This is a genomic window from Vibrio sp. Vb1166 (assembly GCF_033338695.1).
GTDB classification, from domain to species: domain Bacteria; phylum Pseudomonadota; class Gammaproteobacteria; order Enterobacterales; family Vibrionaceae; genus Vibrio; species Vibrio alginolyticus.
On record NZ_JAWOTE010000005.1, the window covers coordinates 113,077 to 170,747 of the forward strand.

A 57,671-nucleotide genomic window follows, 5' to 3' on the forward strand; every position below is an offset into this window, starting at 1 on the left:
AAATCTATCACGTTCTAAAATCCCTTGCGTCGACACATCAAAATATCCAAGCTCATCGTCTTGATGTATATCGACACCAGCATCGTAGATAACCAAATCAGGGCGATGAAGATTAAGTGCCATATCGACCACTTCTTTAAACGCCATTAAAAAATCCTCATCACCTGTTCCTCGCGCCATAGGCACATCGAGGTCAGACTGAGGCTTCCTCGCTGGGAAGTTTTTATCACAGTGGAAAGAAAGCGTGATGATATCTGGCTCATCGTCACATAAAGTTGCTGTTCCATCCCCATGGTGAACATCACTATCAATGATCAATACTTTATCGACATGCTCGACTTCGAGCGCTTGCCTGGCCGCGATCACTAAGTCATTAAATAAACAAAAACCACTGCCAAACTCTTTGTGTGCGTGGTGATACCCACCACTCAAATGAATGGCCACACCGTACTCAAGTGCCTTTTTTGCGGTCAGAGCCGTGCCCGCTGCTGAAGTTAGCGTTCTGGTAATGAGAGACTCACTCCAAGGAAAACCTATTCGGCGCATCTTCGCAGCTGGCATGTTTCCACTAACAAGTAACTCGACGTATTCCTCGTCATGAACACGTTTTACTTCCCCAACAGTTAATGCTTCGGGCTGGAAAAACTGCGTGTGCTCTTTCCAGTTATCTTTCTCCATATGCACCAATACCGATTCATAGAGGTACTGGTATTTCATAATTGGGTAACGATGCCCCTCTGGCAACTCAAGTTGAGAATAAATCGGGTGGTAGATAAATGGCAGCATGAGAAATTCTTAATAACAATGGTAACGAAATAGTATCAACTTAAAGGGTTGAATAAAACGCAATTTAATTGATAATGATTTTCAATATCAATTAAATTTAATATACATATGAATTCTACTTTCTTTGCTATTCTCGGCGCACTGTTTGGCTCTCTTTGTGCTCTGTCCCTATTTTCATCTCTCGTTGTTGGTGCGTGGTGGTTGGTTGATTTTATTGTGCTTAGCTAACACAATGACTTTCAACTGAAATCAAAAAAACATAGGTGTTTGTATGAGTCAAACCGTCTTTATTACCGGAGCAAATCGCGGCATTGGCCTTAGCTTAACTGAGCTGTACCTGAAGCAAGGCCACCAAGTACATGCTACTAGCCGCTCCTTAGAGAACAGTTCAGAACTACAAACTCTAGCCTCACAATTCAGCAATCTAGTTTTGCACGAACTGGATGTCACGCACTACGAACAAGTCGCTAAGCTTGCCGATAAACTCCCTGCCATCGACTTACTCATCAATAATGCAGGATATTACGGCCCCAAGGGATATGGCTTTGGAAATACTGACGTAGAAGCATGGCGTAAAGTCTTCGAAGTAAACACCATTGCTCCGTTAAAACTGGTTGAGTACTGTTACCCTCGCTTACAACAAGGCAAGATGAAAAAGATTGCTTGTATCTCATCAAAAGTCGGCAGTATGACCGAAAATACGTCCGGTGGCGGTTATATTTATCGCTCATCGAAAGCGGCGCTTAACTCGGTTGTGAAAAGCTTAAGTAATGATTTAACACCTGAAGGATTTACCGTTTTAGCGCTTCACCCTGGTTGGGTAAAAACGGCGATGGGCGGGCCAAATGCTTTGATAGATACGCAAACCTCCGCGCAAGGCCTAGCGAACGTGATAGAGCTGAGCACACCGCAGCTTTCAGGTCGATTTATTAACTACGATGGTACTGAGTTACCTTGGTAGCAGCATTAAGACACAACCATCACTAAACCAAATACCATCAAAGCCAGGCTTCATAATCGTGACTTGGTTGGCAAACATAATGTTCATCAGTGATCCACCAGCATAATTCACGCAATCTAACTTGAATTTATCTACATCCAATCCAGACTTAGGAAAAAGTAGAACAAATAAGGAGAAAGCACGATGGCAGCAGATAGGGATTTGGTTAATTTTAGCGAAGAGCACGAACTAAATTACTGCTTGAGAAGTGCTGGTAAACGCCAAACTCAAGCGAATCGAGATACATTAGTTGACTTGGGCAACCAGGTGAAAGAGGTACTGGACAAACGCGTGTTAACTCAAGGTGAAGTAAGAGGCGCGATCCAAAACCACGGTGACCTGTTCGAGTAATCTATTTTCAAGCATGCGCGGTGTTTAATTACACCGCGCTTGTCCTATGCCTGCTTACCTTTGGTTGCACGAGATTTAGTCGCGCCACCATTCTTTGAATAACTGCGCTTTTTACGTTTAAACGCAGGACGTTCCACCTTGGGTAGATGACGTAATGAATCAGGGATAGGGCCTGCTTTTACTTGTGCCATCAAGCTATCAATGCGTTGTTCCAGTGCTTGCATGAACGGCTGATATGCTTGATTTCTCTCTGCCATACCTTGTAACTGGTGCTCCCAATGAGCCGTCATATCAGGGTATGTTGAATCTTCTGGCAAGGCATGAATGAGACCTCTTCCCGCAGGAGAACTGAGAATTGACTTACCTTGACGCGTAAGCAGTTGGCGTTTGAACAGCGTGTCCAAAATACCAGCGCGAGTCGCTTCCGTGCCTAGCCCATCAGTGTCACGAAGGATTTTTTTCAGTTCTTTATCCGCAACATAACGGGCGATCCCGGTCATCGCTTGCAACAGCGATGCCTCGGTAAAATGCTTTGGTGGCTCGGTTTTTCGGTCTTTTATTTCCCCTTCACGACAAGTTAACACGGTGCCTTCGGGTAGCGGTGGCACGGCATCAATACCTTCATCTTCCTTGTCAGTTTTGCCCATTAGCGCTTTCCAACCCGGCGAAACTAACTGACGACCTTTCGCGACAAACGTACCACCAGCGATATCGAAAACCAATTTCGCTTCTGCGTAAACCGCCGCCGGATAGAACTGCATGAGGTACTGACGAGCAATCAATTGATACACTTTCATCTCATTGCCGGAAAGCGCATTCACATTAGCTTGCTTCGGTGTAGGGATAATCGCATGGTGCGCATCCACTTTTTTATCGTTCCAGGCTTTGGACTTTAATGTTAAGTCTGCTCCCTGAACGGCAACTTGCAACTCTTTTGCGTTATTCGCAATAGCAGTTGTCACCGTCCCTGCTTGTGAGTAGTGTTCCATCGGCAAATAGCGACAATCTGAACGCGGGTAAGTGATCAGCTTGTGCTTTTCATACAATGCCTGACAAGTATCTAGTACTTGTTGCGCACTCATACCATAGCGCTTCGCGGCATCGATCTGTAAAGCAGATAACGAATAAGGTAATGGTGCTGATTGCTTGGTTTGCTTTTGTTCCGACTCTGTCACTTTTGCGGGTTGATTTGCAATACGGTTTGCAACATTTTCTACCAACTTACGGTTTAATACTCGACCTTCTTCGTCCTGCCAAGGCTTGCATGCCTCACTTGGCTTCCAACGAGCACGAATATCAAAAGTACCATTGGCATCTTGATATGGGATCAGAGCATGTAGGGTAAAATAGTCCTTCGGGACAAAGTTTTCGATTTCTTCATCACGACGCACCACTAAGCCAAGAACTGGCGTTTGCACTCGCCCTACCGAGAGAACACCTTGATACCCTGCTTTTTGACCAAGCAAGGTATAAGCACGAGACATGTTCATACCATACAGCCAATCAGCCCGAGAGCGGGCCAATGCTGAAACTGAAAGTGGGATAAACTCGCGATTACTGCGCATAGAACTGAGAGCACGTTTAACCGCAGGTAAGTTCAAGTCGGAAATCAACAAACGCTGTGTAGATTCCTTCTTGGTTTTAGATAACTTGCAATAGTCCAGAACTTCATCAACTAACAGCTGACCCTCTCGATCTGGGTCTCCTGCATGAATGACTTCGTTAGCTTCTTTGAGCAATTTACGAATCACTGTTAATTGCTTACTTGCACTTTTCCTCGGTCTGAGCTGCCATTGCTGCGGAACAATTGGTAAATCTGCCATATTCCACTTTTTGTAACGCTCATCGTAAGCGTCGGGTTCGACTTGTTCGAGCAAGTGGCCGATACACCAAGTAACGATATCCCCGTTCCCACAGCGGATGAATCCTTGATCTTTCTTTTGAGGGTTTGGCAGTGCAGCGGCAATCGCACGGCCTAAACTTGGTTTTTCAGCAATAAACAGACGAGACATAACGTTTTGGAAATAAATATAATTAGGGCCACATTATCGAATGTAGCCCTAATAAATCAAGAAAAACTGTATAAATAAACAGTCAGTTTATTTAAGTTTTCAGTTATAGAAATTCAACAAACTGAGAAAGGTCACGCTCAGGAACTTTCATCGGTGTACAACCAGGCGTGCCTAAGTACAAGAAACCAACAATCTCATCGTCACCTTCTAAACCAAATGCTTGATGAACTTCTGGATGGAACATCCACTTACCTGAGCGCCAAAACCCTTGAAAGCCTTGCGCTACGGCTGACATTTGCATCGCTTGTACAGCGCATCCCGCAGATAAGTGTTGCTCTAGTGCTGGTACTTTCTCATGTTCTGTTACTTTAGCAATAACAGTGATCACCATTGGTGCGCGAAATGGGGCATTCTTTACCTTTTCGACCACCGCTTCATCACTATTTTCAGCTTCTGCCGCTTTTACCAATATATCTGACAGTTTTTTCAAACCATCGCCCTGTGCGATAACGAAACGCCAAGGGGTTAATCCCGCATGGTCAGGCGCACGAAGGCCAGCACGAATGATGTTCTCAAGTGCTTTACCTTCTGGAGCAGGCGCGGATAACTTCGCGATAGATCGGCGATTGAGCAAAAGATCGAGAGCGTCCATGAAAGAATCCTTATTGAATATCGTTGTTATTTTGTTTACGCCACTTTAGCACAATCTGCTCCTGCGAATAACAACCGGTTTTCTGTGGGCTTGATAACGTGCTTCACTTAACATCAATCTGGGTTTAATGTTAATTTATTCGCGAAATGAATAAGTTGAACATAGGCAGGTTGATGAACAAGGACAAACAAAACAGCATTTACGAAAAGATCGTTAATGACGAAGATGCCCGTGCCTGTAAGGCGATTCCTGAATCAGCTTGTCATCAAGTTCCCGGCAACTTTCTTAAAATCATTCTCGCTCAGTTTTTAACGAAAGTCGGCGATGCGTTAATCAATCCTAAAGTCACGTTGCCGTGGATACTACAAAGTCTCGGGGCTCCGGTTTACTTAATTGGTTGGCTGGTTCCTATTCGTGAGTCAGGATCCCTTATCCCACAACTTAGCATCGCGCACTACATCCGACGCATTCCAGTAAGAAAATGGGTCTGGGTAATTGGCAGTATCTTGCAGGCTCTTTCCATATTTGCAATCGGATTGGTCGCATTAACTCTAACAGGAGCAGCTGCGGGTTATGGTGTGATTGCATGTCTTGTGATCTTCAGCCTCTCACGCGGTTTAAATTCCGTCGCATCAAAAGATGTATTGGGCAAAACCATCCCTAAAAACCAACGAGGTCAAGTCAACGGCTGGTCTTCAAGCGCTGCTGGCCTGGTTACGCTGCTTTTCGCTAGCCTTCTGGCACTAGCCTGGTTATGGGACGTAGAGCCGACAGAGCGCTTTTACGGTCTGAGTTTAGGCTTAGCGGGCGTCATATGGCTCATCGCGGCATTAGTCTATGCGCGAATTAATGAGTATGCCGGTGAGGTAGACGGTGGTCGAAATGGCGTCCTCGAAGCGTTTAAACAACTCGCGTTACTTAAGACAGACGTGACCTTTCGTCGATTCGTTATCACGCGGACACTATTTTTATGTTCTGCGCTGAGTGCACCGTACTACGTTGTGCTGGCACAGCAATCTCTGGGTGGACAGCTCTGGGTGCTAGCTCTCTTTATGTTTGCGAGTGGCTTAGCCTCCTTTGTGTCAGGTCCTTTCTGGGGAAGAATGTCCGATCGCTCTAGCCGCAGTGTGATGGTCATAGGCGCAATGATGAGCGCGCTACTTGGTGTTGTGTTATTTGTTTACGATACATGGGTCACCGCTAGCCAAAGCTTCCTATTCGTGATTCCTCTGCTTTACTTTTGTGTTTGTATTGCCCACGACGGAATACGAGTCGGACGAAAAACCTATTTAGTTGATATCGCAGAAGGTGACAAACGGACGAGCTATGTAGCCGTGAGTAACACAGTGGTTGGGATAATGCTGCTTCTAATGAGCTCTCTTGGTGTTATGTCGAACTTCTTGAGCCTTTCAGCTGTGGTGTTAGTGTTCTCTTTTATTACTTTTGCTGGCGTGGTAATGGCCAAACAACTGCCAGATATCAGTGACTAGTTCTATACAAAAAAGCTGCGCTCAAAGCGCAGCTTTTATGGTAAACACACATTAAAAGGCTAGAGTTTTACCGCCAATTTAACACCTTGACGAATCGCACGCACAGCATCAAGTTCACCCGCATGGTCAGCTCCGCCAATGATATGAATCTTATCTCCAAGTTCAGACCATTTATCTTCAAACGGACGTACAGACTCTTGCCCAGCACAAATGATAACTTTGTCTGCATTAAGTACCTGCGCGCTTCCGTCTACATGAATGTGCAAACCTTGATCATCAATTTTATCGTAAGACACACCACCGACTAAATGTACGCCCCGTTTTTCAAGGGTACGTTTATGGATCCAACCTGTCGTTTTACCCGGACCTTTACCTACACGACCTTTACGACGCTGAAGTACCCAGACTTCTTTATCGCTAACCGCATCAGGGTAAGGGTATAAACCACCCGGCTGAGACATCTCCTTGTCGATTCCCCATTCATGCAACCAGTCATCCAACGTTTGTCCAACTGGCTCTGTGAGCATGGTCGCGACATCTACGCCAATGCCACCAGCACCAACGATAGCCACTTTCTCACCGACTGGCGTTTTGTCTCGAATGAGAGTTTGATAGTCGACGACTTTCTCTGGGTTATCAATTCCATCAATATTGACTTTACGTGGCTCAACACCCGATGCCATCACTATCTCATCGTATTCTGTGAGTAAGTCATAGTTCGCTTCCGTCGATAAGTGCAGATTCACGCCTGTTTCATCAATACGGTTAGCGAAATATCGTATCGTCTCTCGAAACTCTTCCTTACCAGGGATCTGCATCGCAAGACGGAACTGACCACCGATGCGGTCGTTCTTTTCGAACAGATCAACCTTATGGCCACGTTCAGCCAGTGTGGTCGCACAAGCCAAGCCCGCAGGTCCAGCACCAACAACTGCAATGTTTTTCTTTTTAAAGGCTGGTTCAACAACAATTTCGGTTTCATAGCACGCTAGAGGGTTCACTAAGCAACTGGCGCGCTTACCTTTAAACACGTTATCTAGACACGCCTGATTACAACCAATACACGTATTAATAAGCTGCGCTTTTTCCTGTTCGGCTTTAGCAACAAAGTAAGGATCGGCCAAGAATGGGCGCGCCATCGAAACCATGTCGGCATGACCGGAAGATAAAATGCGTTCTGCTTCATCTGGCGTATTTATACGGTTGCAAGTGATAATAGGAACCGAAACGTGAGGTTTAACTTTTTCCGTAACCCATGTAAACGCACCGCGTGGTACTTGAGTCGCAATTGTCGGAATTCGAGCCTCATGCCAACCGATACCCGTATTAATAATCGTGACGCCAGCCTCTTCAAGTGCTTTCGCCAATTCGATAACGTCTTCAAAAGTGCTGCCCTGCTCGACAAGATCCAGCATAGAAAGACGGAAGATGATGATGAACTTGTCACCCACCGCCTTGCGTACCGCTTTAACAATTTCTAGCGGAAAACGCATACGTTTTTTATAGCTGCCACCCCATTCGTCGTAACGCATATTAGTACGTTTACATAAGAATTGGTTTATCAAGTAACCTTCCGAGCCCATTAACTCGACGCCATCATAACCAGCAAGCTGTGCTAACTCCGCACTATTAGCAAACGCGTCGATGGTTTTCTTTATCTGGCGGTCGCTCATTTCACTCGGAGCAAACTTTGCAATCGGCGCTTTAATGCCAGATGCACTTTGCGAGAATGGATGCATTGCATAACGCCCAGCATGGAGAATTTGCAACGCAATTTTACCACCGTGCTTGTGCACCGCTTCTGTCACAACTTTATGGGCTTTAGCATGTTTTGGCTTGCTGAATTCAGCACTCAACGGGTGTAAACGACCGCGTAAGTTAGGAGAAAAACCTCCGGTTACAATCAGTCCGACACCGCCTTTCGCGCGTTCTTCATAAAAAGCAGCGAGCTTCTGTAATCCTTCTTTGTGCTCTTCTAAGCCCGTGTGCATTGATCCCATCAGAACTCGGTTTCGTAATTGTGTGAAACCGAGATCCAGTGGCTTTAATAGGTTTGGGTACATGGCAGACATCACTTAACATCCATTGTTATTATCATGGTCTGACCAGATTAAGCCTGCTCAACCAAAAAATCAAACAAGCGTTTACATTTTTGTAACACCGATCAATCTCGTGTGAAAATATGCCAATTGTTGAGTGGTCGTGATAAGCTAAAAAAATGTTATCTTTTGAGATCTTAGAGATAAGAACCCATACTTTGTTAGACTCGGCGTAACTATCTCGTTATGGAGACAAGATGAAAAAACTCTTCAAATTTATTGGTTTGATATTTAAAGGGATATGGAAAAGTATCACTTTCATCAGACTCGCACTGGCAAACCTAATTTTCTTGCTGATGATTGCCGTTTTCTACTTTGCCTTTACTTATACCGGAGACGGTCAACCTGTCGTCGAAAAAGAATCGGCATTGGTGATGAACCTTTCAGGCCCAATTGTCGAACAAAGACGTTATGTAAACCCAATGGACTCTTTTGCTGGTTCCCTTTTGGGTAATGAGCTACCGAAAGAAAACGTCCTTTTCGATATCGTTGATACTATTCGCTACGCGAAAGACGATCCTAAAGTGTCTGGATTAGTGCTAGCACTGCGAGACATGCCAGAAACAAATCTCACGAAACTACGTTACATCGCGAAAGCGTTGAACGAATTTAAAGCATCAGGCAAACCCGTTTACGCCGTAGGTGATTTCTACAACCAAAGCCAATATTACTTGGCAAGTTACGCTGATAAAGTTTATCTGGCACCTGATGGTGGTGTATTGATTAAAGGTTACAGCGCTTACTCAATGTACTACAAAACGTTACTTGAAAAGCTTGACGTTTCTACTCATGTTTTTCGCGTAGGTACTTATAAATCCGCTATCGAACCGTTTATTCGTGATGACATGTCCGATGCGGCGAAAGAGTCAGCAACACGTTGGGTTACTCAATTATGGAGTGCTTTTGTTGATGACGTAACAACAAACCGAAACATTGATGCGAAAGTGCTTAATCCAACCATGGATGAGCTGATTAACGAGATGAAGTCTGTAAATGGCGATATTGCTCAGCTCGCAGTCAAATTGGGGCTAGTGGATGAACTTGCGACACGCCAAGACATTCGCACTCTATTCGCAAAACAGTTTGGTAGCGACGGCAAAGACAGCTACAACGCGATTGGTTACTACGACTACCTTGCAACGATTCGTCCCGATTACACACTACCTCAGCACGACATCGCCGTTGTTCTAGCCAGTGGCGCGATTATGGACGGTCAACAACCTCGCGGAACTGTTGGTGGTGACACAGTCGCAAGCTTGCTGCGTCAAGCACGCAATGATGAAAAAGTGAAAGCGGTCGTATTACGAGTAGATAGTCCAGGAGGCAGTGCCTTTGCTTCTGAAGTGATTCGTAACGAAGTAGAAGCTCTGAAGCAAGCAGGTAAGCCGGTTGTTGTATCCATGTCGAGTTTGGCTGCTTCTGGTGGTTATTGGATTTCAATGAGCGCAGACAAAATCGTTGCTCAGCCAACAACCCTGACGGGCTCCATTGGTATATTTAGTGTCATCACCACGTTTGAAAAAGGCTTTAGCAAGTTAGGTATTAACACTGATGGCGTTGGCACATCGCCGTTCTCAGGTGACGGTATTACCACTGGCCTTTCTGAGGGCGCGTCTCAAGTGTTCCAATTAGGTATCGAACACGGTTACAAGCGCTTTATTTCTCTAGTTGGCGAGAATCGCGATATGTCTCTAGAGGAAGTTGACAAAGTTGCTCAAGGTCGAGTTTGGACTGGCCAAGATGCACTATCCTTTGGTCTTGTCGATCAAATGGGTGACTTTGATGATGCTGTAGAGCTAGCAGCGAAACTAGCGAACGTAACCGATTACGGCATTTACTGGGTAGAAGAGCCTCTTTCACCTACTGAACTATTTCTACAAGAGTTTATGAAACAGGTGAAAGTCTCTCTAGGTATTGATGCAACAAGCTTGCTACCAAAAAGTCTTCAACCCGTAGCTCAACAATTCGAACAAGACGCAAGCTTGCTCCAAAGCTTCAACGATCCTAAAGGTCAATACGCATTTTGTTTGAACTGCCAAGTGCAGTAGTTTTTCCATCAATATTACAAAGGGCACTTCTACTTGAAGTGCCCTTTTTATTAGGCTTTGCATCTCCTCAGATGACTTTCTGATGCTGTGCGTATAGCCTCGCATCTCAAGGTTATTTAGGTATATAATCCCCGCCTCTGTTCCCCTACACGAAAGAAAAAACGATGACTAGAAAACACATCTACATCGCTTACACCGGTGGTACCATCGGAATGCAAAAATCCGACCACGGCTATGTGCCTGTTGCTGGCTTTATGGAAAAGCAATTAGCAAGCATGCCCGAATTCCATCGTCCTGAAATGCCGGATTACACCATCCACGAATACGACCCTCTGATTGACTCATCAGATATGACACCTGCTGACTGGCAGCAGATTGCGAATGATATTCGTGACAACTATGACAAATACGATGGTTTCGTTATCCTACATGGTACTGACACCATGGCGTACACAGCGTCCGCATTGTCTTTCATGCTTGAAAACCTTGGTAAGCCAGTGATTGTAACGGGTTCACAAATCCCTCTCGCAGAGCTGCGTTCTGACGGCCAAGCAAACCTATTAAACGCGCTACATATTGCGGCAAACTACCCGATCAACGAAGTAACTTTGTTCTTCAATAATCAATTGATGCGTGGTAACCGCAGCACAAAATCTCATGCTGACGGTTTTAATGCCTTTACTTCACCAAACCTTCCTCCACTATTGGAAGCTGGGATCAATATTCAAGTTAGCAACAGCGTAACCGTTGGTGCACAACCAGAAGGTGAGTTTAAGGTTCACAACATCACGCCACAACCAATCGGTGTGATCACCATGTACCCTGGTATTTCACACGAAGTTATCCGCAACACGCTTCGTCAGCCCGTGAATGCGATGATTCTTCTGACTTTTGGTGTCGGTAATGCTCCTCAGAACCCTGAGCTGCTTGGTCACCTGAAAGAAGCCTCTGAGCGCGGCGTTATTGTCGTAAACCTAACTCAGTGTTTGGCAGGTAAAGTGAATATGGGCGGATATGCCACAGGTTGTGCGCTCGCAGACTCTGGTGTTATCAGTGGCTTTGACATGACGCCCGAAGCGGCGCTGGCAAAACTACACTACCTTCTAAGCCAAAACCTTTCTTACGAAGAAGTAAAAGAGAGAATGCAACAAGTACTGCGTGGTGAAATGAGCCTGTAAGTTCAAGCTTTCTACGATCTAAAAAGCCCAATACAATTTGGGCTTTTTTCTTTCAAAATCAAAATAATAAAATTTTGAGAAATAAGGCGTAAGGATTAATCAATGTTCGGATTGACACGAACAATATCGCTCTCTTCTCCGCTGAATTGTTTTTTAAGCTCTTGTTTTGATTTAAAACTGATTTCACCACCGGCTGCAACCGTCATATGCTGCGCATCAGTATTATGTTTTGATTGATACAACATCACAGCTTGCATACACGAATCTCGCTGCTCTTTAGAAAGTGTTGTACCCTCAGGCCATCTTCCCGTTTCTACTGCATACACTAAGCGATCATAAACTTCTGGAGTCATCGCTTGTAATAGTTGTTCTGCGTCCATAGTGTACCTTCTTATTACATTCTATTTACAGAACATAACGGGTTAAGAAACTGAGTCAAGAATACGAAAATGAATTGGTGTAACGGATCACAAGCAAAGCCATGAAAAGAACAAACTGGTTACTTCTCAGCCTCGCATGTTTTGCGCTATCGGGCTGTTTTGAAGGTAACGTGACAACCGAAGAGTTGTGCCAAAAAACACCAGAGCTGCGTTGCGAGCAGCTCAATATGGATGACGGCCAATGTCGAATTCCAAGAACAAATTTGGTTTGGCATCGGTTTGAGCAATTGAAAAACCCATCAGAGGCCAACCAAATCATCGAATACGGTCTGGTCGCTGAATATAGGAAATGCTTAGAACTCGCCTCCCAGATCACCCCTATTGATCAAAGTGCTCTCAAAAGACAACGCTTTAATGCATTGGTACACAGTATTGATGAGCTAGAGCGCATCGTAAACGAGTTAAAAGGCTCAGAAGACCCGGCTACTTTGTATTTCTTATGGTCTCAAACGGGAGATACTCAAGCTCGGCGCGCATTTTTACAAATGGAAGGGTCTCCCCAATTAAATAATGCTGAGATGCAATATGCATTAGCCACTTTTTATACCAACCGAGATACCAAGAAAACCCTGGAGCTTCTTAATAACGCGTTGTCTTTATCTGATGAAGACAACATCAATCCGGTCATTCTCAAGTCAATGGCAAGTATTCATCAAGGGCTTGGAGACAAAGAGCAAGCGTATCTATGGGCAATGGTCGCGAAGAGATTCGACGTACCGCTTGCTGATGAAAAGCAGCTCCAACGTATGTTCAATTTCAGTCATCCAGAGCGATATAAGCAGTTGGATGAATTAGCCGAATCGGTGGCGAAAGCCATAGAGAAAGGTATCTATTCCCCAGCAATGATACCCAGTGAGATATAAACGAAAAACTCCCGCAATGAGCGGGAGTTTTTATTTAAGTCGAGCGACACTCAGATCACCGTTGAGCATGAATCATCCTGAAAGGATAAAACAATCTCGAGCACAATTTTGTCGTTATTATTCTGATTTGTTGAAAATTAACGACACAGAATTAACACAAAAACGCTCTCCTGTGGTCTGTGGGCCATCTTCAAAAACGTGCCCTAGATGGCTATCACACGTTGCACAACGAATCTCTGTACGTACCATTCCGTGACTTAGATCTTCTAAATAGCGCACCGCTTGATCGTTGATAGGCGCATCAAAACTTGGCCATCCGCAGCCAGAGTCATACTTGTTATCAGAGACAAAGAGAGGGGCATTACAACAAGTACAAGCATAAACACCAGTTTCCTTATTATGCAGTAGCTTACCGCTGAAAGGAGGTTCTGTACCTTGCTCTCGGCAAACACGGAACTCTTCATCAGACAGTTGCTCACGCCACTGTTCATCTGACTTCGTCACTTTTTTCCCGCTTTGTTCCACGACTTTCGGCTCCTTATTTACTGTTCTTGGTATTGACTTTTTTAGCAAAAAACTTGCTTCTCTTAACAGTTGTAGCACATACTTTCTCACCAGGACACCATGCGTAATTAATTTGATAAGAGCACTTATCTCACCAGTTATATTACGCCAACTGGGCTACAGAAGAATCAGTTAAAAGTTTAAAAAACGTACATTTGCAAAGAATTGTTAAAAAAAGCGTCGCTTTTTTTTGACTTTAAACAAGTTAAGTCCGATTATCACTTGCAGATGTTTACTGGATTCTGTAATTTTACTACCAGTTATCTTTAATCAGAAATTAAGTTGTGGAGCAACTATAATGACTATCAAAGTAGGTATTAACGGTTTTGGCCGTATCGGTCGTTTCGTATTCCGTGCAGCGCAAGAGCGCAACGACATCGAAGTAGTAGGTATTAACGACCTTATCGATGTAGATTACATGGCATACATGCTTAAGTATGACTCAACTCACGGCCGTTTCAACGGTACTGTTGAAGTTGAAGGCGGTAACCTAATCGTTAACGGTAAAACTGTACGTGTTACTGCAGAGCGCAACCCTGAAGACCTAAAATGGGACGAAATCGGTGTTGACGTTGTAGCTGAAGCAACTGGTCTTTTCCTAACTGACGAGACTGCACGTAAGCACATCACTGCTGGCGCGAAAAAAGTTGTACTAACTGGTCCTTCTAAAGACGCTACTCCAATGTTCGTTAACGGCGTAAACTTCGACACTTACGCTGGTCAAGACATCGTTTCTAACGCTTCTTGTACTACTAACTGTCTAGCGCCTATCGCTAAAGTTCTTAACGACAAGTTCGGTATCGAATCTGGTCTTATGACTACAGTTCACGCAACTACAGCAACTCAAAAAACTGTAGATGGTCCTTCTGCTAAAGACTGGCGCGGTGGTCGTGGTGCTTCTCAAAACATCATCCCATCTTCAACTGGTGCTGCTAAAGCTGTAGGCGTTGTACTTCCAGAAGTAAACGGCAAACTAACTGGTATGGCTTTCCGCGTACCAACTGCTAACGTTTCTGTAGTTGACCTAACTGTTAACCTAGTTAACGGTGCTTCTTACGAAGACATCTGTAAAGCGATGAAAGAAGCTTCTGAAGGCGAACTAAAAGGCGTTCTAGGCTACACTGAAGATGCAGTTGTATCTCAAGACTTCATCGGCGAAGTTTGCACTTCAGTATTCGATGCTAAAGCTGGTATCGCGCTAACTGACAAATTCGTTAAAGTTGTATCTTGGTACGACAACGAAATCGGTTACTCAAACAAAGTTCTAGACCTAATCGCTCACATCTCTAAGTAATTAGAAAGTTAGCAATTAGCGAATAACTTCGTTAAAGAAAAGGCGGCTCTAGAGTCGCCTTTTTTGTATCTGGAATTTGAGAGAATGCAGGCTCGATGTTGCATTTAATGTGCGAAGCGCGTCTAAAAGCTCTCCCCCAGCGATAGGAAACTACACATGGATTTAAAAACTCTCCCAGCCCTAACGGTGCTATCTGATAACGTCACTATCGTTGAAGTTGATCAGATAAAAATCGTCCGCGTGATTCATGACAAAGCAACGGCAGGCATCTCGCTACACGGTGGTCATGTCGTGTCGTTCACGCCTAAAGGTCAAGAAGATCTGATCTGGATGAGCGAAAAAGCTGTCTTCGATGGTAAAGCTGCTCTTCGCGGTGGTATTCCGGTTTGTTGGCCTTGGTTTGGGCGTATCGCTGCTCCAGCTCACGGCTTTGCCCGCACCGCAGAATGGGAGTTGGTTGAACATCGTGAGAACCATAACGGTGTGATTGTTGAACTTGCTCTGTTCCCGACAGAAGAAATCCACGATATTTGGCCCCATATGTTTGACGCTCGTTTGGTGATTGAAGTGGGCGATGAGCTAAAAGTGACGCTCAAAGTCATGAACATTGATGACGAGGCTTGGACCTTCTCTGGCGCATTACATACTTACCTAAACGTTGGAGACATTAAGCAAGCACAAACGACAGGCATGGGTGCCGAGTACATTGATAGCTTGAAAGCTGATGCGGTATGCCAAGGTAGTAATGTTCTACAACTAACTGACACGATTGATCGCGTTTACACGCAACCAGAAGCGAAAATTTTGGTAAAAGACCCGGTATTGGATCGTACGCTAAGCGTACACAACCAAGGCCACAACTCAGCAGTATTATGGAACCCTTGGGCAGAAGGTGCGCAAAGCATGGGTGACATGGCTGACGATGGTTATCAAACCATGTTGTGTGTAGAGTCTGCTGTTCATGCACCAAGTATTGAGCAAGGTCAAACGCTCCAACCAGGTGAGACACATGAACTTGTCACTGTCATTTCAGCGCAGTAAGAATCACCATATAAAGGCCGGGGATACCCGGCTTTTTTTTGTAATAAAAGCTCTGCTTAGATGGTCCTATCTTTACTAACTTATTGGTTACTGGTCACTTTTGACGGTTTCATTAATAAATATCAAAAAAATTGATCATATAAACCGATAGCATACCGATACAAAACTCATAAATAATAAAAATATCAGGAATTAGTCTATGTTAGAGAGATACCGAAATCAAAGTGTCGGATTCCAGTTGAAACTGGTGATCACTTTGTGTCTATTCATTGCTTTCAGCAGTATTGCAGCGCTTGTTTACCGCAACGCTTCCGATGTTCTATTGGAAAGCACACTGAAAGAACACCAATCTAAAGTAGAATCAATGGCAAAAACCATTGCTGGCCAATTCGATGCTTACCTGCACACCGCTAAAGTCCTCGAATCTACTTTTCGCAATGGCTACCTTGCCGGTGTCTATGTCGAAAATTACACGGTTGACTTCATGGGACATGAAGTACCAAACATCACTCAATACAGTGAAAGCTTAATTAATGACACCAAGTTGGTCGACAGTTTCACACGTGATACCGGCGCTATAGCAACGCTATTCGCACCATTGGGTGACGACTTTATTCGGGTGTCCACCTCCCTAAAAGATCCACAAGGTCAACGAGCGGTCGGAACCACGCTAGGCATCAACCATCCTGGTTATCAGCAACTTAAAGCAGGACAACCGTATTACGCTCAAATTAAATTGTATGGCGAGCGCTACATTACCTACTATGCCCCAATCAAAGATGCGACAGGAAAGGTAGCAGGCCTATCGTTTATTGGCTTACCAGTAGACCAAGCGACACAAGCCTTGTTCGATGCACTCGAAGAGATAAAATGGGGCGACACTGGTTACACCATTATCGTTGATAACGACGACAACAATCTTGGTAAATACCTACTTCATCCAGCAAAAAGCGGCTCAGATTCGTCAATACTAGAAGTCGCCGACTACAATGGTCACAAGCCTTTTGGTCAGATTTTCGAACAATCTAGTGGATTAATTCGCTACCCTTTCGAGTACCAAGGTAACGTAGGCGAAAAGTATCTTGTCTACACAGAGGTTCCAGGTTGGAATTGGAAACTGCTAGGCGGTACGTTTATCAAAGAAGTTACAAAAGGTAGCGACACGCTTCTCACACTCATTGCCATCATTTCTTCGGTAGCGGCAATCATTACTTTTGTTGTACTGACACTTTTCTTGAATCGCAGCTTACAACCTCTCACGACTCTAAACTCATACATGACTCGCTTAGCGGGCGGCGAAGTCAGCTTGAACATTCCAGCGTCTCGTAAAGCATCAAAGAATGAAATTACGAACCTGAGCTCGGGTGTCGCCAGTATGGCAAGTCAGCTCAATGAACTTGTTGGTAAGATCCGTTCAACAAGCGACTTAGTGGAGAGCAACTCCACCAGCGTTGCCAACGATGCACATAGCAATTTGACCCAAGCCGACCGACAACAACAAGAAGTCGAGCAAGTTGTGACAGCGATTGAAGAAATGGCCTCTTCCGCTCAATCTGTCGCACAACAAGTCGAAAGCATTGCGGAAAACGTACGCTCAGCAAATACTGATAGTCAGTCTGGTCTCGCGATTGTTGAAGGCGTATGTATCGACGTTGCTCAACTTAACGATCAATTGGATCAATCAGCAACGGCTATCGAGCAAGTAAATCGCGATAGCGAGAGTATTCAAACCGTCACTAAAATGATTGATGAAATTGCTGAGCAAACCAATTTACTTGCCTTGAATGCCGCCATTGAAGCAGCACGAGCAGGTGAGCAAGGCCGTGGCTTCGCTGTTGTAGCAGATGAAGTGCGCACACTTGCGCACCGAACCCAAAGCTCAGTTCAAGATGTCGTGGAAATTATCGAGAAACTAAAAGGGTCGACTCATAATGCAGTTAATATGATGACAGACAGCCAACGCAGTGCAAACCAGGTCTTGGACAAAGCACAAGACGCGGGCACAGCATTAGAAGCCATCGCAGTACAAGTGCAGTCGATAGCCTCTCAAGCCGACGCCATTGCAGCGACTTCAGAAGAACAAGCTCAAGTTTCACAAGAAATTGCAGCAAATGCCCACTCTATCAGTGAACTTAACCGAGAAAGCCGCAACACGAGCGCAAAAACCTCGCAAAGTGCCATTGAACTTCAACAACAAGCACGAAACTTGAAAGAGCAAGTCGACTTCTTCCACTAATACTTAATAAGAGCCGACCCAGTCGGCTCTTTTTGTTTCACTTGAGACCATGCTTTTTGATAGAATTTGCCGCCCTACTTTCTGTTCGAGATCGTCATGAACTATCAATGCCCTCTATGCCACCAAGCTCTAGCGTTAAATGAAAAAACGTTTAAGTGCGAAAACAATCATCAGTTTGACTTAGCAAAAGAAGGCTACGTTAACTTGATGCCAGCGCACCACAAACGTTCTAAAGATCCTGGTGACAACAAAGAGATGATGCAAGCTCGTCGTCGATTCCTTGAAGGAGATTACTACAACCCAATGCGCCAAGAAGTGGCGCAGCTGTGTGCAACATACACTGAGGGGAGCACCCATCAATTATTAGATATTGGTTGTGGTGAAGGTTACTACACAGATCAAGTACAAAAGACGATAGAAACACAAGCGAACCATGCCACGATTTATGGCTTAGACATTTCCAAAGTTGCCATTCGTTACGCGGCGAAGCGTTACACGCACTGCAACTTTAGTGTGGCTTCTAGTCACCGACTTCCCTTCGCAAATGAATCCTTAGATGCCATTTTGCGCATTTATGCCCCGTGTAAAGCTGAGGAGCTGCAGCGCGTTGTAAAAAACGACGGCGTTGTTGTCACGGTTACTCCTGCTAGCCGCCACTTATACCAACTGCGTGAGCGCATTTATCAAGAAGTTCGTCTTCACAATGAAGAACCAGAACATATTGAAGGGTTTGAATTAGAGCACCAGCAGCATCTTAACTATGTTATGGACTTGAAAAACGGAGCCGCAATCGATTTATTGCAAATGACGCCATTCGCATGGAAAGCAACCGATGCTCTTCGTGAAGAGTTGAAATCCGCTACACTTTTCCAATGTGAGGCTGATTTTATGTTGCGTGTATATCGCAAAAAAACACTCAATTAATAAGTCAAAAAAACAACAAACGCAAATAGTTATCATTTATATTGATTCATTGCTCAGCCTCCATTAATATCATCCGGACATTTTTGGAGGCTTTTCAATGCGCTTTTCTACTACTTTGAGCTTGCTCTTTGCAGGCTTACTTACTGGTTGCTCTTCATATACGCACACCGACTCTCACGCAACCTCAGCGGAAGTCACTAGTTTTTACGACTACCAACTATACACCCCTTCTGGCGAGCACATCGCTCTAAGCAAACTGCCAATTGAGCTGCAACAAGCAGATGTCATTCTTATTGGTGAATGGCACACACACGCCGGCGTTCATCGCTTTCAAACCGATATGCTCAAACAACTTACGTCCTACGACCGCTCACTCGCGTTATCTATGGAACAATTTACCCGCGACAAACAACCTGTTGTTGACGCTTACCTACGTGGGGAGATCGGCGAACAGTACTTAATGAAACAAGCCAACGCTTGGCCCAATTATGAAAGCGACTATCGCCCTCTCGTGGAGTTTGCTAAGCAGAAAAATCTCCCGGTCATTGCAGCAAATGCACCAAAGAGCATTGTCCGATGCATTGGTCGACAAGGGCTAGATTACATTAACAAGCTCGATGATGATCAGCGGATGTTCATTGCACAAGCCATCAACACTGGTAGTAGTCCGTACAAAGAAAAGTTCATGGCATCCATGCATCACGGTAAGCCAGAGCAGACGGAAAAACAGTTTGCAGCTCAAGTTACTTGGGATGAAACTATGGCGGAATCTATCGTTAGCTACCTAGACGACAACCCAGGCGCTCAGGTTGTCCATGTTGCAGGCAAGTTTCACACCGAGCAAGGGTTGGGTACGGCAGCATCAATCTTAAGCCGCAACCCGAGCTTAAAAGTGGTTGTAATTAGCCCAACAGATAACGTGCTTTCTGATAATACTGACTATCAGTTAGAGGTTCTCGCACCACCAGTACGGTATGTACAAGATGCTCACCGCATGGCGGCATATCAACATCTAACTAAACGCAATAACGATCTTCAATGTAAGTAGCTGCTCTTCAATTTAAGTTACTACCTTGCCGTTGCGTTGCATCATCACACCGCTCCGAGTTCATCGAGTGACAAGGGTCTGCTTCCTGCTGGTCTATTTTTTGCTAATGATCACCAATAGAAACTAGAAGCGGCAAAAGCAGACCTGTTTTTATCCAAATAGCTTCAGAAATAAACTTTGCCGCCGATAAAAATATAACTGCTTTTTACCCGCACTCAGTGACCGAGTGTCGATGTTCCAAGGAGTATTCGATGAATCCAGTAGGAAGCACTTCTGTTAATAGCTATGCCAAACAATCTGTCGCCTCTAAACAAGCAAGTATTGCACAAGAAGAAACTAGTGCTTCGCCGCTGAAAGTCGAACACAATAAGGTGACGCTTTCGACCGAAGGCAAAGCGCTACTTGCCGCTCTGCAACAAATCGAGCACGACAGCAAGAAAATAGAAGCAGAAGATAAATCTGTTGGTGAAAAGGTCGAATCTTTCACGCATGGTGCGCTTGGCATGGATCACCCCGATAAAATCGAGAAAGAAGAGGATGGCTCATATTCTGCGGGTCAATACCTTTCTGCGGCACTTACCGTTGGTGGCATCATACTGGCATTAGTCTGATAACCAGTCTGATAATCGTCACGACAACAAATCCTATTTGAACCAAACACTTACTGCAGCCCATAATTTAATAGGCCAAAGAACGATATGATGCAAACGTAAGTGAATTCGACCGCTCTTGTGGCCCGATAATACATGCTCGTTTATTGCTCCCTAAACTAGGTTTCTTGTGAAGGCACTGAATGGATAACTTTAGTCCATGCTTTCAACTCCTAAGCGTAATCCAAGCCCACGTTTGTGGGCTTTCTTCTTTCCAAACTAACGAACGTTAGAGAGCGACTCATTTTTTCTGCAAAACCAAACAAAAACGACAATTTGGTTAAACTTTTATTACCGACACAAAACCTTCATAAATCATTGCTTTAATGCCTGCGCTTTCAATAAACAAGGAAAATATAATGAAGCGCTTAGTATCTCCAATCGTTACGGCAGTGGCTGCATCTACCCTCTCTTTCAACGCACTCTCAGCTGAAATCAAAAACGTCATTTTGATGATCGGCGACGGCATGGGTCCTCAACAAGTTGGTTTACTCGAGACCTACGCAAAACACGCACCTAACTCGGTTTACAAAGGCGAAAGCACAGCGTTATACAAACTCGCTCAAGAAGGTGTGATTGGATCATCACTGACCAATCCAGAAGACGCAATTGTCGTCGACTCTGCGTGCTCAGCTACGATGCTAGCGACAGGAATCCCTACCGCTTCTGAAGTCATTGGCATTGATAGCCAAGGCAACCATGTCGAAACTATTTTGGAAAAAGCCAAAAGTAAAGGTAAAGCAACTGGGCTCGTCTCTGATACGCGTATGACCCACGCAACGCCAGCAGCATTTGCCGCTCATCAACCACATCGCTCCCTAGAAAACAGTATTGCGGCGGATATGCTCGAAACAGGCGTAGACGTGATGATGTCTGGGGGACTTCGTCATTGGATTCCAAAGTCGACAAACGACAAGGGAGAGACATACGAGCAACTTGAAAAGCTCACTCAAGGTAATGTCTACCTAAAGTCGAAACGTAAAGATGAGCGCAACTTGCTTACTGAGGCGCAAGACCAAGGTTACAACCTGGCTTTCAGCCGCGATATGCTCACACAAGCTAAAGGTGACAAATTACTTGGACTTTTTGCTTACTCGGGCATGAACGATGGTATTGCCTACAGTCAAAGCAAAAACGATCCAAAACGCACGCAGCCATCGCTGAAAGAAATGACCACCAAAGCAATCGACATTCTTTCAAAAGACAAAGACGGTTTTTTCTTGATGGTTGAAGGCGGCCAAATTGACTGGGCTGGCCACAGTAACGATGCAGGTACGATGCTGCATGAAATGCTTAAATTCGATGAAGCGGTAAACTCAGTTTATGAGTGGGCAAAAGGCCGTGATGACACCCTGATCATTGTTACTGCTGACCACGAAACCGGCTCTTTTGGCTTTAGCTACTCATCAGCAAACTTGCCTAAACCACAAAAACGCGACGGCGAAGCATTCAAAAATCAGGATTACGCGCCAAACTTCAACTTTGGTCAGTTCGAGATCCTCGATGGTTTATACAACCAAAAGAAAAGTTACTACGGCATGATCAGTGAGTTCCAAGCGCTTGATAAGAAAGAGCAAACTCCAGAGAAGTTTGCGGAAGTCGTGAACGCAAATAGCGATTTTTCGATTACGCCTGAGCAAGCAGAACGCGTATTAGCAAGTAAACCAAATCCATACCGACTCGCTGGACACAAATACTTAAGCGAAGAGAACGTACCGGCAATCAATGACTTTGATGCTTTCTTTCCTTACAACGACCGTGGCAACTTGCTAGCGCGTGAGCATGCAACAAAGCAAAACACAGTATGGGGGACGGGTACTCATACGCATACTCCTGTCAACGTATTTGCTTGGGGACCTGCAGAAACTATCCTTCCAGTATCAAAAATCATGCACCACTCGCAACTAGGCGAGTACTTGAAGCAACAAATTAAATAATCAACTTGCACTTACTTCACAACTCGTGATGTTTCAACGCTCTCGCAAGGGAGCGTTTTTTTATGCATGAAAACAGTTGACGTTTTAAATCGTACACCACAATAATTATGGGTCTTTCATTATATGAATAAAGAAAATGTGCGAAATCTTTGCTAAGCAACCCCAAGACAACTATCAGTTCATCACCCGCTCTATCCGTATTGATGGTCACGCGACCAGTGTAAAACTTGAAGCGAGCTTTTGGACAATTCTTGAGGAAATCGCTAGTGCTCAAAACATGACGGTTCCTAAATTCATAAGCACTGTTTATCAAGAAGCACTCGAATACAATGGTGAAGTGAACAACTTTGCCTCCTTACTTCGATGCGCTTGCCTCACTTACGCCCGCCAACCTCAAGAGACCACTCGTCAAGCACTTGCGCAACTTAACAGTTAATAGCAACCAACCGACCAATAACCATCCTAGGCTATGCATCCGTATTATAAACCCTTGAGCATCTTCTAATTTGTCGTACTAGAGTACTACCCAGACTCCTTTTGAAATCGCTAACCTGTGCGGACTATCAAGGAGTACCTATGACAAAAATGATTCACACCATGATCCGAGTAAGTGATCTGGACCGCTCTCTACAATTTTACTGTGACGTACTTGAACTAGAAGTCGCTGATCAATACATCTTTGATGGCTTTTCTCTAACCTATCTAGCCAACCAAGAAACTGGCTTTGAATTGGAACTGACGCACAATCACGACCAAAGTGAGCCCTACACTCACGGCTCAGGTTACGGCCACCTTGCCGTCAGCGTGGAGGACATTGAACAAGCCCACAAACGCATTAAATCTCTCGGCATTGAAACTGGTGACATCAAAGCCTTTGACCATCAACAAAAGCATTTAGCAACGTTCTTTTTTGTAACCGACCCTGATGGTTACAAAATTGAGTTCCTGCAACGCCAAGGGCGTTACCTATAACAAAAAGAGTAAACATTATGATTCACTTGACGGCTACCTTTCATGCACAACCGGGAAAAGAACAAGAGTTGAAAGAGGTACTTACCCGAGCGCTTGAACCTACTCGCAATGAAGAAGGTTGCGTTCGTTATCAATTGTTCCAAGATAAAGACAATACATGCCACTTCGTTTTTCAGGAGCAATTTAAAAACCAACAAGCATTTGAGCTTCATGGTAAAACAGAACACTTTGCTCTTTTGATTAGCCAGATCGACAACTTGTTAGAATGCGAGCCGAAACTGGTGTTCTTTAACGAACTGTAACTATGGCGCTAACCGAAGATCAAAAAGGGCACTCTACCTAGAGTGCCTTTCACTTGTTGGGACCTGTGATTAGGCGTCTTGCTTCTCCACCATATGCAAATGCACATCTTGTTGTGGGAAAGGAATCGAAATACCTTCTCGGTCGAAGCGTAGTTTCACCTCTTTTGTCACATCCCAGTATACATCCCAGTAATCATCCGTTTTTACCCAAGGACGCACAATAAAATCTACAGAAGACGTATTTAATGTATGAACTTTGATCATTGGCTCTGGAGTGCGAAGTACCGAAGGGTGAGAGGTAATGATATCAGACAATACTGACTCCGCTTTTAAGAGGTCATCCGCATAGCCAATGCCAAACACCATATCCACGCGGCGAATGCGTTCATGCGTGACGTTCTTAATAACATCTCCCCAGATTTTGCTGTTAGGAACAATAATAATTTGGTTATCAAACGTACGGATTGTGGTGTTCACCAAACTCATATGGCTTACCTTGCCATCCACACCGCCAGCATACACAAAATCACCAACATCAAATGGGCGATAAATAAGCAGCATCATACCCGCCGCGAAGTTGGATAACGTGTCTTGCAACGCGAAACCAATAATCACACCAGCAATACCGAAACCGGTTAGGATTGGCGCTAGGTTCAAACCAAGCTGAGATAAGCCCACCATGATACCGATCACCCACACGAATTTGCCGGACATCGAGATAAAGAAGTCCTGCATCAAGTGGGAAAGTTTTAAGTTTTTCGATGCAACTGCTTTACGGACGACTTTGCGAGTTAACTTAGCCAGTCCGCGAGCGATCAATAAAATCAGCGCAAAAACAAACAACTGGAAGATATGCTGCGGTGCATTCTCGGCAAACCAATCCAGTGCCGAGTTGGACCAGTGACTCAGTATTGACCACACAACTTTGGTATTCAGTAAATCATGGGTGATATTACCCGTCACTTCAAAAATTTGGCGTTTGTATTCAGACGTTTCTAAACCGACTTTATCACCAATTGAAATCAGGTTGCGTAAGCTTTCTGTCGCAATATTTAGCCTTTGTTTAGTAATGAGCTGACTAAGTTGCAACGACGCTTTTTCCGACTCTGGGCTAGACGAAAGTTGGGAGCCAATGATCTCACTTTGCTGACTCAAGTACTCAATTGAAGCAGACAGTAAGCGCATACGTTTATCAATTTTATCTTTTAGTTCCGCTTCTGCGCGCTCGTTTTGGGCCCCTAGCTCCTTCAACCAAGCGAGATTTTGCCAGCTCGAATCGAAGCTAACATCAAGATAACGCTGTAGCTCTCGATAATCATTAACAAGAGCAAGCTTCTCTTCATCCTTAGCCTTATTTAAATCCTCGACGACTTTCTTTATTTTTTCCGATAGATAGTTCGTCGCATCCTCAGAGTATTGTTCTTGTTTTTTAACTAGCAAGATCAGCTTGTCGCGAGAGATAGTTTCACGTTCAATCGCTGACGCTAACTGGCTTCTTAATTCTTCATTCTTTTGGAATAGTTGCAGTTGAAGGGCATCACGCTCGTCGCCACTCGCTTGCGAGAGGCTTTGGGATAAATCCACAATCTCTCGGTTCAAGTTGTCAATCGAGATTTCGGCAGCAGAAGGCTCTTGGATATCGTCAGTAGCAGTCGCATGAACAGCCATTGGGGAGAACATAATGACGGCAAGTGCGAATAATGTCACCCAAGATGTCAGGCGCAGTTTCTGGGGGAAATGAAACGTCATGTTTACCTCATAGGGAACAATCCTGATCAAAACAATCAGGAATAGAAGTGTAAAGCGTTGAAATCATACTCCTAAGTTTACAACACTAAATAATAAACTGAGCAGCATTTCGTTAGCGAGACGTCAAAGTTGGGAGCCCCAATAGCAAACAAGCCTTTCATTTAATCAATGAAAGGCTTGTTTGTATTCGACTAAGGACGGTTGGGATGATTTAAAATATGGTCTTCCCAATCCACCACATCAATCTCGTAAACAACTTTGTTACGGACACTTTCCCCTGCCGCATGCATTGCGGACTTAGAGCCGGTAATCAACGGATGCCATTCTGGTAAAGGCTGCTTTTCAGCCAACAGACGGTAAGCGCACGTGTGTGGCAGCCAAGTAAAATCGTCGATGTCTTCTCGGGTCAGCTTGGTGCACTCTTCACCCGAAGTGAAACGGTTTGGGTAATCCTTACATGAACACGTTTTACTGTTCAGCCAGCTACAAGCCACATTGGTATAGTAGATTTCATCGGTATCTTCATCCATAAGCTTATGCAAACAACATTTGCCACAACCATCACAGAGAGATTCCCATTCCTCTTCTGTCATCTGCTCTAACGATTTACTTTGCCAAAATGGAGTGCTCATACTTCAGGTCTCACCAAGGGAATTTAGGGGGCGATTTATACTCTTCTCAACGCAAAAGTTCAAGTTTTGAGAAGATCTTGCATCCTTCCCACATAACGGTGGAGATATTCAACTACTTTCGTTTTACTGTTCTATCCTTAAACAAGTTTCCATTACTCAATTGATCAAGAAGGCATTAAGGAGTTTTCATGGGTATTATTTCTTGGATTATTTTGGGCTTAATCGCCGGCGCACTTGCTAAATGGCTCATGCCAGGAAAAGATGGGGGCGGTTGGATTGCAACAATGTTACTTGGTATTGCAGGGGCATTTGTAGGTGGCTTCCTTGGCGGCATTCTCGGTTTCGGCGGAGCAACTGGCGTCAACATTGGTAGTATCATTACCGCAACACTAGGCGCATTTATTCTGTTGTTTGTTTATAACCGTTTCTTAAAATAATCACGATGATTTAAAAGCAAAAAACCAAAAAGGGAGCGTAATGTTAAGCGCGCCCTTTTATTTTTTCTTTCTTCACTCTTCCAATCCACGTCAAAATGACCATAATTGCCCCCTTAATTTTTAAGAGGTTTACATTATGGATTGTCGATTAGGATGTGGAGCGTGCTGTATTGCGCCAAGTATCTCTTCACCAATACCTGGAATGCCAAAGGGCAAACCTGCAGGTGTTCGTTGTGTGCAACTCAACGACGACAATTTGTGCAAGCTATTTGGTAAGCCTGAACGCCCCAAAGTCTGTCACGATTTTAAACCGTGTCCGATTGTATGCGGTAACACCAATCAAGAAGCACTCGACAACATCACTGAATTAGAACAATTGACGTAATGCGACTCTAGACCACACGTTTAAAGTTAGTACCTCGGTTGTTTCTCTCCGAGGCAGTAATCAAAGCAAACTCGAGATTTAGCACTTCCCCCCTCTGCTTTTTATCTCACCTTTGAGAACTCTTGCCACATAGCGTTCCATTTGCGGTTTTTGCGCGATCTCCCTCACAATTTATTGACAATTCTCGACTATGTTCAGCGGGTCATTTAATTAAAGATCAGGAAAGAACATGAATAAGTATTTGGCTGAGGCTTTTGGCACGTTCTGGCTAGTGTTAGGCGGCTGTGGTAGCGCGGTGTTGGCTGCGGGTTTCCCTGAAGTGGGTATTGGTCTGTTGGGCGTTTCTTTGGCATTCGGTTTAACCGTTCTGACGATGGCATTTGCTATCGGTCATATTTCAGGTTGTCACTTGAACCCTGCAGTGACAGTTGGCCTTTGGGCTGGCGGTCGTTTTGAGACAAAAGACGTTACGCCTTACATCATCTCACAAGTGATCGGCGGGCTTATCGCAGGTGGCGTGCTTTACGTTATTGCATCTGGACAAGCAGGATTCGATGTTGTGGGTTCTGGCTTTGCCGCCAATGGTTATGGTGAACACTCTCCAGGCCAATACTCGATGATCGCTGCACTTGTGACTGAAGTTGTCATGACGATGATGTTCCTGATTGTCATTATGGGTGCAACAGACAAACGTGCGCCACAAGGCTTTGCACCTATCGCAATTGGCCTGTGTTTGACTCTCATTCACCTGATCAGCATTCCTGTCACCAATACGTCAGTAAACCCTGCTCGTAGCACGGCAGTCGCAGTATATGTGGGTGAATGGGCGGTTTCTCAGCTATGGCTGTTCTGGATTGCTCCTATTGTGGGTGGCGTGCTTGGTGCGGTTATCTACAAAAACCTTCTTGGTAAAGAATCGAACGATTAATCGTTCCTAACTCCCAAAATCAAAAAAGCCGCTGAATTCAGCGGCTTTTTATTAAATTCTGTGTCGACCTAATAGCGAATGTGACAACGTCGTGCCATCAACAAGCTCTAGCTCCCCACCGACAGGCACACCATGCGCGATGCGGCTGGCATCAACTTGGTGCTCTTTACATAGCTCTGCGATGTAGTGGGCAGTGGCTTCACCTTCAACTGTTGGGTTTGTCGCCAAAATCACTTCGGTAATATCACCGCGACGTAAGCGGTAATCAAGGACATCCAATCCAATATCACTTGGACCAATACCATCTAATGGCGACAAATGCCCCATAAGAACAAAATACCGACCAGAATATTGGCCTGTTGCTTCAACGGCTGCGATGTCTGCCGGGCTTTCTACCACACAAATTTGACCATTTTCTTGGCGTTTTAGGTTGGTACAAATGTGACAGACTTCTTCTTCGGTGAAGGTTCGACACTCAGTACAATGACCTATTTCTGTCATTGCCTGACTAAGCGCATCTGCAAGCTGCAAACCGCCTTTTCTATCGCGCTGTAACAAATGAAAGGCCATACGCTGCGCTGACTTGGGGCCAACCCCAGGTAGACAACGTAAGGCCTCCATCAATTGCTCCAGCATATGACTGGTACGCATTAAAAGTCCGCTTAATTAAATATCAGCAGATTAGAATGGCATTTTCATGCCTGGTGGTAGTTGCATACCGCCAGTTACAGAAGCCATTTTCTCTTTTTGAGTTTCTTCAACACGACGGGCTGCATCGTTGAACGCCGCAGCGATCAGATCTTCAAGCATTTCTTTGTCGTCTTCCATCAAACTTTCATCGATGTCAACACGACGTACGCTGTGACTACCAGTGATAGTAACTTTAACTAGGCCAGCACCAGACTCGCCAGTTACTTCCATATTCGCGATTTCTTCTTGAAGCTTTTGCATGCGATCTTGCATTTGCTGGGCTTGCTTCATTAGGTTGCCCATACCGCCTTTACCAAACATGTTTATCTCTCTGGTTTAATGAGGTGTTGCATCAATTAATGGGGTTATACCTTTGGGTTTTCAACCCCATTCCATTCGATTATTAGATAGGGCGCACACTATCTTTATCAAGCTCTGCAGCAAAACGACGTTCAATAAATTGAACATTTGGATCGTTTTCTAAACTGTTCAGCGCTTGCTGTAATTTCTCTTGGTAGAGCCTATCTCTCAGTTCAAGTGGTGTTTCTCCACTCTCCCCTATTTCGATGCTCATGTGGCACTCTTCACCCAACACGGTATTAAGTGCTTTAAGCAATTCGGCTTGAGCTCTATCAGTATTCAAATGAGCTTGGCTGCTTCTCAATAGTAACGAAACGGTTGTTCCTTCCTTACTATAATGAGAGTTTAGCGCAAGTTGCTCTACCAGCTTAGGGATCTCCATTAAGCTGATTAGCTTCGCCCATTCATTATGTTCTAATGACTCATCGATGAGCTTTTGTGCCATTTCAGGCGTTTTCTCATGCTCAAGTGCCTGCTTGAGCTGCGTAGGTGTCAGTTTTGTATTTACTTTTGTCTCAACAGGCTTGCTTGGACGCCAGCGATACGCTTCCTCAACTTGTGGCTCCGTCGACTTCGGAGCTGAGTTTGGCGACACCTGCGCGGAATTGCCATGCAATTGCGCTACTCGGTCGATAACCGATTCTGGTTGTGCAGATGCCGCTTTAGGCTTTTTTGAGCCACCATTTTGAGGAGTGTTCTGTTGTAGGCCTTGACGCTGAGAACGTAATTGGTGACGCAAACCGCTTAGACCGCCGCGCGCTGGTGTTGAAACGCTCTCTTGCACTTGTTGAGGTGGCGTTTCATGTTGCGGCGCTGGGTTTTCGCTCATCGGCGGCGCCATATCATACTGTGGTGGAACCGTCTCATATCCACTCGCTTGATACTCAGGTTGCGAACTGGATGAAGGTTGAGGCGCCGCTTGTGGTGTGCTTTGTGCTGGACTCGGCTGCTGAGCTCGAGGAGCCGCGGCTGTCTGAGCTGGCGCAGCCTTTGGTTGACTGGTACTTTGAGCCGGAGATGACGCTGGCTCGCAGTTACTAGAAACAACATTTGCCCCACTGTTATTTGATGGGCGGAACGCCATCATACGCAGCACAATCATTTCCAAACCGACTCGCCCATTTGGCGAGAGGGTCAAATCTTCACGACCTTTCAATGCAATTTGATAGTAAAGCTGAACGTCTTGCGGGCTTAGAGCTTTACTCAACAGCTCAATTTTCTCTGCATCTGGTTGGGCTCGGTCTAACGATGCGGGCAACGCTTGATACATCGCAATTCGGTGTAACTGTGTTGCGACTTGCTGCAACAAACCATCCCACTCGACACCATTTGCTGCTAATTGCTGGATTTTATCCATGGCTTGTTGAGGTTGCTTGCTGCTGATTGACTCTAGTAAGTGAATCGCTTGGTCGGTATCAATCGTCCCCAACATGTGGCTGACAATATCGGTTTGCACCGCACCGTTACCTAAAGCAATTGCTTGATCAGTCAAGCTAAGAGCATCACGCATACTGCCATCTGCAGCATGTGAGATCATACCCAACGCTTTTGGCTCTGCTGAAACTTGCTCTTGACCTAGGATGTAATCAAGTTGCTGGTGAATATCATCAACGCTGATTGGTTTCAGATGAAACTGAAGACAACGCGACAATATAGTGACAGGCAGCTTTTGTGGATCAGTTGTTGCGAGTAAGAACTTCACATACTCTGGCGGCTCTTCCAGGGTTTTCAACAACGCATTGAAAGAGTGACGCGATAGCATGTGCACCTCATCGATGAGGTACACTTTAAAACGTCCACGAGCAGGTTTGTATTGAACGTTGTCTAACAGTTCACGAGTGTCTTCAACTTTAGTACGTGATGCTGCGTCGATTTCAAGAAGATCGACAAAGCGACCTTCATCAATTTCACGACAAGTATCACACTTACCACAAGGTGTCGCGGTAATGCCGGTTTCGCAGTTCAAGCCTTTGGCAAACAGCCTACCGATACTCGTTTTACCCACACCACGAGTCCCGCTGAACAGATAAGCATGGTGTAAACGGTTTTGCGCCAGTGCGTTTTCCAACGCCGTCAGGACATGTTTTTGTCCGACAACTTGGTCAAACTGATTAGGACGCCATTTTCGCGCTAAAGCTAAATAACTCATTGAATGTATTAATGTCCTTCAAAATCGCAGATGCTGTACACGTTTAGACCTAGTGCTTCTAAACGTTTATCGCCACCGATTTCTGGTAGGTTGATAACGAAGGCAGCGTGCTCAACTTCACCACCCAGTTGGCGAATCAGCTTAGTCGTCGCTTCAATAGTACCGCCCGTTGCCAATAAATCGTCGACAACCAGTACTTTGTCGCCTTCAACGATGGCATCTGTATGGATTTCTAGTGTATCAACGCCGTATTCAAGCTCATAAGATTGAGCAACAGTAGGGCGTGGTAGCTTGCCTGGTTTACGCACTGGTACAAAACCAACACCTAGCTCAAGCGCTAAAGGCGCGCCAAATAGAAAGCCACGAGCTTCCGTACCCACAACCTTGGTAAAGCCCATATCTTTGTAACGTTCAACAAGTAAGTTGATCGTCGCTTGGTATGCTTTCGCGTCTTCAAGAAGGCTCGTCACATCACGAAATAGAATGCCTGGCTTTGGGTAGTCTTGGATGCTTTTGATGCTAGATTTGATCAGTGAAATTGTTTCTGTAGTCATAATACCGATTTACTTAGATTGGCTCATCGCCCTCTCTAATCGCAGTATCACGAGGGCAACGAACAATAGGTTTTCACCACTATGTGCTTATTTTCGTAAAAGTCACAGGCGCTGAAAATACAAACGCCCACTCGAAGAGCGGGCACACTATTCTCTACAATCTTAGTGATTTTCTTCTCGGTCAGCAACCAACTCAATCACAGGCAGACGCATAAACCAGCTGAGTAAAACGATTAGCATCACTAAAAGACCAATTTTTACCCAAACGAGGGGGACAACAACGATTGAAACCATGAAACTAAGCGCAATAAAAATCGCACCACGCTTTTTTACTTTTGAAGTAACAGCCCGATGCTTATGCCAATTGTCGAGAATGGGTCCAAACGTTTTGTGGTTATGTAACCATTGATGAAATGCGGGGCTACCACGCATAAAACATGCGCTAGCAAGCAAAATAAAAGGTGTGGTGGGTAAAAGTGGAAGGGCTATGCCGGCTATGCCGAGCACAATACAGAGTCCACCAACAGTATTGAAAAAGTAACGCTTAATACGAATGGTGAACTCCGGTACAAAATAGCTAGATTAAAAGCCTGCGTAACCATTCATTACACGAAGCCAGGTTAGCGTTGCAGGAAGTGTTGGGATCAAAAGAACTGCAATAAAACCTAAAAAGTAAAAAATATTATAAGGCTCTTTAAAATCTTTGTCTGCCATGATGTGTCTTCTCACTAGTTGACTTTGCTTCTCCCAAGGCACAGCGTTAAATTATCGTTGCACAAATGGGTCATTATTGTTTTAAGCGCTGACTATACATTAAACAGCCAAATCTAAACACCAGTAAAAAATAAGGTTATTGAACTAAACGTATGTTGTTTTGGTGGTTCTAAAAAGATAATAAGCAGCGTCAGGACGCTGCTTATTGGTTTGCAAGTCATAATTATACTAGTCGGGATTTCCGGGTAATACTTAAACTAAAACTTGAAGAACCTAAACACCCGATGGACAACTGTCCTGCAACACTAAGCGGTAAATCGCGGGTGATGAAGTTTTTCATACTTCCTCCCCCTAAACGGTTACCTGCTGCGATGTGTTGATTCGTATTTCCGTCAGACCAATGGCTATCTAAACCCGCAGGCAATATAGAGACCGAGGATGAAGCGAGGTCGGCGACACCAAACACAGCATTGACTGCACCCGCACACTCCGAACACTCAATTCCTTTTTCAATGATCCCTACCATGTCCTTGAGATCAGCACTGAAACTTTTCAAGTTACGGAGATAATCGTCAAACAATGCCCTAACGAGCAATGTCGTCGCAACTCCATCATTAGCTTGGGAAGCAGAATCAACGAGATAAAACGCAAATTGACCATTCATTAACCAACGATAATCGAAAACCAAGGGCATCACATCCGTCGATTGCAATAAACGGTACGAGCAGCGCCAATCTCCCTGAGCAGCATCCTTCTCTGGCAATAGAGCTTGCAGTAAATCTCTTGCCGCACTCGGATTCTGTTGTAAATATTCCAGATGCCAATACAGCTCTTGTTCATCTGGGATTTCACCACCATCATCAACCCTGAACCACTGACTTGAAAAGTCACGTTGTTCTGAGAAGTGGCTATCGGTATCTTCTAGCGTATTCTCTATCGCCTGAGATAGGTGCTCATAATTACCTATCGGTTTAGGAAGAAAATCTTTAATACCAAATCGCAACGCTTTCGCGACATCGGACATTTCATCCGTGCCTGATACCACGATAAGCGGCATATATGGATATTCGAGACTAACTTCTTCGACGAACTCGATACCATCTAAGACCGGCATCGATAAATCACATAAGATAAGATCGGGTTGGCATTCCCTGAGTTGTTGAAGCGCTTCTAGGCCGTTTTCTGCTTCTACTACTTTAAAACCCTGACTTTCTAAATAGGCATTGGTTACTTTACGAAATATTGGATCATCGTCCACCAACATTATTAGTTTTTGATTAATCACTTCCTGTGCCGAGACCATTGCCGTTTGACTGTGAGTCTTAAACATACCTTTATCCCTCACAAAGCTCAGTCAAAAAAACAGATTTATTATTAAGTCATTATTTTTGTTGTGTTTACTTCCAGCAAAACGTGTCACAGCAAGACCTGAGGCCGCTTCGCCTTGTTATAAAACTTAGCTCGGAAACTGCATTAATACAAATATTACGGCGTATAACAGTATTTACTCAAACAGGGTTGCTGTGTTCAAATGATGCAACATGTTGACTTAAAGCAAGCTTTGATCACAAAGTTAATTATAAATTAACCGTAATCGGTAATTTAATGTGTCTGGAAATATGAAATTAGATGACTTAAACCTGTTTCGACTGGTTGTCGAAAATGGGAGCTACACCGCAACTTCGCGAAAAACCATGATCCCGGTTGCGACCATCACCCGACGCATTCAAGCGCTAGAAGACTCTGTCAATCTTCGACTATTGAACCGTCATGCTCGCAAACTCTCGCTCACTGAAGCAGGGGAACGTTTTTACCATGAGTGCTCTCCTTTACTACAAAGGCTAACAACCGCAGCAGAGGAAATCACTGACGACTGCCGAGGAGCATCCGGCAAGATTAAGATATCCGCGCCTTACAACTTAACTAAACGAATGATGATGCCGATGTTCAACAGCTTTATGAAGCAGTACCCGGACATCAACATTGAGCTAACGACAGAGAATAATGCGGACAAGCTTGACCCTACTGAATGGGATGTAATTTTTCGAGTGGGACCGCAACGCGACTCTAGCCTCATCGCGCGTAAGATTGGCGAAGTGAAGGATATTCTCGTTGCAAGCCCTGACTATCTAACCTCGAATCCTGCGCCACACCATGCAGAAGAGCTATCTAACCATTCATTGCTAAAAGGGTACCCACTTATTAAGTGGACCTTGATTAATAGCAAAGGCGAGTCTGTGGTGAATGTTGATCGTGGTCGTTTTCAAGCAAACGCGCTCAATGTGGTGCGCAGCGCTTGTTCCGAAGGTTTAGGCATCACACTAATGCCAGATGTAATGATCAAAGAGTACATCGAGAGCGGCGATTTGGTACGCGTACTGCCAGATTGGAGTGCAAACCCGCGCGACATTTATATGCTTTACAACCACAAAGACCACCTGCCAGAGAAAGTTCGCCTCTTTATTGACTTTGTGATCGCTTATAACATTCACTAACTAGATAGCGAAAACAAAAAACCAGAGCCGAAGCTCTGGTTTTTTTACGACTTAAGAAAGCGCATCCTATGCGCCTTCGTTATGAAGCTCTAGGTTTGCTAAATCCTGTTGGATTTCAAGTTGTGTTTTCGCATCATCATTACGAAGACCATCTAAGAAATCTAGGTATTGTTGGTCGATATCACCCGTTACGTATTCGCCGTTAAACACGGAAGTATCGAACTGAGTAATGTCTTGGTTTCCAAGACCTACAGCCTCTACCAAATCTTCTAGACGTTGATAAATAAGCGCATCGGCACCAATCTGCTTACAAATTGTATCGTTGTCACGGCCATGGGCAATAAGCTCTGTAGCACTTGGCATATCAATGCCGTATACGTTCGGGAAACGAACTTCAGGAGCCGCTGAGACCATGTACACTTTCTTGGCACCAGAATCACGAGCCATCTCAATAATCTGCTCTGACGTTGTACCTCGAACAATAGAGTCATCCACCAGCAACACATTCTTACCTTTGAATTCCGAACGAATAGCATTCAACTTGCGACGTACTGATTTCTTACGTTGTTGCTGGCCAGGCATGATAAACGTACGTCCAACATAACGGTTTTTCACGAAACCCTGGCGATAAGGGATATCGATCGCTTGAGCGATTTGCAGTGCAATGTCGCAAGACGTTTCAGGGATAGGAATGACAACATCGATATCAAGGTTTGCGTAATCTTCACGAATACGTTCGCCCAGCTTTTTACCCATTTCAACGCGAGCGCTGTATACCGAAATTTTATCGATGAACGAATCCGGACGAGCAAAGTACACGAACTCGAAAATACAAGGGTTAAGCTTAGGATTATCTGCACACTGCTTCGTGTAAAGCTCACCGTCAAACGTTGCGTAAATCGCTTCACCAGGTGCAACATCACGGACGAAATCAAAACCGACCGCATCCAATGCCACCGATTCAGACGCAACCATGTACTCTGCTCTGCCGTTAACTTCACGCTTACCTAAACACAGCGGGCGAATACCGTGTGGGTCACGAAATGCAATCATACCATGACCAATGATCATGGCGGTCACAGCATAAGCACCGCGAATTGTGCGATGAACATTGGTGACTGCGCGGAATACGTCTTCGGTCGTGACATTTCCTTTTACTGAGTCAATTTCGTGCGCCAGTACATTTAGTAATACTTCAGAGTCTGAAGTGGTATTGATATGACGGCGATCTTTTTCAAACAGCTTCTGACGAACTTCGTTAGCGTTGGTCAAGTTACCGTTGTGGGCAAGTGTAATACCGAAAGGAGAGTTTACGTAGAAAGGTTGAGCTTCTGAAGCACTTGAACTGCCTGCTGTAGGGTAACGAACATGACCAATTCCGACCTCGCCTTGCAGGCGCTGCATGTGTCTTGCTTCAAATACATCCTTGACTAAACCGTTCGCCTTACGCAGACGAAAACGATTGCTTTCTATGGTACAAATACCAGCGGCATCTTGGCCACGATGCTGTAACACCGTTAACGCGTCATAAATAGACTGGTTTACAGGCGTTGTGCCCACGATTCCAACAATACCACACATGTCCTAATCCTCGATTTGCGACAGTAGCTGGCACTACTAGATAGTGCCAGACAGAAAACTTGATGTTGCTTGTAAATGCTCGAAGAATGGGGCGATGATACGGCTGAACTCAGGGATCAACTGTGAATCTTTCCACCAATCCGAGCTTGGGAATGCAGTAAACGCATCCATAAAAAACAGCACCGCAGAAACAATTAAGACTCCGCGTAGACCACCAAATACAATCCCGAGAATTCGGTCCGTACCTGATAGCCCTGTTTTTTGTACCAGTTGACCAATGACGTAATTCACCACTGCACCAACTACCAAGGTTGCGACAAATAACGCCGCAATCGCCGCTCCGTTACGAAACATATCATCTTCGATGTTGGTGAAGTACACCGCCAATTTGGCATAGTAATTACTGGAGATAAAAAACGCTCCGAACCAAATCACCAAAGACAAAGCTTCTTTAGCAAAACCGCGAACTAAACTGATCAGAGCTGAAAATCCGATCACACCTAAAATGATAAAATCTATCCAATTCATCTTTTCTTCATCTTAAGTTGGCGCGCATTTTAACAGAAAAAATGCTGACGCAAACGTTTTCTTATGGATTTAATGGCTTAAATTTAAGCAATTGACCTTTTGAACCTGTAATTTTTTGTAATTCTTGAACTTGTCGTTCAAGTTTACTTTTTGACACATCAGGGCCAACAATCACTCTCGTAAACTCGTTTTCTTTCTTTGTGTGAGCTTGATAACCACGCTTTTGCAAATCCGCGACAAGCGCGACAGCATTTTCGTGATTCTTAAGTGCCATCAACTGAATGATCCAAGCTGAATCTTCATATTGATTTTTCTCTTGAACAGGACGAGTGACGACCTCAACTTGCTCTGGTTGTTTGATGACCTCAGGTTTAGATGTTGGCGCTGGCTCGGGCTCAGAAACGGCTACTTGAGCATCCTCACGTTCTTGCACTACAGCTTCAACCGGAGAATCCGGTAACGTAATGTCGTCTTCCACTGGCTCTAATATTTCGAAGTTTTCCACATCACTATCAAGTTCTGGTTTGATAGGAATACTGGCAAATTCTTCTTTGTAGTGCAGTTTCTTACCATCTAGCACATCGGGAAGAACAATGACTCCGACTGCGACTAGAATGATGGTGCCGACTAAACGACTTTGGAATTTACTTGCCATCAAAATACCTTTACTTATTTATTATTTGATTGCCAATGTTCCAATACCTCTCCGACGGTATGGAATGAGCCAACCACCAGAATAACGTCTCCTGTCTTTGCGTGGCTTCTCGCACTCTCGAAGGCGTCAACAGGGTTTTCAAAATGAACTTGCCCATCAGGTAAGTATTGGCACAATTCATCAGCGGTCGCCGCTCTCGGTCCAGTAAGCGACGCTGGATACCATTGTGTTGCAACTGGAGTTAGAGCTTCAATGGTTGCTTTAATGTCCTTGTCATGCAGCATTGCAACCACAATATGGATATTCTTACCCAGATATTGTTGCTTCACTCTCTCTACCAAATACTCAGCAGAGTGCGGGTTATGAGCGACATCAAGGACTATTTCAGGTTCGTGATGCAGTACCTGCATACGCCCCGCCAAACGAGCATTATTCAAGCCATTGACAATATTTATGTCAGTGATTTGCAATTCCGAAGCCCCTAGTGCCATCAGTGCAGTGGCTGCATTTTGTAATGGTAGCGATGGGATTGGTAAATCCTCTAACTCAAATGCCCCACTGCTCCATTTCCAACCATTATCAGTTAGTTGGTAATCGTACTGAATACCTACTTGGAAGAACTCAGAACCAATATCGTCAGCATGAGCCGCCACGGTCGCTGGTGGCGTCGGTTGACCACAAATTGCTGGCTTCCCTGAACGGTAAATGCCCGCTTTTTCAAAACCAATAACATTGATGTCATCACCAAGCCAATCCACATGATCGATCGCTAAGCTCGTAATAACAGAAACATCATGGTCAACAACGTTAGTGGCGTCTAGACGGCCGCCAAGTCCTACTTCAAGTAAGACAACGTCAACTTTCTCTACTTGGAAAATACGTAGCGCAGCAAGCGTACCGAATTCAAAGAGGCTAAGGCTAACATCACCACGCTGCTTTTCTACATAATCGAATGCTTCACAGTGCTTGGCATCTACAACGTCAACGCCATTAATGCGTACACGCTCGTTGTAACGAATCAGGTGCGGAGAACTATAAACACCGACTGAATAGCCAGCATCAAGTAAAATGGCTTCCATTAACGCACACGTTGAGCCTTTGCCATTGGTTCCGGCAACGGTGATTACGGTTGGAGCTGGTTTGGTAAGATTGGCTTTGTTTGCTACCGCTTGGACACGGTCTAAGCCTAGATCAATTGCTGAGGAATGAATATTTGCTAAATAATCAAGCCACATCTCTAATGAAGATGTGGCTTGAGGAATTGGGTTTTGGGTCATCTAACTTTAACCATTAAATTCTTTGGTTTTTATGTTAGTTGATACTTTACCCTTTTTCGTCCGCTTCTGGTACAGAATATGGCTCTTCATTTGGAGATTCGTTAACCGAAACCACCAAAGGAGACTTGTGGTTAGTCATCTTAGCGATAAGACCACCCACACGCTGACGCATTTCACGACGGTCAACGATCATATCAATAGCACCGTGATCAAGTAGGAACTCACTACGCTGGAAACCTTCAGGAAGATCTTCACGTACAGTTTGCTCGATTACACGACGACCAGCAAAGCCAATGAGGGCCTTAGGTTCACCGATGTTGATATCACCTAACATAGCCAAACTTGCTGATACACCACCCATTGTAGGGTCAGTTAGAACAGAAATAAACGGCAGACCTTTTTCTGATAAACGCTCAAGCGCAGCACTGGTTTTTGCCATTTGCATAAGAGACATTAAAGCCTCTTGCATACGAGCACCACCACTTGCTGAGAAACAAACAAGCGCACAGTTATTTTCAATGGCTGCATCCACTGCTTTCACAAAGCGAGCACCAACGACTGAACCCATTGAACCACCCATAAAGGAGAATTCAAACGCACACGCCACAAGCGGCAGACCAAGCAATTCACCCTGCATCACAACTAGCGCATCTTTCTCACCGCTATTTTTTTGTGCAGCAGAGATACGCTCTTTGTATCGCTTAGAATCTTTAAATTTCAGTTTATCCTGTGGCTCAAGTTCGGAACCTAATTCAACTCGATTACCTTCATCTAAAAATGTTTCCAAACGACGACGCGCTTTCATACGCATGTGATGGTTACACTTTGGACAAACTTCTAAGTTACGCTCTAGTTCAGCATGGTATAAAACCTGTTCACAAGAGGTACATTTAGTCCACACACCTTCTGGGATAGAAGCTTTGCGTGAACTTACTAGATTGCTTTTCTCTAAAATCTTTTCAAGCCAACTCATGGAAGACCTTTTCTCTCAACTCTTCCGCTTCATTGCGAAAGATATAAATTCGACATAATACCGACGGATTAAACCATATCTTGCAGCTACTGTAGATAAAAAACTGGTTGTACCTATTTTTGATATCGTAAATAGCGTATGTTTTCCGTTCACATTCAATATAAACACTACCGATATTTTGAAATAAGTTTGTAAAATTAGTTCAAATTATCTGGTAAAAACAGTGGACCGATCGGCACTTCAGGTAACCCAAACTCTTCTGGGTAGTCTACATCTACCAGGTACAGACCTTCCGCTTTCGCTGTCGCACCCGCTACTTTGCGATCTTTGGCGTCTAATAACCACTTGATCCATTCAGGACTCTCTTCGCCACGTCCAACTTTTATCAAGCTACCCGTGATATTACGAACCATATGATGCACGAACGCATTGGCTTTAATATCAATAACCACATAGTTTCCATGGCGCGTAACGTTCAGGTGCATCAAGTTTCGAAATGGACTGCGAGACTGACAATGCGCCGCGCGAAACGACGTAAAATCATTTTCGCCGAGTAGGAACTGCCCTGCTTCATGCATTTTTTTCTCGTCGAGCTCACCATGATAGTGACTAACCCCCGAGTTTAAGATGCCTGGACGTAAAGCATGATTGAAAATAATGTAACGATAACGGCGCGCTGTCGCTGAGAATCTTGCATGGAAATCATCTGAAACTTCTTGAGCCCAACGAACCGCTATATCGCTCGGCATGTTCGCGTTTGCGCCCATGGTCCAAGCTACCATTTTTCGAGTAACGTTGGTATCAAAGTGCACAACTTGTCCCGTGCCATGCACGCCTGCGTCTGTCCGACCAGCACACTGAACTTCAACTGGGTGATTAGCGACGACGGACAATGCTTTCTCTAGCTCTTCTTGGACACTTTTCACTTCTCTTTGGCGCTGCCAACCAAAGTAGTTTGTACCGTTGTACTCGATACCTAATGCGATTCTCATCTTAACCTTCGAACTCTAAAATGGGGCGGGAAGTATATACTCAAGTCACCTCAAGTTGCCAGTTTCACCAAGGGTGACATAAAGGTAGCATCCTACTAACGGGACACAAAAAGGGTAGCAAACGCTACCCTTTTGTTTCGGTTTATCGGCCATTAATGGCGTCAATCAGGCTTTTTGCTTCGCGGCGAATATCATCCTCACCGTAAACAATCGCCTCTTCTAGTAGTTTAATCGCCCCTTGAGAATCGTTCATCTCGAGATAGATTTTAGCCAAATCCAGTTTCCCAGCCGCTTCAGCATTGCTATCTACGTCAATATCGCCGATCTCACCGATAACATCTGGAAACTCGTTCAATCCGACATCGAGCTTAAGGTCTTCTTCTTCGAACTCACCACCTTCTCTGTCGACCTGAGCCATCAATTCATCAATCGTCATAAATTGATTTTTCTTCGGGTCGAAGTCATCCAAGTCGCTTTGCTCTGCCCAGTTTTCTTGCGCGATCTCTGGCTGACTTAGTGCATCACTCGAATTCCAAACATCACGCTGGTCCTCAGGCACTTCTTCAGTAGAACTTACGTTATCAGCTGCGGGTTTAAAGCCATCCCAATCATCTCCAACATCAAGCATGGTTTCAAAATCCATACCTGCACTTGCGATGGTGTCACTGTCTAGTTTACCTTCAAATACTTCTGAGTTTGCGTCTTCCGCAAGAAGGTTAGCCATTGATGATTCATCATCCAAATTACTGAGCGGCTCACCCTCTGTCGCTATTGGCTGCACTTCTGGGTCAGTATCAAAGCCGTTTTGCTGCGCAAATACTTCAAACAAAGCATCATGATCGTTATCGGCTTGAATAGCTGGTCTCGATGTCTCTGCTTCAACCTTAGGGCTCCCTGAAGCACCCTCGTTCATTGACGCGAGAACATCTTCCTCATTGAACTCTGGAAGATCTTGGTCGTCAAAACTTAACTCTTCATCCTCACCGGAGATTGGTTCTATATCTGCAGTCTCAGAGCTCGGTAATTCTGGCTCTTCTTCCATCGACGCCAAGGCATCTTCTTCGCTGAACTCTGGCAAATCGAGCTCATCAAAATTGAACTCTTCTTCGGACTCAGTTGGCAAGTCGGCTTCAACTTGTTCTAGTTCAATGGACTCGGACGTTTCTAACTCCGGCTCATCCACCATAGACGCCAATGCGTCTTCTTCACTAAACTCAGGAAGATCCAGCTCATCAAAATTGAATTCATCTTCTGATTCAGCTGGTAAGTCTGCTTCAACCTGTTCTGGCTCAACGGACTCGGACGTTTCTAACTCCGGCTCATCCGCCATAGACGCCAATGCGTCTTCTTCACTAAACTCAGGAAGATCTAGCTCATCAAAATTGAATTCATCTTCTGATTCAGTTGGCAAGTCGGCTTCAACTTGTTCTGGTTCAACGGACTCGGACGTTTCTAACGCAGGTTCGCCAGCCATAGACGCCAGTGCATCTTCTTCACTGAACTCTGGCAAATCGAGCTCATCAAAATTGAACTCTTCTTCGGACTCAGTTGGCAAGTCGGCTTCAACTTGTTCTGGCTCAACGGACTCGGACGTTTCTAACGTAGGTTCGCCAGCCATAGACGCCAGTGCATCTTCTTCACTGAACTCTGGCAAATCGAGCTCATCAAAATTGAATTCATCTTCTGATTCAGCTGGCAAGTCTGCTTCAACCTGTTCTGGCTCAACGGACTCGGGCGTTTCTAACGCAGGTTCGCCAGCCATGGACGCCAATGCGTCTTCTTCACTAAACTCAGGAAGATCCAGCTCGTCAAAATTGAACTCTTCTTCGGACTCAGCTGGCAAGTCGGCTTCAATTTGTTCTGGTTCAACGGACTCGGACGTTTCTAACGCAGGTTCGCCAGCCATAGATGCTAGAGCATCTTCTTCGCTGAATTCTGGAAGATCTAGCTCATCAAAATTGAATTCTTCTTCTGAATCGTTGGTCGACTCAGTTTCCGGCTCCAATTCAGGCTCATCCAGTAGCCAATCTTCTTCTTGTGGAACACCGAATTCATTTTCTATTGTATTTGGTGTCGGCGTGAAGGCTGGAATGTCTTCCTCTTGCTCAACGTGAGGCTGTACCTCAGCATCGGACTCCACGGATGGTTCTTGTGTTGAATCAGTATCGGTAGCCTCTTGTTGTAGTGATGAAGCTTCCTCTATCTCCGTTTGTGTTTTTTCAACTTGCTGCGGTAAATCGTCTTCACTATCAAATAGAGCGTCAAGTTCAGCAGAAAAATCCGCTTTTTCTTGTTCTGTTGGCAGAAGTTCTTCACTGTCTGACTCAAATAGGTCGTCTAGCTCGCTCATTAAAGGATCATTCTCTGGTGAGAGGTCCTCTAAATCACCAAGAAATTCATCGCTGCTAAATGGCTCTGAGGCAGCCTCTGGCTCGGTTAATGGTTGATCTTCTACAGCTTGTTGCGTGTCTGGCTGGCTTTCACTTAATAAAGCGTCGATGTCCAACCCAGACTCAATGTCCTGATCTTCATGAGTTTGTTCTGACCCAACTACGGGAGATGGCTTTTCGTCGGCGTCTGGCTCACCAAAACCAAGTGATTTCAGTAACTCTTCCTCTTCCGATTTATTCTGCTCTGGGCTCTCGTCCTCTCGAATCAGATCATCAAACGGATCTAAATCAGCTTCAGTCTCTTCATCAAGTTCAGAGGTAACATCATCAATGAGTTCGTCCAGTAAGTCTGTGCTATCTGCGTCTAACTCTTCGATCGAGTCATCACCTTCAAAACCAGAGATTGCTTCTAGCTCGTTTAGTGGATCAAACTCGTCTGTGTCATCTTCATCAAAATCAATGAGTTCATCGAGTAGCTCTGTACTGTTTTCATCTAGAACAGGACCTTCATTGGCGTCAGCTTCTCGAACTTCCGATTCACTAGCCGGTTGTTCATACTGGGCCAATAGCTTATCGATATCGTCGTCAGATGCCTCTCCTACACTAAAGTCATCATCCGAAACGGGCTGTTTTAACTCAGGCTCATCAGTATCTAAATCGAAGTCATCGTTGCCAAGTTCAGCAAACAAGTCATCAAGCATATCCTGGTCGACAGTGTCACTTGGTAACTCTTCTGACGGCTCATCGGCTGCAAGTAACTCGGCAAATGCGTCGTCTGAAAGCGAGTCTGATTTCTCATTCGCATCATCCGAAAGATCGAAGCCAGACTCATCGTCATCGAGCACTTCTAGTTCTGGAGCAACCTCATCTAAGGCTCGCTCCATTTCTTCTAAACCAAGCGCCTTTTCTTCGCCGTTGACTTGGATACCATTGTTCGATGACTCAAACTCATCCAGACCAACATCTAGGTCACCGTCATCGCCAATATCTGCAAATGGGTCATCGTCCCCTTCCAGATTGAAATCAAGTTCTTCATCGTCGAGGTTAGCAAAGACGTCTTCTTCTAAATCTGACTTCTCTTCTTGTAAAGACTGTGCGTTGATATCTTCATCTGCAAACAATTCATCATCAAGCGTGAGCTCTTCATCCAGCTCATCCGCCGCCGCTAAACCGATTGGCGCCGCAAGAGGATCAACGTTTTGCTGTTCCTGCGCAGCCGCTTCTTCCTCTTTCGCTTTAGAGCGTCGGCCAAGAAGCATAACAACTAGCAACGCAATCAAAGCACCAGGAATTAATGCCGCAAGACCAACGAGCCAACCATTAGACAAAATTTTGTCCATGGTGCTTGGTTGCATGCGCTGTTGTTCAGCAAGGCGTTGGCGCTCTTCAGCAAGCAGCTTCTCGACTTCTGAGCGAATGCGTTCTTCGTCATTCAACTCGCTTTTCAAAGTTTCGACTTCGCTTTGCACTTCTGACAGCATCAATCGAAGACGATGGTTCTTCTCTTCTAATGACTCTAATTCACTTTGTGAGCCTTGAAGTTTGTCCTTCAGCGCACTGACCTGCTTTTCACCCTGCCGAGAGGTGGTTACTGGTGGCGCAGGGATGACGGGTATTGTTTTCGGAGTTGGTTTTGGCTCCTTTGCTGCCACTGTCTCTGGCTTAGTCGCAGGCTTGGGTTCTACTTTAATTTGTGGCTTTGGTTGCTCGGTGACTCGTTGTGCTGGCGTCGCTCTATTTGTCGGCTTCGGCTGTTTTAACTTAGCTTCATGCGCCTTCATAATCGCAACAGCTTGCGCTGTGGTCGCGCTTTGCACTTGCTCTAGAGAAGGTACTCGTAGCCGACTCCCTGGGATCAATTCATGAATGTTTTGGTTCTCAAACGCTTGAGGGTTAATTCGGTAAATGGCAAGAAGCGTTTGTTGAACGGTAACACCGCGTGAAGGTCGTAATTCTGAAGCGATCGACCATAGTGTTTGATTTTCACCAGTCGGACCAAAGAAACGTGACGGTTGAGTATTCGCAGGAGGAGCAGGTAATGCTCGCTCAATATCTTCAGCATAGCTCGGAGATGATTGCACTTCACCAGACGGTCCAACAAGACGAATTCCTTCGGCTTGAACCACTGATGATGTCTGAGTCGCGCTCATCAACACAAGGGCTGCTAACAAACGCTTATAATTTTGACGCATAGAAGGCTCAGTTTTGTGCTAAATACAATTTGAAATGGTGATCGGTTAAATATATCGGATATCGCATGCAAAACTATAGCGTTGAGAATAAAAAATGTGTGGCTCTCGCCATATTCGTACTAATCTCACACTATTTTGTTTCGTTCGTACAAAAAAGCCTCGCACTGTGCGAGGCTTTGAAATGAACTGTAAGCGACTTAGTAGTAATCGCGGATCAGAACTTCTGCGATTTGCACCGCGTTAGTTGCCGCGCCTTTACGCACGTTATCAGCAACAACCCACAGGTTTACGCCGCTATGATGGCTGATATCGTTACGGATACGGCCAACCATTACATGGTCTTTACCGCCCGCATCGCGAACTTGTGTAGGGAAGTCTTCACCGTGGAACACTTCGATACCGTCAGTTTGCTCAAGCAAGTTAACGACTTCTTGTGCATCGATAGGTGAACGAGTCTCAATGTGAAGTGCTTCTGCGTGACCGTAGAATACAGGAACACGTACACACGTTGGATTGACTGTGATTGATGGATCGTTAAAGATCTTCTGTGTTTCCCACACCATTTTCATTTCTTCTTTGGTGTAGCCGTTTTCCATCATTTGATCGATTTGTGGAATACAGTTAAACGCGATCTGTTGAGAGAATTGCTTCTTGTCTGCTGGCAGACCGTTTAGCAGCTTCGCCGTTTGACCTGCTAGCTCATCGATACCCGCTTTGCCTGCACCAGACACCGATTGGTAAGTTGATACGTTAATACGCTCAATGCCCACCGCATCGTGAATTGGTTTTAGTGCCACCAGCATTTGGATGGTTGAACAGTTCGGGTTCGCGATGATGTTACGGTTACGAAACTCTGCAATCGCTTCTGGGTTTACTTCTGGCACAACAAGAGGAATGTCGTACTCGTAACGGAAGTGTGATGTATTGTCGATAACAATCACGCCTTCATCAGCGGCAATTGGAGCCCACTTGGCTGATAGCTCACCACCAGCAGAAAACAGTGCGATATGCGCTTGAGACCAATCGAACTCTTCTACGTTTTGAACGCGTACCGTTTTACCATTGAAGCGATAAGTCTTGCCTTCGCTGCGCTCACTCGCGAGTAGGAAGATTTCGCCTACTGGGAATTTGCGCTCTTGAAGCACATCCAAAATTGTTTCACCGACCGCACCGGTCGCACCTAAAATGGCAACATTATATTGCTGGCTCATTGACTTACCTCAATCTGAAAACCTAGTTCTGCTAATGGAGCAAGGTTACATGTTTTGTTACCCACTAGCGTGACAGCGCTGTATTCACGGCGATCCCAGTAGTTTTTACGCATCAGGTCAAAAGCGCCTGGCTTACTGATTTCACGGCGGAAAAGAGCGTCATCTCTACGCACATCATAGATTAACTGCGTGATGTTATGCAGTGTTGCTTCGTCCCAAGCTCTGTCCAATACCATAGTAGGAACAGGCGCGGTTGGCAGTAAATCGCTGGCATGCGCACGTAATTCGTTATTTAAGAACTCACAGTAGCTGTTGAAAATCATCGTTGTACCGCGAGCTTTCCCTTCCAAGCCGTAGCCTGCAACGTGAGGGGTTGCGAATGCTAGCAGAGGCAGAAGCTCCATATCAACCTCTGGTTCAAATTCAAATACGTCGAGTGCCGCTGTAAAGCCATCATTTTTCAAAAGACGTTGCTTCAAAGCAGCGTTGTCAACGATGGGACCTCGAGCCGCGTTAATCAAAATTTGATCGCTGCGGAGACCATTTAATACCTTCTCATCAATCAAATGATGCGTTGGGTATGGGCCATCTTTGGTGATTGGCGTATGTAGTGTAATGATGTCTGAGCTTTCAATCAGTTCTGTCAACGGAGTAAAGCTACGAGGATCACCAGACTCTTGTTTGAATGGGTCATTGATGAGAACTTTCATACCCATGCCTTTCAAACATTTCTCTAGGTAGCTACCTACTTGGCCTGCACCAATAATACCTACCGTCTTGTCAAATACCGAGAAACCTTGTTGCTGAGCGAGCACCATCATCACGCTGAACGCGTATTCCGCCACACCCACTTTGTTACACCCTGGCGCCGCAGTGAAGAAAATGCCTTTCTCTTTTAAGAGTGCTTGGTCAACATGATCCATGCCTGCCGTGGCCGTACCAACAAACTTCAGCTTGTTTGCTTTGCTGATCAGGTCAGCATTAACTTTGGTGACTGAGCGAATCATTAGGGCATCAACATCCACTAAATCATCGGCGGTCAGTGTACGACCTGGTTTTAGAATTACGTTACCGAGTTGGCTGAATAGCTCTTCAGCATACGGCATATTTTCATCAACAATAATTTTCATAGCGCCAGCGTTCTAACATCCATTTGTAAGAGTTCGTTTATTCGCAAGATGCGAAACTAAAGCGATTGTGCCCTTTTCCCGAAAAATCTCAAGATATAACACCAATAAACCTCAAGGAGGTAACTCCTATAGAATCGATTGACGGGAAGCCTAGAGAAAAGCAGAAACAGAGAAAAGAAAAAGCCCGGCTAAATAGCCGGGCAAAGTTCCAGAACAAAAGGATCCTATCCCGCTCTCCATGGGATAGAGTCTGCGTCTGTTCGATCAGTGTGACTGATCAAGCTCTGGAAACTGGATTGTTGGCGTTTACAGTACTCTCGCAAGGCGCCAACAAATTCAGTTAACCTTGGTACTTTTTAATAACCAAAGTTGCGTTTGTGCCGCCAAAGCCAAAGCTGTTTGACATTACGGTCGTTAGCTCTGCATCACGTGCTTCTGTCACGATGTCCAGACCTTGTGCTGCTTCGTCCAAGTTTGAAATATTGATGCTTGGAGCAATGAAGTTTTTGTCTAGCATAAGTGTTGAGTAAATCGCTTCGTGCACGCCCGCTGCGCCGAGTGCGTGGCCAGTCATTGCTTTTGTTGCAGAGATTGCAGGGCTGTTCTCACCAAACAATTGTTGGATAGCACCAAGCTCTTTCACGTCACCAACTGGTGTCGATGTGCCGTGCGTGTTGATGTAATCCACACCATCAACGTCTTGCATCGCCATCTTCATACAACGAATTGCGCCTTCACCTGATGGCGCTACCATGTCGTAGCCATCTGATGTCGCACCGTAACCTACGATTTCACCGTAGATTTTCGCACCACGTGCCAGTGCGTGCTCTAGTTCTTCAATAACCAGCATGCCGCCGCCGCCCGAGATAACAAAACCGTCACGGTCTGCATCGTATGTACGAGATGCTTTGTCTGGCGTGTCATTGTATTTGGTTGACAGTGCGCCCATCGCATCAAACATCATAGTTTGAGACCAATCTAGCTCTTCGCCGCCACCAGCAAAAACAATATCTTGTTTGCCTAGTTGAATAAGCTCCATAGCATGGCCGATACAGTGTGCAGATGTTGCACATGCAGAGCTCATTGAGTAGTTCACGCCACGAATCTTAAATGGCGTAGCAAGACAAGCAGAAACAGTAGAAGACATAGTACGAGGAACCATGTAAGGACCAACTCGCTTTACGCCTTTGGCGCGCATCGTGTCTGTCGCTACCGTTTGATTGTATGCAGAAGCACCGCCAGAACCTGCAACGATACCGGTACGATCGTTTGAAACCTGCTCTTCTGTAAGACCAGCGTCTGCGATTGCCTGCTCCATTGATAGGTATGCATAAGCAGCCGCATCACCCATAAAGCGCATCTGCTTACGGTCGATGTGTTCCGCCGGGTTGATTTTTAGATCACCCCATACTTGCGAACGAAGACCGTGTTCTTTGAACTGCTCAGATGCAGTGATGCCAGATTTGCCCGCTTTAAGAGACGCTAGAACTTCTTCGACGTTGTTACCGATACTTGAAACAATACCCATACCGGTGATTACGACTCGTTTCATTATGACATTCCTATAATTCAAAAATCCGCTAGATGATAACTAAGATAGTCAACAAAAGTGGTCAGCTTTCCCATAAATTCGTACAATCGCCCCATTCTTACCGCGCCAAATCACAAATTTGCACCATTATGACTTCAATAAAAAACGCAGAACTTGGTTGGAACGAAGCTGGTACTCCGGTTTCAGACCAATTTGATGATGTTTACTTCTCTAACGTAAACGGTCTTGAAGAGACACGCTACGTTTTCTTAAAACAAAATCATCTCCCAGAAAGATGGCAGGAATTTGACCAAAGACGTTTTGTCATTGGTGAAACAGGATTTGGCACGGGATTAAACTTCTTAGCAGTATGCCAGTGGTTTAGTGAGTTTCGTCGTCAGCATCCGGACGCAACATTGAAAGAGCTGCATTTTATTAGCTTTGAAAAATACCCATTAAGCAAAGCCGATTTAAAGAAGGCGCATGAAGCTTGGCCTGAGCTAGCTGAATACGCGGAAAAGTTACAAAAGCACTACCCTGCCGCTGTGCCGGAGTGTCATCGCATCGTTTTAGAAGACGGCGCAATCACACTCGACCTTTGGTTTGGTGACATTAAAGACTGCATGCCGCAAGTCCCATACAACGAACAAGGTTTGATTGATGCTTGGTTCTTAGATGGATTCGCGCCAAGCAAAAACCCAGAGATGTGGAACCAAGGCCTGTTCAACAACATGGCAAAGCTAGCCAAGCAAGATTGTACAGTTGCCACGTTTACCGCAGCAGGCTTTGTACGTCGTGGTTTGAACGAAGCTGGCTTTACAATGAAAAAGGTGAAAGGTTTCGGCACTAAGCGAGAAATGATCGCCGGCTCTATGGAGCAACGTGAAAAGCAGTCGAACCATCTCCCTTGGTTCAATCGCACAGCATCTAGCAATCTTGATTCGATTGCCATCATTGGCGGTGGTATAGCCAGCGCGGCGTTAGCGAAAACGTTAGTTCGTCGTGGCCAAAACGTCACCCTTTACTGTAAAGACAAACAACCAGCCAAAGGAGCGTCGGGTAATCGTCAAGGGGCCGTGTATCCATTGTTGAACGGTCCCCATACTGGCGTTTCGCGTGTGTTTGCTCCTGCATTTTTGTTCGCACGTCAGTTTGTTGAACAAGCAGCACAAGAGATCGATTTTGATCATGACTGGTGTGGCGTAACTCAGTTGATGTGGGATGACAAATCCACAGACAAACTGGAGAAAATACTTGCGGGTAACTTCACACCAGAGCTCATTCACAAGCTGTCCGCCGAGGAGACTGCGAACACTATCGGGTTACCTATTGATATGGCATCTGTGCACTACCCAATGGGAGGGTGGCTGTGCCCTGCCGAGTTAACTCGTGGGTTAATAAAACAATTGGAGAAGACGTCGTTACTCTCAACGAAGTTTGAACACCATGTTGAGGCATTAGATTGGGATGAAAAGCGTCAGCTCTGGCTACTAACAGCGAGTGGTCAAACATTTGAGCACTCAACGGTTGTGATTGCGAACGGCCATGAGTTCCAGACATTGAGTCAAACCGCTTCCCTACCAATGGGACAAGTGAAAGGACAAGTCAGTCATGCGCCAGCAACCGAAACGCTGAGTCAGCTGAAAACGGTGTTGTGTTACGACGGTTACATGACACCTGTTAACCCAAGTAATCAACACTTGTGTATCGGTGCAAGCTACGACCGCAGTCACCTTGACTACGAATTTGATGAAAACGCCCAAAAAGATAATGCAGAAAAGCTAGTGAAATGTGTACCGAATCAAACATGGGCAAAAGAGGTAGATATCACTGGTAATCAATCTCGCCAAGGTATTCGTTGTGTTAGCCGAGATCACTTACCATTTGTCGGAAATGTGGGTGACTTTGAGACGATCAAAACGCAATACACCAACTTACAAAATCAAAAAGAAGAAGAGGTAGAAACCATTCATCAGTACCCTAACCTATTCTGCTTCTTAGGTTTAGGATCTCGTGGACTGAGCTCTGCACCATTATTAGCTGAAGTGTTGGCCTCCCAGATCTGTGGGGACCCGCTGCCATTACCGGTTGATGTATTGACCGAACTTCACCCAAGTCGAATGTGGGTTCGTAAACTAAGAAAAGGCAAAGCCATTACCGAGCTGTAAGAGTATTCTCTGTTTTGATTCCCGACACAGACACGTGTCGGGAATCGCTAACTCATTAAGTCGCTCGTACTGAGATTACTTCAGCAGTGCAACTGCCTGTTTCACTTGCTCTGCCACTTCTGGGTTTACAACCTTACCCGATTCCACGTCAAAATTTTCGTAGAAGCTCGGCACAGATAACGATGCCTTTACATCCGCGCCAAAAAATTGTGCAGAACCTGTCGCCGCCGCAAGAACACTTTGCGCACCACCGGGACCTGGGGAAGTTGCTAAATAAACGACAGGTTTGTTTTGAAATACATTACGCTCAATGCGCGTCGCCCAATCGAACAAGTTTTTATAGGCCGCTGGGTACGAACCGTTGTGCTCTGCGAAGGAAACAACGAGAGCGTCAGCCTCCGCCAAGTCACGTAAAAACGCGACAGCCCCTTCAGCTTGACCTATTTCTTTCTCTTTGTCCTCGCTAAACATTGGCGCTTGATAATCGTTTAAGTCTAGAACATTCACTTGAGCGCCTTCGACTTGATTTGCTGCGTATGTAGCAAGTAGTTTGTTGATTGAGGTAGAGCTGGTAGATGCACCAAATGCGACAATTTTCATGGTTGTAATCCTTTGTTCACGTTTTATGCTGATCAGAATAAAAGTTGAACAGTTTCGCTACAACCACAAAAATTTTATGGAGAGGTTCGAATTTTTCGAAGTAGTAAATGACTAGGATTAAATAAAGGGAGAACGCTGCTTAGGGACTAAGCCTGAGCCTGGAGCTCCTGCCACAAATCACTGACAATCACGCGATCGGCCGGGCTTAACTCGGTACGCGCATTTTCTAAGCTGCTCTCAATGCGTGACTTCAGCTCAGTAATATCGCTAATCCCTTCTTCTTCACAAGACGCCGCGGATAAAGAGATGTGACCACGTAAATAACCACCAGCAAACAATTCATCGTCAGATGCTGTTTCAATTCGAGCATCAATCAGTTCCAGTAGTTTTTCTTCAAATTCAATAATCATGGTGTATCTCTGAGGTTATTAGTGGTTATTTAACGCAAAAGTCCGACGCTTCCAGTGGCTTAGTTTGATAAAATGCGCGCAGGGCATCAGAAAGCATTTTCACTCGCAAAGGCAAGCCAACGTCCAAAATACCTAGCACTTCTTTATGCACTTTTTTCATAAAGCCGAGCCTATCTGGTTCAAAATCGCCGTGTAGATTGTCACAACTCACCGTAAAAGGGAAGCCAGCGCTTTGTGCCAGAATCCATTCATAAGCTTGAGGTCGCACTTCAACTTTCTCAAACTCCGCTTGAACTTCTGCTGTTCGCCCATCAGGTTCATACCAATAACCAAAATCTTCCAGCAAACGACGCTCTGGACCAGCCACACACCAATGCGAGATCTCGTGTAAAGCAGAGGCGTAAAAACCCCGAGCAAAAATAATCCGATGATGAGGGTGTTCATCATCAGCAGGAAGATAAATAGGCTCATCACCACCTAACTCTAATTTCGTATTAAATTGTTCTAAAAAGGTGTCATTAAAAATGGTGATTAAGTCTTGGTATTCGTGGGTCATCGTCGAGTTTGTACTTCAGTTTGACATGCGCTGCATATTGTCGCTGTTTTTAGCTATGAGGTAAAGGCAACCCCACATTTTTGGTTATTAGTTGAATTTATCTGAACATCGCTTTCTCCATACAATTTCTCATTCGTCAGCGTACTTATTTACCACTACACTCTCGCCTTATTTTGATGCCGTTCAAACCGCTATTTTTAAGCCGTTTGATTACAAGCATGTTGCTGGTTTTAATCACTTTTTAAGAGAGATAGAACCGTTTGTAAGTGTTGTTACTTCGCCTACGCTGATTCTCGTAGAACGTAGTGACTTTTTACGTTGAGTGTTTCCCTATGTTGCTAAGTGTGTTGTATATCATTGGTATCACGGCTGAAGCCATGACAGGTGCGTTAAGTGCTGGTAGAAGAAAGATGGACTGGTTTGGTGTTATGTTGGTGGCCAGCGCAACGGCCATTGGTGGTGGCACCGTACGTGACATTCTATTAGGCCACTACCCTCTTGGTTGGGTAAAAAACCCAGAGTTCCTTGCAATTACGTGTGTTGCAGGTGTGCTAACAACAGGTTTAGCGAAATGGGTGATTAAGCTGAAAGGTCTGTTCATTCGCCTCGATGCACTAGGTTTAATCGTGTTTAGTATCATCGGAACAAAAATTGCGATGGGCATGGGCTTGCACCCTGGTATTTGTATGGTTTCAGCGTTAGTAACTGGTGTATTCGGTGGGCTACTTCGTGACTTAATCTGTCGCCAAACACCATTGGTACTGCATGAAGAGCTTTACGCTTCTGTCGCTCTTATCGCATCAGGAATGTACTTAGCGCTATTAGAATTTAATGTTCCCGATGTCACTGCCACGATCATTACACTGGTTACTGGTTACATGCTGCGTATGGCTGCAGTGCGCTTTAAGTGGCGTCTGCCTTCTTTCCATTTGGAAACCGAAGGCTCGATTCATTAAGCAAAAACTACTTAAACAAAAAAGGTTGCCTGATAAAATTGTGCCACCCGCGATTCAGTGAGTGGCATAATTTTATATTCAGTCATCCTGAACAGCGACGAAGGAGCATGATTCAGGATCTATTATCCGAGCACTCTGTTGTCAGAGATGTTTCTTTCTCTTTTCATCGTGCTGAAATTAGATTCCTAGTCTCGCTATAGCTCGCTGGAATGACACAAAGCTCTTAAATCTTCGGTGTTTCAGTTGTTACGCCATGGTTTTGACCACGGTGGCGTAGTAAATGATCCATCACCACAATTGCCAGCATCGCTTCTGCGATAGGCACAGCACGAATACCCACACATGGGTCATGACGACCTTTGGTGATCAACTGAGTTGGTTCACCTTCTTTTGTGATGGTCTCACCCGGCACAGTGATACTTGATGTTGGCTTAAGCGCAATGTTAGCGACAATGTCTTGACCAGTCGAGATACCGCCAAGAATGCCACCCGCATGATTACTACCAAAACCTTCAGGAGCAAGCGTATCACGGTGCTGACTGCCTTTTTGGTTTACCACGTCGAAACCGTCTCCGATTTCCACGCCTTTCACCGCGTTTATGCTCATTAGTGCGTGCGCGATGTCTGCATCCAAACGGTCAAATACGGGTTCCCCAAGACCAACAGGCACGTTAGTTGCCACAACCTGGATTTTTGCGCCAATAGAGTCGCCTTCTTTTTTCAGGTCACGGATAAGTTGGTCAAATGCTTCTACTTTGTCAGCATCAGGGCAGAAGAATGCATTGTTCTCGATTTCGTTCCAATCTACCTTGTCGATAGATACATCACCCATTTGTGACAAGTAAGCACGAATCTCAACACCAAACTCATCTTTTAAGTATTTCTTCGCGATTGCACCAGCAGCCACACGCATTGCGGTTTCACGAGCTGAAGAACGGCCGCCACCGCGATAGTCGCGGATGCCATATTTTTGGTGGTAAGTGTAATCAGCATGACCCGGTCTGAACTTATCTTTGATGTCAGAGTAGTCTTTTGAGCGCTGATCGGTGTTTTCAATTAGCAAACCGATCGATGTGCCCGTGGTTTTGCCTTCAAAAACGCCAGAAAGAATTTTAACTTCATCCGGTTCACGACGTTGTGTGGTGTAACGTGATGTGCCTGGACGACGGCGGTCGAGATCAATTTGTAGATCTGCTTCTGTAATTTCCAACCCCGGAGGACATCCGTCTACGATACATCCCAGTGCGATACCGTGACTTTCCCCGAATGTCGTCACTCGGAAATGTTGTCCGATACTGTTTCCTGCCATTACTTCCTCAAGTTTTTATCGCCACGCTCTCTCAAAACAGAGCATAGCTGCTTTCCAATTCTTCGTGGATTCATAGTGGCTTTATTACGTTTTGATGTAAAGAGTTAATATCGGCGAGGTATGCATAAAAAAACACCGAGCATAAAGCTCGGTGTTTTGATGTTTAGTGCAAGACTCTATTAGTCTTTGTACAGTTTAAACTCTTCTGCACACTCAACCAGCTGGTCACGCGTTAGCATAAACACGCCATGACCGCCGTTCTCGAACTCAATCCAAGTAAATGGAATCTCTGGGTACTGTTCCATCATATGAATCATTGAGTTTCCGACTTCACAAATAAGAATGCCGTTATCTGTTAGATAATCTGGCGCGTTAGCAAGAATACGACGCACTAGTTTTAGACCATCCGTACCCGCAGCTAGCCCAAGCTCAGGCTCATGCGTGAACTCATCTGGCAGGCTGTTCATGTCTTCTTCATCCACATATGGTGGGTTGGACACGATTAGATTGTATTTCTCTTTTGGAAGATCACGGAACAAATCAGAGCGAATTGGGAACACTTGCTGCTCCATGCCGTGATCTTGTACGTTTTGCTCAGCCACTTGTAGAGCATCTGTAGAGATGTCGATAGCATCCACTTCTGCTTCAGGGAAAGCGTGCGCACAAGCAATCGCGATACAACCAGAACCCGTACATAGGTCCATGATGCGCGTAGGCTCTTCCACCAACCAAGGTTGGAATTCCGCTTGAATCAATTCGCCGATAGGAGAACGTGGCACAAGTACACGCTCATCAACGAAGAACTCAAGACCGCAGAACCATGCTTTGTTTGTTAGGTATGCTGTTGGCGTACGCTCGTTGATGCGTTTTACTACGCGCTCAACAATACGCAGACGCTCGCTTGTCGTTAGGCGAGAGTTCAATACGTGCGGAGGCACATCAATCGGCAAGTATAAGGTTGGCAGGATAAGCTGAACTGCTTCATCCCACGCATTATCAGTACCATGACCGTAAAACAGGTTCGCTGCATTAAAGCGGCTTACCGTCCAACGAATCATATCTTGAAGGGTATGCAGTTCCGATACCGCTTCTTCTACAAAAATCTTATCCAAAATTGCCTCCGAAAAGCGCTACAATACTGCCAATAAAGTTTATTAATGAAATTGTTTACCTAATGAGCAAAAAAGACACCGAGAACGATGACGATTTCGCCTTGTTTCAGGAAGCAGTACAGGGCGTAAAAAAGTTGCGACAGGATACCATAATCCAGCAACCAAAAAAAAATACTAAGCAAAAAGAAATCAAGCGCTCCAACCGTGAAGCGAGTGACTCTGAATTTTACTTTTCAGACGAGTTTGTCCCTCTATTAAACGATGAAGGTCCAACTCGTTATGCACGTGACGACGTCTCCACTTATGAAGTCAAACGTCTACGTCGTGGCGTGTATGTACCGGACGTGTTCCTCGATATGCACGGCATGACACAGCAAGAAGCAAAACGCGAGCTTGGTGCGATGATAGCCTATTGCATCAAAAACGAGATTCATTGTGCGTGTGTGCAACATGGTATTGGGAAACACATCCTGAAACAGAAAGCCCCACTTTGGTTAGCACAGCATCCTGACGTTATGGCTTTTCACCAAGCGCCACTAGAATTTGGTGGTGATGGTGCGTTGTTAGTGTTGCTTTCAATTCCTGAAAAGTAACAAGCTTGCTGTAGACACGACGAAACGAAAAGGCAGGGATCTCCTGCCTTTCTTATTCTGTCTCTAATTTGCAAACGCTTATTTTGGTTTAGACACTTATGGCGTAATATGCCATAGCACTTCACCATTTTGTGTTTGTAAATCATATTCAATGCACACTAGCCCTGATGTAGGAAACATCGGTGGTGTCATGTCTTTTACAAACTCTGAAGTCAGATAACCGACCAAAGGCAAATGCGATACGAACAAAAGCGAGTCCAATTGTTCGACTTCTATTAACGCACTTGCGAAATCGAAGACATGCTCGGACTGGCCATAAGGTGTAATATCTTCACAAGTTTCAATGCTTTTTGCAGAGAAATACGCACTGATCTCTTGCCAAGTTTGTTGAGCTCTAATGTACGGACTCACCAACACTTTATCGAATTGCGCAAAACCCTGTTCTTTACAGGCTCTCGCAACCGCTTCTGATTCGACTCTGCCTCTTGGGGTCAATTGTCGTGCTGCGTCTGAATCTGCAAAATGCT

General features: G+C 45.0%; 54 protein-coding genes (2 of these 54 only partly in view). 23 read left to right on the forward strand and 31 right to left on the reverse strand.

The genetic code is table 11. From position 1 onward, the window contains the following. A protein-coding gene (locus R7E51_RS07885) for a histone deacetylase family protein (protein ID WP_206958126.1) crosses the window boundary here: on the reverse strand, window positions 1-786 show its 5' portion. It extends 138 nt beyond the left edge of the window; only the first 786 of its 924 coding nucleotides appear in the window; its start codon is at window positions 784-786; the stop codon falls past the left edge of the window. A gap of 271 nt (window positions 787-1,057) precedes the next feature. Here R7E51_RS07885 and R7E51_RS07890 point away from each other — a divergent pair, with 271 nt between their 5' ends. After that, on the forward strand, window positions 1,058-1,747 hold the full coding sequence (locus R7E51_RS07890; protein WP_005384911.1) for an SDR family oxidoreductase: 690 nt from the start codon (window positions 1,058-1,060) through the stop codon (window positions 1,745-1,747). A 183-nt stretch (window positions 1,748-1,930) separates the two neighbouring features. Then, window positions 1,931-2,137 (forward strand): hypothetical protein, encoded by a 207-nt coding sequence (locus R7E51_RS07895; protein WP_005380717.1) that lies wholly within the window; start codon window positions 1,931-1,933, stop codon window positions 2,135-2,137. Between the two features lie 44 nt (window positions 2,138-2,181). Here the strand turns inward: R7E51_RS07895 and R7E51_RS07900 are convergent, their stop codons facing one another. Both R7E51_RS07900 and R7E51_RS07905 read right to left on the reverse strand, forming a co-directional pair. Further along, entirely contained in the window at window positions 2,182-4,149 is a 1,968-nt protein-coding gene (locus tag R7E51_RS07900; RefSeq protein WP_017821143.1) for a DNA topoisomerase III, read from the reverse strand. Window positions 4,150-4,252: 103 nt separating this feature from the next. Further along, the gene (locus tag R7E51_RS07905) at window positions 4,253-4,801 is read right to left on the reverse strand and encodes an NAD(P)H nitroreductase (protein WP_206958128.1); all 549 of its coding nucleotides are present in this window, start codon (window positions 4,799-4,801) and stop codon (window positions 4,253-4,255) included. A 173-nt stretch (window positions 4,802-4,974) separates the two neighbouring features. Between R7E51_RS07905 and R7E51_RS07910 the strand changes: the two genes are divergently transcribed. Next, window positions 4,975-6,291 carry an MFS transporter gene (locus R7E51_RS07910; RefSeq protein ID WP_054701571.1) on the forward strand — a complete coding sequence of 439 codons (1,317 nt, stop codon included), beginning with the start codon at window positions 4,975-4,977 and terminating at the stop codon, window positions 6,289-6,291. Between the two features lie 59 nt (window positions 6,292-6,350). Here the strand turns inward: R7E51_RS07910 and R7E51_RS07915 are convergent, their stop codons facing one another. Beyond that, window positions 6,351-8,363, reverse strand: a complete 2,013-nt coding sequence (locus R7E51_RS07915; RefSeq protein WP_206958130.1) for an NADPH-dependent 2,4-dienoyl-CoA reductase — start codon at window positions 8,361-8,363, stop codon at window positions 6,351-6,353. A 224-nt stretch (window positions 8,364-8,587) separates the two neighbouring features. On the opposite strand from R7E51_RS07915, the gene sppA reads away from it, so the two are divergent. Then, window positions 8,588-10,438 (forward strand): signal peptide peptidase SppA, encoded by a 1,851-nt coding sequence (sppA, locus tag R7E51_RS07920; protein WP_005380705.1) that lies wholly within the window; start codon window positions 8,588-8,590, stop codon window positions 10,436-10,438. Between the two features lie 164 nt (window positions 10,439-10,602). Then, entirely contained in the window at window positions 10,603-11,616 is a 1,014-nt protein-coding gene (gene ansA / locus R7E51_RS07925; RefSeq protein ID WP_017635822.1) for an asparaginase, read from the forward strand. 95 nt (window positions 11,617-11,711) lie between these two features. On the opposite strand, the gene R7E51_RS07930 is transcribed toward ansA, so the two are convergent. Next, window positions 11,712-11,996: a YeaC family protein gene (locus R7E51_RS07930; protein ID WP_005380700.1), complete on the reverse strand. Its 285-nt coding sequence runs from the start codon at window positions 11,994-11,996 to the stop codon at window positions 11,712-11,714. A gap of 101 nt (window positions 11,997-12,097) precedes the next feature. On the opposite strand from R7E51_RS07930, the gene R7E51_RS07935 reads away from it, so the two are divergent. Next, the gene (locus tag R7E51_RS07935) at window positions 12,098-12,919 is read left to right on the forward strand and encodes a DUF2989 domain-containing protein (protein ID WP_017821139.1); all 822 of its coding nucleotides are present in this window, start codon (window positions 12,098-12,100) and stop codon (window positions 12,917-12,919) included. A gap of 117 nt (window positions 12,920-13,036) precedes the next feature. Here R7E51_RS07935 and msrB read toward each other — a convergent pair whose 3' ends face one another. Further along, window positions 13,037-13,444: a peptide-methionine (R)-S-oxide reductase MsrB gene (gene msrB, locus R7E51_RS07940; protein ID WP_005380698.1), complete on the reverse strand. Its 408-nt coding sequence runs from the start codon at window positions 13,442-13,444 to the stop codon at window positions 13,037-13,039. Window positions 13,445-13,781: 337 nt separating this feature from the next. Between msrB and gap the strand changes: the two genes are divergently transcribed. From gap to R7E51_RS07990, 10 genes are all read left to right on the forward strand, one after another. Continuing rightward, window positions 13,782-14,777, forward strand: coding sequence for a type I glyceraldehyde-3-phosphate dehydrogenase (gap, locus tag R7E51_RS07945; RefSeq protein WP_005380697.1), 996 nt, complete (start codon window positions 13,782-13,784; stop codon window positions 14,775-14,777). 156 nt (window positions 14,778-14,933) lie between these two features. Beyond that, on the forward strand, window positions 14,934-15,818 hold the full coding sequence (locus R7E51_RS07950; RefSeq protein ID WP_206958132.1) for a D-hexose-6-phosphate mutarotase: 885 nt from the start codon (window positions 14,934-14,936) through the stop codon (window positions 15,816-15,818). Between the two features lie 199 nt (window positions 15,819-16,017). Continuing rightward, window positions 16,018-18,054 (forward strand): methyl-accepting chemotaxis protein, encoded by a 2,037-nt coding sequence (locus tag R7E51_RS07955; protein ID WP_017820789.1) that lies wholly within the window; start codon window positions 16,018-16,020, stop codon window positions 18,052-18,054. A 96-nt stretch (window positions 18,055-18,150) separates the two neighbouring features. Next, window positions 18,151-18,978 carry a 23S rRNA (guanine(745)-N(1))-methyltransferase gene (gene rlmA / locus R7E51_RS07960; RefSeq protein ID WP_005380691.1) on the forward strand — a complete coding sequence of 276 codons (828 nt, stop codon included), beginning with the start codon at window positions 18,151-18,153 and terminating at the stop codon, window positions 18,976-18,978. Between the two features lie 97 nt (window positions 18,979-19,075). Next, on the forward strand, window positions 19,076-20,026 hold the full coding sequence (locus R7E51_RS07965) for a ChaN family lipoprotein (protein WP_017820790.1): 951 nt from the start codon (window positions 19,076-19,078) through the stop codon (window positions 20,024-20,026). 251 nt (window positions 20,027-20,277) lie between these two features. After that, window positions 20,278-20,637, forward strand: coding sequence for a hypothetical protein (locus R7E51_RS07970; RefSeq protein ID WP_005380688.1), 360 nt, complete (start codon window positions 20,278-20,280; stop codon window positions 20,635-20,637). A 398-nt stretch (window positions 20,638-21,035) separates the two neighbouring features. Beyond that, on the forward strand, window positions 21,036-22,613 hold the full coding sequence (locus R7E51_RS07975; RefSeq protein ID WP_206958135.1) for an alkaline phosphatase: 1,578 nt from the start codon (window positions 21,036-21,038) through the stop codon (window positions 22,611-22,613). A 136-nt stretch (window positions 22,614-22,749) separates the two neighbouring features. Further along, window positions 22,750-23,049, forward strand: a complete 300-nt coding sequence (locus R7E51_RS07980) for a ribbon-helix-helix domain-containing protein (protein ID WP_005384938.1) — start codon at window positions 22,750-22,752, stop codon at window positions 23,047-23,049. Between the two features lie 140 nt (window positions 23,050-23,189). Beyond that, window positions 23,190-23,585 (forward strand): VOC family protein, encoded by a 396-nt coding sequence (locus tag R7E51_RS07985; RefSeq protein ID WP_005380685.1) that lies wholly within the window; start codon window positions 23,190-23,192, stop codon window positions 23,583-23,585. Between the two features lie 17 nt (window positions 23,586-23,602). Continuing rightward, window positions 23,603-23,887, forward strand: coding sequence for a putative quinol monooxygenase (locus tag R7E51_RS07990; RefSeq protein WP_005384942.1), 285 nt, complete (start codon window positions 23,603-23,605; stop codon window positions 23,885-23,887). Between the two features lie 69 nt (window positions 23,888-23,956). Here the strand turns inward: R7E51_RS07990 and R7E51_RS07995 are convergent, their stop codons facing one another. Together R7E51_RS07995 and R7E51_RS08000 are read right to left on the reverse strand one after the other, a co-directional pair. After that, window positions 23,957-25,636 carry a mechanosensitive ion channel family protein gene (locus tag R7E51_RS07995; protein WP_005380681.1) on the reverse strand — a complete coding sequence of 560 codons (1,680 nt, stop codon included), beginning with the start codon at window positions 25,634-25,636 and terminating at the stop codon, window positions 23,957-23,959. Between the two features lie 191 nt (window positions 25,637-25,827). Next, window positions 25,828-26,268 carry a YcgN family cysteine cluster protein gene (locus tag R7E51_RS08000; RefSeq protein WP_005384948.1) on the reverse strand — a complete coding sequence of 147 codons (441 nt, stop codon included), beginning with the start codon at window positions 26,266-26,268 and terminating at the stop codon, window positions 25,828-25,830. A 188-nt stretch (window positions 26,269-26,456) separates the two neighbouring features. Between R7E51_RS08000 and R7E51_RS08005 the strand changes: the two genes are divergently transcribed. From R7E51_RS08005 to aqpZ, 3 genes are all read left to right on the forward strand, one after another. Further along, on the forward strand, window positions 26,457-26,705 hold the full coding sequence (locus R7E51_RS08005) for a GlsB/YeaQ/YmgE family stress response membrane protein (protein ID WP_005380625.1): 249 nt from the start codon (window positions 26,457-26,459) through the stop codon (window positions 26,703-26,705). 136 nt (window positions 26,706-26,841) lie between these two features. Beyond that, window positions 26,842-27,090 carry a YkgJ family cysteine cluster protein gene (locus R7E51_RS08010; RefSeq protein ID WP_017820793.1) on the forward strand — a complete coding sequence of 83 codons (249 nt, stop codon included), beginning with the start codon at window positions 26,842-26,844 and terminating at the stop codon, window positions 27,088-27,090. A gap of 229 nt (window positions 27,091-27,319) precedes the next feature. Further along, window positions 27,320-28,018, forward strand: coding sequence for an aquaporin Z (gene aqpZ, locus R7E51_RS08015; protein WP_017820794.1), 699 nt, complete (start codon window positions 27,320-27,322; stop codon window positions 28,016-28,018). A 51-nt stretch (window positions 28,019-28,069) separates the two neighbouring features. Here aqpZ and recR read toward each other — a convergent pair whose 3' ends face one another. From recR to R7E51_RS08050, 7 genes are all read right to left on the reverse strand, one after another. Further along, window positions 28,070-28,669, reverse strand: a complete 600-nt coding sequence (gene recR, locus R7E51_RS08020; RefSeq protein WP_017820795.1) for a recombination mediator RecR — start codon at window positions 28,667-28,669, stop codon at window positions 28,070-28,072. Between the two features lie 30 nt (window positions 28,670-28,699). Continuing rightward, window positions 28,700-29,029, reverse strand: a complete 330-nt coding sequence (locus R7E51_RS08025; protein WP_005380618.1) for a YbaB/EbfC family nucleoid-associated protein — start codon at window positions 29,027-29,029, stop codon at window positions 28,700-28,702. An 82-nt stretch (window positions 29,030-29,111) separates the two neighbouring features. Next, complete coding sequence (gene dnaX / locus R7E51_RS08030) at window positions 29,112-31,217, reverse strand: DNA polymerase III subunit gamma/tau (RefSeq protein WP_017820796.1); 2,106 nt, start codon at window positions 31,215-31,217, stop codon at window positions 29,112-29,114. 8 nt (window positions 31,218-31,225) lie between these two features. Further along, window positions 31,226-31,771, reverse strand: a complete 546-nt coding sequence (gene apt, locus R7E51_RS08035; RefSeq protein WP_005380615.1) for an adenine phosphoribosyltransferase — start codon at window positions 31,769-31,771, stop codon at window positions 31,226-31,228. 162 nt (window positions 31,772-31,933) lie between these two features. Continuing rightward, window positions 31,934-32,320, reverse strand: coding sequence for a YbaN family protein (locus R7E51_RS08040; protein WP_080276930.1), 387 nt, complete (start codon window positions 32,318-32,320; stop codon window positions 31,934-31,936). 33 nt (window positions 32,321-32,353) lie between these two features. Further along, entirely contained in the window at window positions 32,354-32,485 is a 132-nt protein-coding gene (locus R7E51_RS08045; RefSeq protein WP_005380608.1) for a hypothetical protein, read from the reverse strand. A 223-nt stretch (window positions 32,486-32,708) separates the two neighbouring features. Beyond that, the gene (locus R7E51_RS08050; RefSeq protein WP_005380606.1) at window positions 32,709-33,815 is read right to left on the reverse strand and encodes a response regulator; all 1,107 of its coding nucleotides are present in this window, start codon (window positions 33,813-33,815) and stop codon (window positions 32,709-32,711) included. A gap of 289 nt (window positions 33,816-34,104) precedes the next feature. Between R7E51_RS08050 and R7E51_RS08055 the strand changes: the two genes are divergently transcribed. Continuing rightward, the gene (locus R7E51_RS08055; protein ID WP_005384959.1) at window positions 34,105-34,980 is read left to right on the forward strand and encodes a LysR family transcriptional regulator; all 876 of its coding nucleotides are present in this window, start codon (window positions 34,105-34,107) and stop codon (window positions 34,978-34,980) included. Between the two features lie 66 nt (window positions 34,981-35,046). Here R7E51_RS08055 and purF read toward each other — a convergent pair whose 3' ends face one another. The 10 genes from purF to fabB form a co-directional block, all read right to left on the reverse strand. Beyond that, complete coding sequence (gene purF, locus R7E51_RS08060) at window positions 35,047-36,561, reverse strand: amidophosphoribosyltransferase (RefSeq protein WP_005380592.1); 1,515 nt, start codon at window positions 36,559-36,561, stop codon at window positions 35,047-35,049. Window positions 36,562-36,597: 36 nt separating this feature from the next. Continuing rightward, on the reverse strand, window positions 36,598-37,089 hold the full coding sequence (locus R7E51_RS08065; protein WP_005380590.1) for a CvpA family protein: 492 nt from the start codon (window positions 37,087-37,089) through the stop codon (window positions 36,598-36,600). Window positions 37,090-37,150: 61 nt separating this feature from the next. Continuing rightward, entirely contained in the window at window positions 37,151-37,744 is a 594-nt protein-coding gene (locus tag R7E51_RS08070) for an SPOR domain-containing protein (protein WP_017820797.1), read from the reverse strand. Between the two features lie 14 nt (window positions 37,745-37,758). Then, window positions 37,759-39,021, reverse strand: a complete 1,263-nt coding sequence (folC, locus tag R7E51_RS08075; protein ID WP_017820798.1) for a bifunctional tetrahydrofolate synthase/dihydrofolate synthase — start codon at window positions 39,019-39,021, stop codon at window positions 37,759-37,761. Window positions 39,022-39,067: 46 nt separating this feature from the next. After that, window positions 39,068-39,994 (reverse strand): acetyl-CoA carboxylase, carboxyltransferase subunit beta, encoded by a 927-nt coding sequence (gene accD / locus R7E51_RS08080; RefSeq protein WP_005380583.1) that lies wholly within the window; start codon window positions 39,992-39,994, stop codon window positions 39,068-39,070. Window positions 39,995-40,191: 197 nt separating this feature from the next. Continuing rightward, complete coding sequence (gene truA, locus R7E51_RS08085; RefSeq protein ID WP_017820799.1) at window positions 40,192-40,986, reverse strand: tRNA pseudouridine(38-40) synthase TruA; 795 nt, start codon at window positions 40,984-40,986, stop codon at window positions 40,192-40,194. 142 nt (window positions 40,987-41,128) lie between these two features. After that, a complete protein-coding gene (locus tag R7E51_RS08090) occupies window positions 41,129-45,568 on the reverse strand; it encodes a FimV/HubP family polar landmark protein (protein WP_206958136.1) in 4,440 nt (1,479 codons plus the stop codon). 197 nt (window positions 45,569-45,765) lie between these two features. Next, window positions 45,766-46,779, reverse strand: coding sequence for an aspartate-semialdehyde dehydrogenase (locus R7E51_RS08095; protein ID WP_005380562.1), 1,014 nt, complete (start codon window positions 46,777-46,779; stop codon window positions 45,766-45,768). After that, window positions 46,776-47,909: a 4-phosphoerythronate dehydrogenase gene (locus R7E51_RS08100; RefSeq protein WP_017820801.1), complete on the reverse strand. Its 1,134-nt coding sequence runs from the start codon at window positions 47,907-47,909 to the stop codon at window positions 46,776-46,778. Before R7E51_RS08100 ends, R7E51_RS08095 begins: the two co-directional genes overlap by 4 nt. Before the next feature lie 340 nt (window positions 47,910-48,249). Further along, entirely contained in the window at window positions 48,250-49,461 is a 1,212-nt protein-coding gene (gene fabB, locus R7E51_RS08105) for a beta-ketoacyl-ACP synthase I (RefSeq protein ID WP_005380557.1), read from the reverse strand. A gap of 128 nt (window positions 49,462-49,589) precedes the next feature. On the opposite strand from fabB, the gene mnmC reads away from it, so the two are divergent. Next, a complete protein-coding gene (mnmC, locus tag R7E51_RS08110; RefSeq protein WP_017820802.1) occupies window positions 49,590-51,608 on the forward strand; it encodes a bifunctional tRNA (5-methylaminomethyl-2-thiouridine)(34)-methyltransferase MnmD/FAD-dependent 5-carboxymethylaminomethyl-2-thiouridine(34) oxidoreductase MnmC in 2,019 nt (672 codons plus the stop codon). A gap of 75 nt (window positions 51,609-51,683) precedes the next feature. On the opposite strand, the gene R7E51_RS08115 is transcribed toward mnmC, so the two are convergent. The 3 genes from R7E51_RS08115 to R7E51_RS08125 form a co-directional block, all read right to left on the reverse strand. Continuing rightward, window positions 51,684-52,208, reverse strand: coding sequence for an NADPH-dependent FMN reductase (locus R7E51_RS08115; protein ID WP_005380552.1), 525 nt, complete (start codon window positions 52,206-52,208; stop codon window positions 51,684-51,686). A 146-nt stretch (window positions 52,209-52,354) separates the two neighbouring features. Continuing rightward, window positions 52,355-52,618: a YfcL family protein gene (locus tag R7E51_RS08120; RefSeq protein WP_017635933.1), complete on the reverse strand. Its 264-nt coding sequence runs from the start codon at window positions 52,616-52,618 to the stop codon at window positions 52,355-52,357. A gap of 25 nt (window positions 52,619-52,643) precedes the next feature. Continuing rightward, window positions 52,644-53,174 (reverse strand): elongation factor P hydroxylase, encoded by a 531-nt coding sequence (locus R7E51_RS08125; RefSeq protein WP_005380546.1) that lies wholly within the window; start codon window positions 53,172-53,174, stop codon window positions 52,644-52,646. 332 nt (window positions 53,175-53,506) lie between these two features. Between R7E51_RS08125 and R7E51_RS08130 the strand changes: the two genes are divergently transcribed. Beyond that, the gene (locus R7E51_RS08130) at window positions 53,507-54,130 is read left to right on the forward strand and encodes a trimeric intracellular cation channel family protein (RefSeq protein ID WP_005380544.1); all 624 of its coding nucleotides are present in this window, start codon (window positions 53,507-53,509) and stop codon (window positions 54,128-54,130) included. Window positions 54,131-54,353: 223 nt separating this feature from the next. Here the strand turns inward: R7E51_RS08130 and aroC are convergent, their stop codons facing one another. Further along, window positions 54,354-55,439: a chorismate synthase gene (gene aroC, locus R7E51_RS08135; RefSeq protein ID WP_017820803.1), complete on the reverse strand. Its 1,086-nt coding sequence runs from the start codon at window positions 55,437-55,439 to the stop codon at window positions 54,354-54,356. Window positions 55,440-55,618: 179 nt separating this feature from the next. Next, complete coding sequence (gene prmB / locus R7E51_RS08140; protein WP_005380541.1) at window positions 55,619-56,551, reverse strand: 50S ribosomal protein L3 N(5)-glutamine methyltransferase; 933 nt, start codon at window positions 56,549-56,551, stop codon at window positions 55,619-55,621. A 62-nt stretch (window positions 56,552-56,613) separates the two neighbouring features. Between prmB and smrB the strand changes: the two genes are divergently transcribed. Beyond that, window positions 56,614-57,144 (forward strand): endonuclease SmrB, encoded by a 531-nt coding sequence (gene smrB / locus R7E51_RS08145; RefSeq protein WP_005380539.1) that lies wholly within the window; start codon window positions 56,614-56,616, stop codon window positions 57,142-57,144. Window positions 57,145-57,240: 96 nt separating this feature from the next. Here smrB and sixA read toward each other — a convergent pair whose 3' ends face one another. Next, window positions 57,241-57,671, reverse strand: partial view of a phosphohistidine phosphatase SixA gene (gene sixA, locus R7E51_RS08150; protein WP_005380537.1) — the 3' portion only. It continues 34 nt past the right edge of the window; only the last 431 of its 465 coding nucleotides appear in the window; its start codon lies off the right edge, out of view; its stop codon occupies window positions 57,241-57,243.

What these genes read in the sequence shown, in the direction of transcription:
- R7E51_RS07890 (WP_005384911.1), top strand. Translation starts at nt 1,058, where the DNA reads ATGAGTCAAACCGTCTTTATTACCGGAGCAAATCGCGGCATTGGCCTT.
- R7E51_RS07895 (WP_005380717.1), top strand. Translation starts at nt 1,931, where the DNA reads ATGGCAGCAGATAGGGATTTGGTTAATTTTAGCGAAGAGCACGAACTA.
- R7E51_RS07900 (WP_017821143.1), bottom strand. Translation starts at nt 4,149, where the DNA reads ATGTCTCGTCTGTTTATTGCTGAAAAACCAAGTTTAGGCCGTGCGATT.
- R7E51_RS07905 (WP_206958128.1), bottom strand. Translation starts at nt 4,801, where the DNA reads ATGGACGCTCTCGATCTTTTGCTCAATCGCCGATCTATCGCGAAGTTA.
- R7E51_RS07910 (WP_054701571.1), top strand. Translation starts at nt 4,975, where the DNA reads ATGAACAAGGACAAACAAAACAGCATTTACGAAAAGATCGTTAATGAC.
- R7E51_RS07915 (WP_206958130.1), bottom strand. Translation starts at nt 8,363, where the DNA reads ATGTCTGCCATGTACCCAAACCTATTAAAGCCACTGGATCTCGGTTTC.
- sppA (WP_005380705.1), top strand. Translation starts at nt 8,588, where the DNA reads ATGAAAAAACTCTTCAAATTTATTGGTTTGATATTTAAAGGGATATGG.
- ansA (WP_017635822.1), top strand. Translation starts at nt 10,603, where the DNA reads ATGACTAGAAAACACATCTACATCGCTTACACCGGTGGTACCATCGGA.
- R7E51_RS07930 (WP_005380700.1), bottom strand. Translation starts at nt 11,996, where the DNA reads ATGGACGCAGAACAACTATTACAAGCGATGACTCCAGAAGTTTATGAT.
- R7E51_RS07935 (WP_017821139.1), top strand. Translation starts at nt 12,098, where the DNA reads ATGAAAAGAACAAACTGGTTACTTCTCAGCCTCGCATGTTTTGCGCTA.
- gap (WP_005380697.1), top strand. Translation starts at nt 13,782, where the DNA reads ATGACTATCAAAGTAGGTATTAACGGTTTTGGCCGTATCGGTCGTTTC.
- R7E51_RS07950 (WP_206958132.1), top strand. Translation starts at nt 14,934, where the DNA reads ATGGATTTAAAAACTCTCCCAGCCCTAACGGTGCTATCTGATAACGTC.
- R7E51_RS07955 (WP_017820789.1), top strand. Translation starts at nt 16,018, where the DNA reads ATGTTAGAGAGATACCGAAATCAAAGTGTCGGATTCCAGTTGAAACTG.
- rlmA (WP_005380691.1), top strand. Translation starts at nt 18,151, where the DNA reads ATGAACTATCAATGCCCTCTATGCCACCAAGCTCTAGCGTTAAATGAA.
- R7E51_RS07965 (WP_017820790.1), top strand. Translation starts at nt 19,076, where the DNA reads ATGCGCTTTTCTACTACTTTGAGCTTGCTCTTTGCAGGCTTACTTACT.
- R7E51_RS07970 (WP_005380688.1), top strand. Translation starts at nt 20,278, where the DNA reads ATGAATCCAGTAGGAAGCACTTCTGTTAATAGCTATGCCAAACAATCT.
- R7E51_RS07975 (WP_206958135.1), top strand. Translation starts at nt 21,036, where the DNA reads ATGAAGCGCTTAGTATCTCCAATCGTTACGGCAGTGGCTGCATCTACC.
- R7E51_RS07980 (WP_005384938.1), top strand. Translation starts at nt 22,750, where the DNA reads ATGTGCGAAATCTTTGCTAAGCAACCCCAAGACAACTATCAGTTCATC.
- R7E51_RS07985 (WP_005380685.1), top strand. Translation starts at nt 23,190, where the DNA reads ATGACAAAAATGATTCACACCATGATCCGAGTAAGTGATCTGGACCGC.
- R7E51_RS07990 (WP_005384942.1), top strand. Translation starts at nt 23,603, where the DNA reads ATGATTCACTTGACGGCTACCTTTCATGCACAACCGGGAAAAGAACAA.
- R7E51_RS07995 (WP_005380681.1), bottom strand. Translation starts at nt 25,636, where the DNA reads ATGACGTTTCATTTCCCCCAGAAACTGCGCCTGACATCTTGGGTGACA.
- R7E51_RS08000 (WP_005384948.1), bottom strand. Translation starts at nt 26,268, where the DNA reads ATGAGCACTCCATTTTGGCAAAGTAAATCGTTAGAGCAGATGACAGAA.
- R7E51_RS08005 (WP_005380625.1), top strand. Translation starts at nt 26,457, where the DNA reads ATGGGTATTATTTCTTGGATTATTTTGGGCTTAATCGCCGGCGCACTT.
- R7E51_RS08010 (WP_017820793.1), top strand. Translation starts at nt 26,842, where the DNA reads ATGGATTGTCGATTAGGATGTGGAGCGTGCTGTATTGCGCCAAGTATC.
- aqpZ (WP_017820794.1), top strand. Translation starts at nt 27,320, where the DNA reads ATGAATAAGTATTTGGCTGAGGCTTTTGGCACGTTCTGGCTAGTGTTA.
- recR (WP_017820795.1), bottom strand. Translation starts at nt 28,669, where the DNA reads ATGCGTACCAGTCATATGCTGGAGCAATTGATGGAGGCCTTACGTTGT.
- R7E51_RS08025 (WP_005380618.1), bottom strand. Translation starts at nt 29,029, where the DNA reads ATGTTTGGTAAAGGCGGTATGGGCAACCTAATGAAGCAAGCCCAGCAA.
- dnaX (WP_017820796.1), bottom strand. Translation starts at nt 31,217, where the DNA reads ATGAGTTATTTAGCTTTAGCGCGAAAATGGCGTCCTAATCAGTTTGAC.
- apt (WP_005380615.1), bottom strand. Translation starts at nt 31,771, where the DNA reads ATGACTACAGAAACAATTTCACTGATCAAATCTAGCATCAAAAGCATC.
- R7E51_RS08045 (WP_005380608.1), bottom strand. Translation starts at nt 32,485, where the DNA reads ATGGCAGACAAAGATTTTAAAGAGCCTTATAATATTTTTTACTTTTTA.
- R7E51_RS08050 (WP_005380606.1), bottom strand. Translation starts at nt 33,815, where the DNA reads ATGTTTAAGACTCACAGTCAAACGGCAATGGTCTCGGCACAGGAAGTG.
- R7E51_RS08055 (WP_005384959.1), top strand. Translation starts at nt 34,105, where the DNA reads ATGAAATTAGATGACTTAAACCTGTTTCGACTGGTTGTCGAAAATGGG.
- purF (WP_005380592.1), bottom strand. Translation starts at nt 36,561, where the DNA reads ATGTGTGGTATTGTTGGAATCGTGGGCACAACGCCTGTAAACCAGTCT.
- R7E51_RS08065 (WP_005380590.1), bottom strand. Translation starts at nt 37,089, where the DNA reads ATGAATTGGATAGATTTTATCATTTTAGGTGTGATCGGATTTTCAGCT.
- R7E51_RS08070 (WP_017820797.1), bottom strand. Translation starts at nt 37,744, where the DNA reads ATGGCAAGTAAATTCCAAAGTCGTTTAGTCGGCACCATCATTCTAGTC.
- folC (WP_017820798.1), bottom strand. Translation starts at nt 39,021, where the DNA reads ATGACCCAAAACCCAATTCCTCAAGCCACATCTTCATTAGAGATGTGG.
- accD (WP_005380583.1), bottom strand. Translation starts at nt 39,994, where the DNA reads ATGAGTTGGCTTGAAAAGATTTTAGAGAAAAGCAATCTAGTAAGTTCA.
- truA (WP_017820799.1), bottom strand. Translation starts at nt 40,986, where the DNA reads ATGAGAATCGCATTAGGTATCGAGTACAACGGTACAAACTACTTTGGT.
- R7E51_RS08090 (WP_206958136.1), bottom strand. Translation starts at nt 45,568, where the DNA reads ATGCGTCAAAATTATAAGCGTTTGTTAGCAGCCCTTGTGTTGATGAGC.
- R7E51_RS08095 (WP_005380562.1), bottom strand. Translation starts at nt 46,779, where the DNA reads ATGAGCCAGCAATATAATGTTGCCATTTTAGGTGCGACCGGTGCGGTC.
- R7E51_RS08100 (WP_017820801.1), bottom strand. Translation starts at nt 47,909, where the DNA reads ATGAAAATTATTGTTGATGAAAATATGCCGTATGCTGAAGAGCTATTC.
- fabB (WP_005380557.1), bottom strand. Translation starts at nt 49,461, where the DNA reads ATGAAACGAGTCGTAATCACCGGTATGGGTATTGTTTCAAGTATCGGT.
- mnmC (WP_017820802.1), top strand. Translation starts at nt 49,590, where the DNA reads ATGACTTCAATAAAAAACGCAGAACTTGGTTGGAACGAAGCTGGTACT.
- R7E51_RS08115 (WP_005380552.1), bottom strand. Translation starts at nt 52,208, where the DNA reads ATGAAAATTGTCGCATTTGGTGCATCTACCAGCTCTACCTCAATCAAC.
- R7E51_RS08120 (WP_017635933.1), bottom strand. Translation starts at nt 52,618, where the DNA reads ATGATTATTGAATTTGAAGAAAAACTACTGGAACTGATTGATGCTCGA.
- R7E51_RS08125 (WP_005380546.1), bottom strand. Translation starts at nt 53,174, where the DNA reads ATGACCCACGAATACCAAGACTTAATCACCATTTTTAATGACACCTTT.
- R7E51_RS08130 (WP_005380544.1), top strand. Translation starts at nt 53,507, where the DNA reads ATGTTGCTAAGTGTGTTGTATATCATTGGTATCACGGCTGAAGCCATG.
- aroC (WP_017820803.1), bottom strand. Translation starts at nt 55,439, where the DNA reads ATGGCAGGAAACAGTATCGGACAACATTTCCGAGTGACGACATTCGGG.
- smrB (WP_005380539.1), top strand. Translation starts at nt 56,614, where the DNA reads ATGAGCAAAAAAGACACCGAGAACGATGACGATTTCGCCTTGTTTCAG.